The following is a 57,671-nucleotide window of genomic DNA, read 5'->3' on the forward strand; positions in this document are numbered from 1 at the left end:
GGTGAGATGGTACATGCGGATCAAGGTGGTATTTGTTCGAGTATGAACGAAATTGTTGCAACGCTTCCAGAAACGATACCCAATGCACATATTGTTTCGTCAAAGGGAGTGCCGGATGCAAAGGATAATCTTCATTTTAATGCCGTAGGCTACCGTATTCTTGGCAGAAGATATGCCATTAAACTATTGAATGCTCTTCGTAATCAGGCCAACAATCCAATTGCCGAAAGGCACGCTCCTAAAGGGTTTGATATGGAAAAATCCGGAATAGCGAAAGGTCGTATCGACAGTATTCTGTATGATTCAAAAACGGTCGGTGCCCAGAGGAAAGCGCTCATTTATACTCCTCCAGGTTATTCCAAATCAAAACGCTATCCAGTATTATATTTATTACATGGCATCGGTGGCGATGAAAAGGAATGGTATAAAAATGGAGCTCCGGCCGCAATTTTGGACAATCTTTATGCGGAAAGAAAATTGGAACCCATGATCGTGGTCATGCCAAACGGTCGCGCCATGAAAAATGACCGGGCCGAGGGTAATATTTTTGCCCAGGATAAAGTGGCCGCATTTGCCACTTTTGAAAAAGACTTGTTGAACGATTTGATTCCGTATGTCGAGAAAAAATTCAAAGTCTACAAGGATAAGGAGCACCGTGCCATTGGAGGTCTCTCTATGGGTGGTGGGCAAACCCTAAATTTTGGTTTGGGCAATTTGGATACTTTTTCTTGGGTAGGTGCCTTTTCTTCGGCTCCAAATACAAAAGTACCTGAAGAATTACTGCCAAATCCTGAAAAGGCTAAAGAATTGGAAGCATTATGGATCAGTTGTGGCGATGCCGACGGTCTGATGCCTTTTAGTAAACGTACGAGTGATTACTTGAGTGAACACGATGTTCCCCATATCTTTTATGTGGAACCAGGTGGACATGATTTTGAGGTGTGGAAAAATGACTTGTACATGTTTTCTCAATTACTCTTTAAACCGGTTGATAAATCACTTTTCAACAAATACAGCGTGCTCGGATTACCAGCAAGCACCAATATAAGAAGGTCGTCCTATCCTCAAATACTACCAGATAAGCGTGTTATTTTCAAGACCAAGGCTCCGGATGCCAAAAATCTACAAATAGACCTGGGTAAAAAATACGACATGGAAATAGATGATGAAGGTTTTTGGACCGTTACCACAGACTCCATCACCGAAGGTTTTCACTACTATTCCCTGATTATCGACGGGGTAGCGGTTGCAGATCCTGCCAGCGAATCATTTTATGGAATGGGTCGTATGGCCAGTGGAATCGAGATACCGTTCAAGGGAGATGGATACTACAGCTTAAAGGATGTTCCCCATGGTGATATTCGCATTAACAAGTACTATTCCGAAGCTTCCCGTTCTTGGCGAGAAATGTATGTCTATACACCTCCGGGGTACGATGGGTCAACCGGCAACTATCCGGTGCTCTACCTCTTACACGGCGGTGGTGAAGACCAACGGGGCTGGGCCATGCAAGGGAAAACTAATCTAATATTGGACAATTTAATTGCCGAAAATGAGGCTGAACCTATGATTATTGCCATGTTGGACGGAAATGTTTCCTCTGGCGGTCTCGCCGGGTTCAACGAAAATTCACTGAAGGCTTTTGAAAATGAACTAAAACAAGCAGCGATACCTTTTGTGGAAAACAAATACCGGGTAAAGACAGGAGCTGAAAATAGAGCCTTAGCCGGACTCTCCATGGGTGGATTGCAAACACTTTATGCAGGTATTCAGAATACGGATATGTTCGCTTATTTAGGTGTTTTCAGTTCGGGATGGTTCGCAAATAACGATGAGTTATCGGGTCCCCAATATGCACTTATGAAAAAGCATACCGAGAAAATCAATAACAATTTGAACCGCTTCTTTATTTCGATGGGAGGTAAAGAGGATATCGCCTACCAAAACTGTCAAGTAATGATGAAAAAATTTGACGAGATAGGTATCAAATATGAGTACAGCGAATATCCAGGAGGACATACATGGCCCGTATGGCGACATGACCTTTATACATTTGCACAGCGCTTATTTACAAAATGAAACCTTTTGAAAAATAGTGACTATGGAAAAAACAAAAGGCCTATTAAGCAATTTCCTAATGAATTCTATACTTTGAACTTATCCAATACAATGTAATCTATGTTGACTCCCAATCCCTGTAAGCACAATTGAAAATTGCTATTTACAGAGGTTGGGAGTAATAAAACAATAGGTTTAGGAACAAATAAATCAGTTTCTTAAGAAGGGGGATTTCAATTTACCACAGCATCAACCTATAGCTAATGCTAGCCGATCATTCTTTTTAGGGTATAATCAATAAAGGCATTGATTCCAAATTGCCATCTTGGAATCCTATTCGTTAAGTTTACCCAATTAACCAATTGGCCAAGTTTGGGAGATGCAATTACCACTTTATCATTTATTTTATGGGTAAAGCCCATACCTTCTTTGTCCCGGTCCAACGTAGGGGCGAACATCGTTCCGCAAAAAAGTACAAACCCATCGGGATATTGATGATTATCGCTCAATACCTGACTCACCAAGTCCTCCGGAGACCTGCTTATTTCCCCCATATCACTGGAATCTTCTAAAAGAAAGCCATCTTTTCCTTCAATTTTTAATGATACTTTTGAAGCTTTTAAATGCTCCAGGGAGAACGTATCGTCAAACATTCTAAATAACGGACCGATGGCGCAAGAGCCATTTTGATCTTTTGCTTCCCCAAGTAATAAGGCGCTCCTTCCCTCAAAATCCCTCAGGTTAACATCGTTGCCCAATGTGGCACCCACTATTTGCCCTTTATTGGTCACTACCAATACCACTTCTGGTTCTGGGTTGTTCCAACCAGAATCATGGTGAACTCCTACTTCTGCACCAAAACCAACGGAAGAAAAGGGTTGGGACTTAGTGAATACTTCGGCATCCGGCCCTATACCTACTTCCAAATATTGTGACCAGATACCCCGTTTCTTCAGTTCTTCCTTTAATTTCATGGCATGGTCAGAGCCAGGTCTAACATTATTTAGACCCTCCCCTATGGTAGCCGTTATTTCTTCCCTTATCTCATTCGCCAACATGGGATCACCTTTTGCCTTCTCCTCAATTACACGTTCCAATAGGCTTTTAATGAAAGTTACCCCGCACGCCTTTACCGCCTGGGTATCGTTAGGCGCCAGTAGAAAAGGTTTTTCTTCATCCCTATTATGGAATATGGAGTTCTCCAATATTTCTTCCAGCTTTCCTATTTGGGTAATATTTTGGTCGTTCACCTTTAGAAACTCTTTATAAGAACTAGTATTGATAAGTTCACTGGTAGATTTAAAATAATAGGACAGATCATAAACTATTCCCTTATGGGCCCAAATCACGTGGGGTCCCGCTATATTTTTAAAAGCGTTTTTTTTTGGAACGTGGCATCTTCCTATCCATATGCCTTCATTAGCCAATTCTGGGATTATTTGATTTTTATCCATGTATAGTTTTGATATTTAGTGGGTTGTACAATCGTTGTTGTATTGCCATGTATTTGCCTAATTTTATTCTAAAACATCGCCTTACGAGGTGTCGAATCTTGTTTTCAATAAATGTCTGGATGCTTATTTACCCATCTTAAAAATAAGAAACCATTTTTAAGCCTTTATTACTAACAAGGAAAATGCCGACCCATTTTAAGAACGACTATTTTAATGCTGCACATCATCGCCCATAACATCGTAGCCTCGCCACTTAAATTCCTTGGCAAGTCCTGATGCTGCCGGCCATGCAATTTGATGCTGGTCGCTGGCCACCCATTTTCTCCTATTTTCTTCCGTATCGAAAGATATTTGAATTTGGTAGTTGAATATAGTTGGTTCCGCTTGGATCTCCTTTGACAAATCTTGAGGAAAAAGACGAAGTAGTTTAGAACTTAAATATCCGTCTTGTACGACCATTGCGGGAACATAAATGGAATAGTACATTTTTTCAAAAGCTGCCGCATTTTCCGCATCTACCACAAAGTCCATTTGCAATGCCATGGCCTTGGGTCGGTTCAAGGGTTTATTAATTTTATGCCCACTTTCATTGGATGCGGCTATACCAATCACCAAAATTTCCAAATCTTCACCATCACCAGACCATGATATCTCCTCTCCCAAGCTGGCAAAGAAGGAATCGTCTTTCTTTAACTCTACCGTGGACGAACCTACTGTAGCGGACCCTGTTCCTTTCATAATGTAATAAACCTCCTCTGTACCTTCCAATCGATGCATTTCTGTTTTGGTCCCTGCCGGCACTACTAGATGATCCACATGGTGCCAAGCGGTTCTAAAGATTTCGGGTCCCAAAATTCTTTTAAACTTTGCTCCCTTTCCATAATGGGCCTTTTCGTCCTCTTTAAGTTGGCTCCTGTTCAATTTAGCATTTACAAACACAGGGGCGCCATCTCTTTTGGTTTTGGATAAATCGTCTCCCAAATCAAAGGCATCTCCCCTTGCCTTTACCTCGCTTACGGCAAAATTCAACCACTTTAAAGGTTTTCCAGAGGCATTATAAATACCATGGGAATCGCCAAGTTTGCAGGGAACTAATGCCGGCCCCTTTAGGGTCGATGTTCTTCCATTAATCGTAAACTCCGCCTCCCCATCCAGAATAACGTACATCTCTTCAATGGAATGGTGAAAATGATGGCCTATCCCAGATTTAGGCTGAATTATTCCAGAATGTAAATACAAAAAATTAGTGGCCAGATCATTTCTACCTACTAACTGGGTAAAACCCATTGTACCCGCACCTGCGTGCACACTAGACAAATCCCGATAGGTAGAAGGGTCATTGTGGACCACCCTTTCATTGAGGTTTTGCGCTATACAGATACTGCCCAAAAGACAGCACAAAAAACTAAGTATTGGTTTCATAAGAGTGAATTATATTTTAATCGATTCGAAAAATTATCATTTTTAACCCCTACGAAAGAAGTCATTTTTTATCCGGTATCCCGTAAACCACGTACCCTTTGGAAATGGCTCCCGACTTTTTTGAATGATCGTAACTATCGCTTCTAAAATTGGAAGTAGCATTTATGACCAAATATTCCTTACCGTTCAAAGTAAACATACTTGGTTGGGCATTGGTTTCATTGCTCAAAGTAGTTTCCCATAGTACGCTTCCATCTTCACTATCAAATGCATATACCTTGCCTCCTTTGGCAGTAGCAAATACGATACCCGTAGAGGTAATTACCATACCCTTACGTTGTGTACCATTTGGAGCTCCCTTGGTCTCATCCCCTTTTGCATAAAGGGAGTCCACGCCAATGGGCCGTCTCCATTTTATCGTTCCGTTATTGAGGTCATATGCAAGGATCGAAGACCAAGGTGGGTCAATTAAACCCGGCCAGTCCAAACCATAATCCGTGGTGTACCTTACTTCTGGATGATCAGTGCCTTCAGGATACTCTTGCATGGGAGCGCCACGCTGGGTATCCGGGGGAATATCTACGCCTCCTGAAGCCACAACTGGTCCTTCGATTGGCACTTCTTCACCTTGGCCACGTCTAAAATTTCTACGTTCAGGATCACCTCCCAAAAACTGAAACAACGCCTTTAAAGAGGCTTCGTCCACATGTACCAGACCAGGCATGACCCCTTTTCCGTTGATTACAATGTTTCTAAAATCCTCATAAAACATATGGTGTCCCAAATTTTTTAGGGAAGGTCCCGCACCACCCTCCATATTTGGACCATGACAGGCAATACACGAAGACCCGTAGAGCGATTTCACCTTATCAACATCATTATTCGTCAACTCATTTTTAGGTGGTTCCACTTTGTTTAACCTGTACGTTGAGGCATACTCCTGGGTCATTATGTACATTATTCCATTGTCTGGATCTGCAGCAGTATTACCATAGTTGGCACCACCCAAGGCTCCGGGCATCATTAGGGTTTCATATTTATCCGATGGCGGCACATACAGACCGGTTTTTGCCGAGTCCAGCCGCTTAAGCCAATCCTGTCGAAGGCTATCCGAAAAATATGGATTCAAATTTTCCTTGGTTACCTCATGTCTTGTAAAACTAGGGAGTGATGTTATGGGTTGGGTAGGCCAAGATTCTTCCCCAGGCATTTCGCTTTTTGGAAATGGTTTTTCTTCAATTGGAAATAAAGGTTCCCCGGATACCCGATCAAACACAAAAACAAATCCATGTTTTGTGGCTATGGAAACCGCATCTATTTTTTTCCCATCCTTGTTCACTGTTAGTAGTTGAGGTGCAGGTGATAGATCATAATCCCACAAATCATGATGTACCGTTTGGTAATGCCATAATCTTTCTCCTGTCTTAGCATCTACGGCAACCAGGGAATTTGCAAAAAGATTACTTCCTAGTCTATCGGCCCCGTAATAATCATACGTAGGTGAACCAATGGGCAAATACGCGATTCCCCTTTCCTCATCTACGGAGATTTCACTCCAAACATTGGCACCGCCCACATATTTGTAAGCATCCTTTGGCCATGTTTCATAGCCATATTCGCCAGGATGGGGAATGGTATGAAATATCCACTCCATTTTACCAGTGACCACGTTATAGGCCCTGACATGACCCGGCGGCGAAAAATATCCTTCTCCGGGCGCGGACCCCAATATCAATAGATTGTCATAAATGACACCTGGCATCATAGATTGAATACGGGTTATTGAGGTTGGATCACGGTCCAACCCTTCCCTAAGATCTACATATCCATTGTTTCCAAAATTCTCTATGGATTTTCCTGTTCTTGCATCTATGGCCTGTATGGAATTGTTCAAGGTAAACAACAATCTTTGATCACTCTTGTCCTTACTTTCCCAGTAATTGATACCTCTTCTGGTAATTCCCGGTAAATTGGCATGAATCCAAAGTTCTTCCCCTGTTAGGGCATTAATTGCAATTAAAGAACTATTCTTTCCTAACACAAACATGGTACTGTCCACGATAATAGGACTGAAAAAATAAAACCTATCATCGCCGGAAGGATAGCTCCAAAGCATTTCCAATTGACCTACATTTTCCTTGGTAATACTAGGCGACTCAAAAAACTTGGATTGATCCGGACTGCCCCCATAGTGGGACCATGTCTTATGGTCCGTACTTTGTACTTCAGGAGATTGACATCCAACAAGAACGAGTATAAACATCGTTACTGAAAGAGGAATCAGAAATCTGGATAAGTCTTTTTTTTGCATTATTTTAAGGTGTAAAATCCCGGCGATAAGGGTTTTAATTTCAACCGTACTTACTATCGGCTACCAAGTTCTTTTCTTCAATATTTCTTGAATCTGTTCCCTTGAAACAGGAAGATCATCTATATGTTCGTTGAGCCACTTGCTAAAGTCTTTTTCTATATCCTCTGCCCAACGGGTATCTATTTGTCCTGCGGTATATACACCTTCTTTGATACGCAAGTGGCCAAACATATCACGGAGCCTAACAACTTCCGAAGTTGTTGCGACCTTTTCGGCTAAGTGGGGAGGTATAAAAGTCACTACTCCCATTTTTCCCAAGACCACGTCGCCTGGCATAACGGTTACCGTTCTGATTCGGGTAGGTTGGTTTATACCGATGAGCATCGTATTCAAATCTCCCGGTGGATTGTGGTGGGATGCATCATAGCTGGTGTAATAGGAGGTAAAACCACCTATTTCCATGAGTCCCTCCACATCCCTAAGAGCGCCGTCGTAAACGATGCCATTTCCAGTTTTGGCATAAATGGCATTCCCTACATTGTCCCCAATGGTAGGACCGTCCTTATCCGCCCCAAATTGATCGGCAACATAAACATCACCCTTAACCAAAATATCCACGGGCCATGTATTTTGTCCCCGTTTTCCCTCAGCTTTTCCACGGTCATCAATGGCTTTCCATACATCAGGGCGGCCTGGCATAAAGGTGGCTGTTACGGCGCGACCTACCAAAACACTATCTGGATTGATCATTTTCCAATCCTCCGCTATTTGATATCGATATCCTTCGTTCTTCATGACGGCCCAAGCCTCTTCCACACTTACGGATTTTATCCGTTCCAACAGGGCATCGGACACCTTGGGTCTTCCATCATCAAAACGTTCTCCGGTCCATTGTGGAGTCAAAAAAATAAGTTCTTCCTTACTGATCTGCTGCCCCATCATTTGTGTTGCAAGACCCACGAGCACCACTAGGAGCATATATTTTTTTCCAAACATAATCTTCTATATTTAAAGTGTTATTGATTATTCAAAAAACGGAACTCCTTCAGGTGCATATTTTCGCATGGCATCCTCATTGATGTCTACCCCAATACCCGGTTTATCCGAAACTTTTACAAAACTATCCTTTACCCAATCTCCTTCATCATAGGTTACTATTTCCTTAAACATGGGGTCTGTATGAAAGTACGATTGCCATTCCATTAAATGGAAATTTGGAACCGAGGCACACACATGGGCGCAGGCCATGGCACCTAGGAATGAAGCCACCATGTGTGGAGAGAAAGGAACATAATATAAATTGGCCAAATTGGCAATACGTTGACCTTCACCTAATCCGCCACATTTTTGAAGATCTGGCATAATAATATCCACTCCATTGTCTAACAATTGCTTGAACCCGTGACCTAGATACACATTTTCACCAGCAGAAATTGGAGTACTTGTTTCTTCGGCAAGTGTTTTAAAAGCATCAAAATTTTCTGCTGGTATGGGCTCTTCCAACCAAGTAAGATTTAAATCCTCTACTTTTTTTGCTATGGTCTGGGCGGTAACATGATCATAACGTCCATGCATATCCACACACAAATCAATTTTTGGACCTACCGCTTCCCTCACCGCGGCAAGTTGATCATACATACGTATAATTTCACCCGGACTGGCGGTCCAATTATATCGATCATACTTATCCGGATCACTAGCATAATCCAAATCGAACTTTAAGGCATTGAAACCCCAATTTTTGATGGCATCCTTTGCTGCGGTAGCGAAATCGTCCGGAGAGGGAAAACGAACCCTATAAAGCGCCGTATCACAATATACCCTTACCTTGTCCCTGAATTTGCCTCCAAGCAACTTATAAACAGGCAAATCCAAGGCTTTGCCAGCCAAGTCCCACAAGGCAGTTTCAATAGCTGAGAGAACTGCTACGTAAGTACCTGACTGCGCGCCGCCAAAATGACCCGCCCGTCTAATATCCTCAAATATTTTATGAACGTTGAAAGGACTTTGGTCCCTTAAAAAAAATCCCATTCTTTTGACCAGGTGGTAGGTACCTGGCACGGCATCAACACCTTCTCCACATCCGTAAATTCCCTGATTGGTATGTATTTTCACGAAAAGACCACTACCCCTTCGTATAAAACCACATTTTACATCGGTTATCTTTAAATCTGAAGGCGCAGAAAGTTTGGGGTTTTTATCAATAGCTGCTACATATTCGTTACCATAGGTACTTGAAACCATACCTAAACCTGCTCCAGCCATTAAAGATTTTGATATAAAAGATCTTCTTGAATTTTTCATTGGTTCTTTTGATTTTTGTTAATGTGATTAATTTTATTTATTAATTGGTTTCCAAAACTTTAGCTTCCTTCACCGTTGGTTTTCCATGCCAGTAAGAGGCCAATACAGATCCAGTGATGTTCATCAACGGTCCAAACACTGCGGGCGCCAATCCCATGGTTGCTATTTTCCCAAGACTGTTGGCAATACCAGATGCCAATCCAGCATTTTGCATGCCCACTTCAAGAGCAATGGTTCGCGCATCCTCTTCGGACATTTTGAAGAGTTTCGCGTACCAATAACCTAGAAGGTATCCAAAGAAATTATGGATCAATACAAGAAACATTAATATGCCTCCTATGTCCAACAAACTATCCCTGCCCGCAGCAGTGATAATCGTAATGATCAATCCAATGGCCAACATTGAGATTAGCGGCATGGCTCGACCAATCCAATTGGCACCTTTTCCCAAAAGTTTATTGACCAAAAGACCCGCACCTATGGGAAGAATAATCATTTTGATAATGCTCCACATCATAGAAAGCACATCGATTTCAATGAATTCACCTGCAAATACCTTCATCATTAGTGGCGTAAGAAAAGGAGCCAATAATGTTGCTATGGATGTAATGGTTATGGACAGAGCAACATTGGCATTGGCTAAAAAAGCCATAACATTTGAGGCCACACCACTTGGGGAACAGCCAATTAAAACGATACCGGCTGCAATTTCCGGAGGAAAATCACTTATCTGTGCCAAAATGTAACCAATGATGGGCATTACTAGTAACTGTGCCGACACCCCTATAGCAACACCCTTAGGTGATTGAAAAACAGCTGCAAAATCCTTGATGCTCATAGTGGTACCCATACCGAACATAATAATCTGTATAAGTGGAATTATAAGTACAGTGAGCTTGAAATCACCAATATTGGTGAAATAGGATGGGTAGTAGAGGGCAGCCGTCACCCCCATAAAAATCATAATTGTAAAAATAAGACCTTTTAATTTTTCATACCCGTTGAAGCCGAATGCAATGAGGGCAAAAAGAATTAGTATGAAAGGTCCTGCCATATCTATATTTCCCGATATGATCATACCAACGACGACCAATAAGAAAACCGCCGCAAAGCCTAAAGAAATTGAATAAATATTGATTTTTCCCAAGAGTAAATATTTTAAAGTTTATAAGCTTGTCTCGCCAGTAGTTTCCATCGGCCCTCCTTTTTAAATACCAATAGACAGCCTATCCTTACCTCGGCCGGTTTACCATTGTTGTTTCCTTGGGCCTCAAAAATATGCCGAACCACACCTACATTACCGGTTACCGCAACGGTCTGTTCCTTTTGCGTAATGGAAGAAAACTGAAATGCACCGTTCAGTACCCCGTTTACATATTCCGATTTATTTTCCAAAGCACCACTGGAATGACCATAGGATAAATTTTCCGATGTCAATTGCTCCAAAACTTCTTTTTCCTTGTCCACCATGGCACCGTATAATTCGGTAACTGCTTTCTCAATTTCCGTAACATTCTTATTTCGATTCTGCGCCGAAATAAAAGAAGTAAGGCCCAAAAGTGTAATAAGTGTTAGTCCCCGCGCAACCTTAGAAAGAAAACGCAACTTCATTGCTATCATATTCCTTTTTATTTAATGGTTTGATATTTAATTTTTTCTGGAATCCATATAATCGTTAAGCTCCTTTCTTGTCATGGGTAATTTGCTGTCCGGATAGGATTTTAACCAGTTTTCAAAATCCTTATTGATTTCATCCGTCCATTTGGTATCGATTTGGCCAGCAGTATATTTCTTCTCCCGTAATCTCTGAAATCCAAAAATGTCCCGTAAGCCTACAATTTCAGAGGAAAGCACCAGTTCAGAAGCCAAATAGGAAGGAATGAAGATGGTTCCATGCCTATTTGCCAATACCACGTCGCCTGGCAAAACAGTTGCCCTTCCTATCCTAATTGGCACATTAATGGCAGACAACATTTCTTCTTGTAGATAGGACGGGTCCGCTCCTTTATGCCATCCATTGAAGCCTTCAATATCCAAAAGACCCGCCACGTCACGTACACCGCCATTAAAAATGACCCCGTTCTGTGAATTGGCATAAATGGCATTCCCCAAATTGGAACCTATAAGGGTACCATCAATGATTCTACCATATCCATCCGCCACGTAAACGTCTCCCGGTACCAACTGTTGAATGGGCCAGGAATTGCTGCCCCCTATGGTATCCCTTTTTTCCTCGGCTCCCTTTAGTTTTATCAATCTTTGATAGTCCGGTCTTAACGGCATATATTGGGCAGTGACCACTCTTCCAGTCATAACACCTTCCGGATGGATAATTTCCCATTCCCCTTCATATTGGTTGTTGTAGCCTCTACTTCTTAAAAAGCCCCAGGCCTCCTCTATCTGTATATTTTTCATCCTGCTTAAAAGGGCATCCGTTACCTTGGGTCTTCCATCATCAAAGCGCTCCCCTTTCCATTGGGAAGTCAGCTCCTTGATATATTCCACAGAACCTGTCACCCCTTGAGCATCGCCTTGGAAATGATATGTTAAACAAAACAAGACCAGTACAATTTTGAAATTTTTCATTTTAACCCGATTTAAAGTTTTTCCATATTCAAATTAACAAAATACCTAAGCTACAATAGTAAGCAAGCTGAGAACACCTCCATATAAGGAAGCGTTCTCCTGCTTAACTTAAACTAACTCAAATACAAAGTTTTAATATTGGTAAACCCTTACTCAATACACTTAATTATAATTCAAAATTTAACTAAAGGTTCTATCATGAGACCTGAGTTCATTCCATTCCTCCGTTGATTTGAAGAATGTCTTATCTGAAGGATGCAAATGGGCCTTCACTACTTCCTCATCCAACTCAATTCCCAGACCTGGCGCCGTTAATGGTACAGTTGCAAAACCTTTATCGATCATTTTAAAACCGCCAACGGTTTTTACCAGACTTTCCCACCATGGAACATCAACAGAGTGATGCTCCAATGCCAAAAAGTTTTGGGTAGCGGCAGCACAATGCACATTGGCCATAAATGAAACCGGTGTACCCGCCTGATGCATGGCCATTGCTATACCATATTCTTCGGCATAATCGGCGATTCTTTTTGTTTCCAAAAGTCCACCGGAAGATGCCAAATCTGGATGGATGATATCCACTGCCCTATTATGTATCAGAGGAAGAAAATCCTTTAGAAGATAAATATCCTCACCTGTCGTTGTTGGTGTCTCTATAGCATCGGTAATAGTGCGCCATTGTTCATTATATTGCCAGGGCACCATATCTTCGAACCAGGCCAATCTATACTTGTCCAAGGCCTTTGCCAATCGAATACCATTGTTCAAATCAAAATGCCCATAATGGTCCGTAGAAATGGGAATCTCATAGCCTACCATATTGCGTACATCCTCCACGACCTTTTGAAGTTCTTCCAAACCCTTTTCGGTGATTTGGATTTGCGTGAAAGGATGCATCGTATTTCCGTAGGACATCATGTTTCTTCGATCGCCCCATTGGGCCAATACTCCTTTATCGTTCTCCCAAAACTTACCATTTACAACAGTACCTGGTTTGCCACGAAGTTCCCCTATGGAAACATCCATTTTCAACCAGGTATATCCTTGTTCATTTATCCTAAAGTCGATCAATCTTTTTTGTTCCTCTGGAGAAGATGCTTCGGGTGTATCTGCATAGAGCCTAACCTTATCCCTATATCTTCCTCCCAATAATTGCCAAGCCGGAACATCATACGCTTTACCACAGATATCCCATAATGCCATTTCAACGGCACATACACCACCCGCTTGCCTTGCAGGTCCGCCAAACTGCTTGATGCTCTTGAATATCTTTTCTACGTTGCATGGATTTTCTCCTAAAATGCGACTCTTCAAAAACAAGGCATAGCGAACATCCGCAGCGTCCCTTACCTCACCAAGACCATAAATACCTTGATTGGTCTCGATTTTGATAATGGCCGTACCGCCCATAACATTGGTCAGTGCATAGCGCATATCGGTAATCTTCAACTCCGACGGGGCAGACATCCTGCTGACCTTGGAAGTTGTTTGCGCTATGGTATCCTCGATACCAAGACCCATCATTCCGGTCATCGCTATTCCACCCAAAGCGGTCTTTTTGAGGAAGTTTCTTCTTTGGTCCGTGATTCTAGGATCTTCCAGTTCCCTGTTTCTAAGGGCCAAGATACCTTCTTCCTCTTTTTTAAATTTCGATACTAGTTTTCGCAGTGTGTTTTCCATCATAATTTAGTTAGGGATTTTAAGTTTTTAGCTCTTAATAAATTATCCCTTTAAATTAATCCTTTTATTCCACATCCCAGAATACCCTCGAAACTAGATTGTCACCCCCTATGGCGGAGACCGCAGCAGTGTAACTATCGGAATTGGCAGAACCCTCTCGGTCTGGATATGTCATTCTATGCACAAATCCGTCACCACCGTTTGCCAGTAAATTATCATTGAAATCATTACGGGCTAAATCAGGGAATCCACTTCTTCTAACATTTGCAAATGCTTCTGTTCCATTGCGGTAATTGGCCAACCAATATTGAGTATTAATAAGCTCCAAAGCGTTTGAAGCATTATAGGCAACTTCAGGTTCGGCCAAATAAGCATCCACTTCAGATGCTGGTATAGGCTCCGTATTGGGATACAAAGAATAAATATCCATATTGGCCCTGATACCATCCTCATAATAAGACTGGGCATCTCCAGAGACCCAACCTCTAAAGGCAGCTTCTGCCAATAAGAGAGATGTTTGGCCATAGGTTACATAAAATGCCGGTGCCGCAGGGGAAGCGGCTGCAAAAACATTAATCTGGCTATAGTCAAGACCTGTTCCTTTTGGTCCTCTGTACCCAAGGGATGTGTCCGATAATTGCAAATCAGAAACACCGACTGGAACACCAAATTGATCATCTAAATCCGTATTTGGATTCGTTTCGTTGGCCACTGCCCCGGGATCTTCAAACATTGCAATCATATACTTTGCCCTTGGGTCATTGGTTGTCTTTAACTGGTCCACCAGTGGCTCAGCGGCATAATTGAAAAAGGAAAAATTACGTAGCTGATTATTGTCTCCCCAGGCATACACGTTGCCATCATATTTGACGTACGCATTATCAGCATTCGAAGTCATAACTCCACCGGAAAACGCTTCCGAAACAATAGATTCCGCCCTAGATGGATTAACTTTTGAATAGCGCATACCCAATCTCAACAATAAAGAGTTTCCAAGTTTTCTCCATTTTTCAACTTGTGCCGACGCAGAGTTTGTAGGTTGACTACCATTACTTCCGTAAAACAAATCATCCGAAACAAAATCACCACTGGCATTAAGGGATGCAACCGCACTTGTTATCTCATTGTATAAATCATCATAGATAGCTTCGTCATCATCATATGAAGGAAAGTAAATGATATCACTGACAGCCTTTCCAGCCTCTGAATATGGCACATCACCATAAGTATCCACGACCCCCATAAATACCTGGGCCTTCCATATACGAATCATACTTAACAGGTTGACACGATCAGTATCTTCACCAAGCAATTCTGTAGCTTGTACCAAGTTTCGAATTACAGAAGGGTACGAATCATTCCATTTGGGATTATTTACCCCATCAATATCCTCGTTAAAATTAAAACCTAGTGTAGCTCCCTGATTGTAAGGAATTACAAAATGTTGTACAATGGTATGTTCCGCTGCCCAAGTTCCTAAATGACTTCTTTGTGCCCCAGCAAACAAAAGGGCCGGATCTACCTCATTAACCGCATAAGGATTGGTGTTCACTTCCACAAAATCTTCGTCGCACCCTTGCAAAATGAGGCAGACTAAAACTATGGATAATATATATTGTATCTTTTTCATGGTTCTAGAATTTAACATTGAGACTAAAATTAAAATTACGGGTAGTAGGCAGTGCTGAATTTTCATAACCGGCCCTAAAATCACCCGAGGACTGAATAGCTTCTGGATCAAGCCCTGGAATGTCCTTATAAAGAATAGCGACATTTCTACAAGAAGCAGATAACGTTAATCCCTTCACAAACTTCAAATCCGCCATATTGTTTACCACATCCGTAAGGTCATAGGATAATGAAATACTTCTCAACTTGATAAAATCAGATTTAAAGGTAAATGGATCTCCAATTTGAAGGTTACGGTAATCTGCATAGAAAGATTGCAAATTGCTTACCGCGGTAGTATTTGGCTGACCATTGCTTTCATATACACTATTAGGAACAATTACACCGTTCTCTCCCTCTCTTCGACCTTCAAGGGAAAACTGGGAATGTCCTTGCCTTGTCATGTTCAAATGCGTGGATGACAACATCGTACCACCAAACCTATAATCAATCAAGAAGCTAAAATTCAGGTTTTTATAGGAAAAATTATTATTCCAGCCACCAACATGTTTCGGTATGGAAGATCCAACCGGTAAAAACCCATTTGTGTTTTCAGCTCCAGGCGTATCACCGTTTGTAGCCAATAATCTACCGTCATCGTTCACTAAAATCTGGCCACTGTCATTCCTCCTATACGTTCTGGTATATAGTTGGTTCATTGGCAATCCTTCCGTATATCTTAGCTCTCCGAGAAATTCGTTTCCGGTTCCATTAAAGAAAATTAATAAAAGTGTACCACTATCATTTCCAACATCCAATACTTCTGTTTTAAGATAGGCGTTGTTCCATGTACTTGACCACATGAAATCATCGGTCTGTATGGGCACCACTTCTACCAAAGTTTCCAAACCAGAGTTTTTAAGGGATCCCAAGTTTTGTTTTGAATTATCATAACCAGATGCGTTGGATAAGGTTACATCCAGCACTTGGTCAGTGGTCACCTTATCAAAAGCAGCTATATCAAAACGGAGGCGACTGTTAAACATCCGCATTTCCAAACCAATTTCTTTCTCCGTAACCGTAAAAGGTCGTAAAAGTGGATTTGGGGCAAAATTACCTGCAACCCCTGCAGTGGTTTGGCCATTAAATGGTGGATTAATAGTGTAATTAAGTATACCCTCATAGGTCCCCACACCATTGGCACTACCTACTTCTGCCCAAGAACCTCTTAATTTACCATAAGTCAACCAACTTTGTTCTTTCATCAATTCAGAAAAGATAAGACTACCGGAAACAGAAGGATAGAAAACACTATTGTCCTCTGGGTTTAGTACCGAGAACCAATCTTGTCTACCCGTAAAGTTCAGGTATAAAAGATTGTCATATCCAAATTCAGCCAATCCATAGAGAGAATTGATTCTGAAGGTACTAAACTGGTAAGGTTGAAAAGCGGCTTCATCAGTTTCGAAACTTGTTCCGTTTTTTATTGAATATAAATCAGGTACTACGAACAATCTTGAATATTGGGCATTTCTTTGAAATTGCGAACGCCAAGTATTACCTCCAAAACTTGCATCAACCGAAAACTTTCCAAATTCCTTGTTTGCACCCAATAAGAAATCAGCGTTTACATCCCGCGTTTGGGTCTGCTGAATGTCATAACGACCTCTATAAAACCCTGTATCACCTTCTAGGGTCGTTGTAGCACCAGCTCCATTAAGCTCATTCCACTCCGTAAAATTGGTAGCATAATCATAGTTATACCTTCCTTGAAGGTATAGCCAGTCTGTAAATTGATATCTTAAAGTAGCCGTACCTAACAGACGGTTCCTATTATCATTAAAAAATTGATTCTTTTGTAATTGGTAATAGGGATTGTTGATAGTTCCTAAAAATCCATTGGTACGCAATTCTGCACCAGTAACAGGATCAATGGCACTTTGACGATAAGCCTCAATAGGCGTAGAAATAGCCAATCTATTGAAAAAACCTACGGCACCCGGGCCTTGTGTACCAATCTGTGGCGGATTGATATTCTCCTCGTTCGTATAGTTTACGTTTAAAAGCATGTTCAGCTTTTCTGTAACGTTATAATTTATACCTACATTAAATATGCGTTTCTCATATTCATTCGCAGGTTGAATACCCTTAGCGGAAGTATTTGCAAATGAAGCACGGAAACTTCCTTTCTCATTGCCCCCGGAAAACCCAACGGTATTGGTTAGGTTTGTTCCAGTTCTTAAGAAATCGTAGAGTTGATATGGATTAGGCGAGTAAGGTCTAGACACACCATCAAAATTGACCGTGGGTACTCCATCAAATCTTTCGCCAAAACTAAATTGTCCTGTACCTTGGGCCTCTCCCTGTGTCTGTGGCCGAACTCCACCAGTTCCTTGACCATACTCAGTTTGTCTTATTTCATCCAAGAAATTCAACGCATGGGAAGTAGTAATGCTTGATGTGAAATCAACCCCAATACCTTGGTTTAAGGTACCTGTTTTTGTTGTTATTATCACCGCACCATTTGCTGCCCTAGCACCATAAATAGCGGCGGCAGTAGCTCCCTTAAGAACCGTCATACTTTCAATATCGTCCGGATTAAGATTTTGTAGGTTATCACCAAGATCTCTTTGATTATCACGTCCATTGGCCCCTCTAGCACCTTGATCTATTGGAAGACCATTGATTACAAATAATGGTGAATTGCTTGCACCGGCAAATGCGGATTGACCACGCAAACGAATTTGAACACTGGCACCAGCCCCTGCTGATGGAGGGCTGATATTTAATCCGGCTACCTTACCTTGCAAAGACTCCATAGCATTTACCGTTCTGGTTTTGGTAAGCTCCTCTGTATCCACAGCGGTGACCGCATATCCCACTTTTTTCGCATCCCTTTTTATTCCCAATCCAGTCACCACAACCTCGTCCAGTCCTTCAACGTTTTCTTCCAATACAACATTGAGTTCACTGGATTGCCCCACGGTTACTTCCTTCCTGGAAAACCCCAGTGAACTGAAAATGAGCACCGCGTTTGGTTGGGATAAGGTTATGGAGTAATTTCCATCGAAGTCGGTTGCAACTCCATTTGAAGTTCCCTTTTCAACTACCGAAACCCCGGGAATCGGCTGCCCGTTGGTATCATTTACGGTTCCAGACACGCTTTGTTGAACAGAAGTGGTTTCATTGTCCGAACTTTTCACACTAGACTTTGGCGTATTGGTTTGTACCTGTTTAGGTTTCAATACGATTTGATTTCCACTAAAAACAAAATCGGTATTTGTATTGTTAAAAAGTACTTGCAGTACATTTTCAAGTGCTAAGTCTTTAACCTTGATGGAAACCTTTCTAGAAGTATCCACTTTATTGACATCATACAGAAATTTATATTCCGTAGTTGCCTCAATTTCTTCCATAACCCTGTACGTTGGCACGTCTTCCAAGTTAATGGTCATCTTGGTTTTTTGGGATAGGGTGTTCGCCTGCGCAGAAATGAGCGCGGCGATAAATAAGAGCGAACATAGTTTGGTCGTTAAACCAATTTTCATGTAACCGGGTCTAAATAACCCTAATAGATCGTTAGTTTTCATATCATATTGTTGATTATTAATTGATTCAGTTTTCTTTCTTACAGAATTGAGTGGGTTCTGTAGGTTGATTTTAGTTTTTAATTTGTAACCATAGGCAAGTCGATTTAAGGTTGCTATTTAATACGTATATGGTCTCCTTCAATTTCATAATCAAAGGGTGTTTCCAGTTTAAATGTTTCCAATACCTCCCAAATTGATTCTTTCTCAAATGTGGCCGTGAACACTCTATTATTCAATTCATGGTTCTCACTTGTAATGGTAACATTGTAATGCCGTTGGAGCCTTTTAACAATATTGGAAAAGACCATTTCCTTCATCATCAGTTTGCCGTTTATCCAACCTGTATATAATTCTGTATGTACTTTTTCTAAATCAATATTGTTAGTTTCTGTATTCCATTCGGCTTTATAGCCAGGTGAAAGCAGGGTAGAGTTTTCCAGGTCATAAATAGAACCGGTTTTGTAAAGTCGAACTGAACCTTCGACCAAAACCGTATTTTGGTTCTGGTCCTCAGGATAGGATGTTATATTAAATTTGGTACCCAGCACTCTAACATCCACACCACCAGATGTGACTATAAAAGGACTGTTTTCATTTTTTGTTACTTCGAAAAAGCCCTCACCAATTAATGAGACCTCCCTGTTTTTATTTTTTTGGAATTTTACGGGATATATTAATGATGACCCAGCATTCAAGTGAACTAAAGTTCCATCTGAAAGGACTACCTTGAAAGTCTTTCCATGGGGTATCCTCAAGGTGTTATATTCCGACTCCGTTTCCACCTCGTCTTCATTTTTTGATTGCGAATAATCAACCAAACCATCCACCTTTTCGCCAAGAACCTCTCCCTTAGTATTGGTTATTTTCAACGTACCCTCTTTGGTAAGTACCTGGGTTTTTCCATTACCCAAAACCAATGTTATGGAATCAGGATCAATTGGCTCAACTATAGAAATATCTTCCTGAAAAGACTTGTACATAAAAAAACAACCCAATAACCCCACGAAAATGGCGGCGTATTTTAGAATTTCCCTTCCAGAAAATTTTGAATCGTCCTTTCTTTTTTGCTTTCCGGTATGAACAAGAAGTTGCCAAGCTTTCTTGGCATCCAGTTCGTCTACATCAGGCAAAGGCACATTTAGCTCATGCAACTTCACCAGTCTTTGATACGTAAGTTGATTATCCTTGCTTTGGTAAAGCCATTTCTGAAAATAAAGCTCTTCTTCACGACTCAAAGTACCCTTTATCCTCTTAACTATAATATTTGCTATCAATCCTATTTATTTAGTAAACAAATCAACGTTGTCTACTATTAAGACCCATGAAGATTAAAATCGGGTAGTGGATTTATCAAAAAAAGATGTATAAAATTAAAGAATGCTTAATTTACAAGAACCATAAATACACATCCTTTAAATTTATCCGTAAAGACTTAAAAGATTTCTTAAGATGATATTTCACCGTATTTACGGTAATTCCCATGATTTCTGCGGCACTTTCATACTTGTTACCTTCCAGTACGCATAGGGTAAAAACTCTTTTGTTCTGCTCAGGTAAAGCCTCTAGTTCTCTTAGCATATTTTCAGAAACTTCCCCTTTTATCAACTCGCTTTCATGGGAAGGTACTTCTGTTGATTGGTTGTTAAGTTGAAAAGTCTCACGGCTCTTTTTTATTTTTTTAAGGCTTTCGTTCCTTATTGCCACATTAAGATATTTATGAATATCAATAACATGGGAAAGATTTTCTTTTTGCAAAAGTTTGATAAAAACGTTTTGAACAACATCTTGGGCATCATCCATATTTTCAACATAACTAAAGGATTTTAGACACCATTCTTTATAATGGTCCAAAAACATTTGCTCTAGAAGTTTATGGCTTGGCATTTCCATCATATGTGTTTTTACGATTCCAAGGTGAAGTATTTGCTGCCTACAAATTACTTGTTTATAACTGTGTTTTTTACACTTAATAGAGGCAATGTATTAAATTGCTATTATATATGCAATAAAAATATCATATTGTAAAAATTTGTATTTAATAAATAGAAAATTCATTGTTCGTGGATACGTTGAATTACAAGGGCTATTTATTAAATATATTTTTTACATTTAAGTGTAATTAAAACACCTTTAAATGCTAAATAATTTTAAAATCCCTTTGAAACTCGCCATTTTTCTGGTTTTCTTTGGCAAATGCCCTATGATAGCCCAAGATGGGACAATCTATCCACTTGAAGCACCGAAGGAACCAAAGGCAATTCCGTTAAAAACAGGAGGTGTGGAAAATCAGCCTGCCAAGGAATCCTGGTTTAGGCAATGGGGCGATCCTATGGCCAGAAATATAACGCAAGCCACACTTACTCCCTTTTTACCAGACACTGATAAGGCAAATGGCGCAGCTGTTATTGTTGCCCCTGGTGGTGGATTTAGATGGCTATCCCTGGGTAATGAAGGCTGGGAAGTGGCAGAAGCACTCGCCAAGGAAGGATATGCTGCTTTCGTACTTAAATATCGTTTACACCCTACCCCAGAGTCCCTTGATGATTTCACCGCATGGATGAACCGACCTCGAACTCCAGAACCTACTGAAAATTCGAATGGGAATAAGGAAGAAACACCCGTGCCGCCTAGACAAATGGACCTTTCCAACCAATTGGAGGATGCAGAGGCCGCCTATGCAATGATAATAGAACGTGCAAAGGAATGGGGCGTGGACACCAAGAGAATAGGAATGATTGGGTTTTCCGCAGGGGCCGGGCTAACTATGCATTCAACACTAAATTCAAAATCTATGAAGTTAGCTTTTATAGGCCCCATTTATGGTGGTATGGGACCTGTTGAAGTTCCTAATAACGCACCTCCTATGTTTTATGTTATTGCAAGTGATGACTTTCTTTTTAGAGGACAGTTTGGGATTATTGATTCCTGGTATAAAGCTGGTATTCCAGTAGAATTCCACTTATATCAAAACGGGGGACATGGATTTGGCCTAGGAAATCCAAACCGTACGAGCAATCGCTGGTTCGATGCTTTTGTTCATTGGTTGGATGTCAATGGCTTTGGGAAAGAAGTGATGGCAAAGCAATAAATATTAGAGCGATAATGGCGTTTAATAAATTTTAAAGGTAGCACCTGAGATAATTCCATTCTTAAACTATACCTTATCTAAAGAAACAAAAAAGCCGAGACATGAATCTCGGCTTTTTCTTTGTACTCGAGGTGGGAATCGAACCCACACTCCCGAAAGAACTGGATTTTGAATCCAGCGTAATTAATATTCATATATCCTTAAAAACCTTATTTTTAGATATTTATGTTTTTCACTAAACCAAAATAAACCACATAAAACCATTAAAAACCACAATTTGTTGTACCTATGTTGTACCTAAAATTCATATCTTTCCTAAAAATAGAAAGGTGTGGCATCGAGTATAAAGGTATCCCTTCGTAAGAAAGCGAACAAAGAAGGTCTTTTTCCCTTAGTAGTTCGTATCACAAAAAATAGGAAAACGACCTATTTATACACAGGACAATACATCGAGTTTAAATACTGGGATGCCGCCAATCGTGAGGTTCGAAAATCCCATCCAAATGCAAGGCGCCTAAATAATCTTCTTATTAAAAAATTGGCGGAGGCAAACCAAACCTTAATCGATTTACAGACCCATAAGAAAGATGTTTCTACAAAACAGATAAAGAAGGAAATTGCTTCTCCCATTGCTAAAACAAGTTTTAAAGAAATTGCCGACAACTATCTGCGTGAATTAGAAAAATCCAACAAGCTACAACGTTTGTCCTCCGATAAAGCTAGAATTGGCCACTTCCTAAAGTATGTTAATAACAACGATTTAGGTTTCCATGAGATTGATGAAAACCTATTACGGCGTTTTTCCTTTTATTTGAAAACTACGCGCCAAGTATCGCAACGTTCCATCGTTAATAACCTAATAGTTATAAGAACTCTTTACAATCATGCTATACGCTTAGGTATTGTAGATAGAAAACTTTATCCGTTCGGATCGGATAAAATCAGAATTAAATTTCCGGAAACAGAAAAAATAGGTTTGACAATACAGGAAATCCAAACAATTGAGAATCTTGAGGGATTAAATAACCCACAAAGACATGCAAGGAACCTATGGCTCTTTAGTTTCTATTTTGCCGGAATGCGAGTTGGAGATGTATTAAAGGTTAAATGGAAGGATATATATGATGACCGACTCCATTATCGTATGGGAAAGAACGAAAAGCTTCTCTCTTTAAAAATACCGGACAAAGTAAGACCTATTCTAAAATCGTATGAATTCATTACACCAACAGAGGATGATTTTGTTTTTCCAGAACTAAAAAACGTTAATCATAAGAGCCCAAAAGAGGTCTTCAATAAAATAAAGACAAGCACTAAAAAGCTTAACAAATATCTTGGGCAAATAGCTGAAATTGCGCTTCTAGATAAAAAACTTACTATGCATATAGCTCGCCACAGTTTTGGAAATATTTCTGGCGATAAAATACCTATACAAATGTTACAAAAACTATATCGACATTCTTCCATTACCACTACGATTAATTACCAAGCAAATTTTATGCATAGGGATACGGATGACGCCTTAGAAAAGGTCATCAATTTTTAAAAGGGTAATGGCAAGTAAAATAAAGCTTGGCATTCTTTCCCCTACCCACACTAACGAAAATATAAATACACTTCGAAGAAGTAGACAGTTTTGCGACCCGCAAAACATAACTTGCTATCCGTTTCACGGATACATTTAACAATAGAATTAATACTTTGAATAATTCGATTGAAATATTCGAGTTATTCTAAACTAAGAAGTTGGATATTGAAAAAGAATCAAGTCTTAAGGAGCTCATTTGTTAAAAGAAATATACAAGTGTAATAGCTTAAGGTTTTGTGGGGAGGGAAAGGAAAGTCCTAAACTGTCATGGCCGGTTTGGTTATTTCAAGAAACCTTAGGAACAGTTCGGTATTTAGGCGGGATAGGGCTGCAGCAGTCACCTTCTTTACGGTATGGTTAATTTCTAAATAAAGGCTAAATAATTCATGCAATTATATATTAAAACCAGAAAACAATAACTCGGCAATCAGAATCCTTCATATCAAAATATCGGAGATAATTACATAATAGGCTAAAAAAACGGAAAGTTTGAAGCAGGTGATTCTTACATCTTAATGATTTACGATAAGGTTTTTTTTCTAATCATTAATGTTACTCTCCTTTTAGATCTTATCTACTTTATTTTTGTAAAATAAGTTGTAAAAAAAGCGATTCCAATATTGGAACCGCTTTTTTTATCCATGTATGATCGGAACTATAATTCCAAATCCAAACAATAATCGATTAATCCTGTTGAAGTAGCAGGTTCCGGACCCAAATCCAAGATAGTGTTTCCATTTGCGGAAATCACCTGGAAGGTGACCTCTTCATCAAAGGAACCTCCATTGTAAACAATCTGGATGGCCTGTGCACCCACTGGCACCTCAAAGGTCAATTCCTCCGTAGTTGCATCTGGATATGGTCCTCCGTTATCCAAGCTGTTGGTCAATGTGATTGGATCGTTGTCGTCTATGGTAATGCTCAAATTACCGCCGTTCCATCCATCTCCATAGGAGTCTACAGTAACAACCGTCCATGTACCTGCTGTAGGTACGATTGGGGCACAGATCACGTTTGCCGTAAATCTGAACGGTGAGCTAAAAAAACCACCGGTAAGCGTACCCGTGTTCTGTCCGGAGGAAAACCTTCTTCCATCCTCGGCTACCAATTCAAATCGCACCCTATACTGATCTCCCGGTTCCACGGCATCCAAGGAAACGCCTGCCGCGCCCAAAATTTCAGTAACGCCTGTACTGTAGGTAAATCCTTGAAGACCAAATTCGGTATCGTCAAAAGTACTTATGTTGGTAATAAGCCCTGACGCATCACCCGGGGTATCACCGGTATTATCGATGAATTCTCCGAAAACATCAACACTAACTATTGCGGCCGATTCATCGGACTGTATTTCAAAGTTCCCTGTAAACGTACTGGCTGTGGAACCTTCCGCTACATCAGGAAAGGATGAGGACAGGGTTCGTAGAACAGCTCCCCTTGTAGTATCCGCAAGGACATCCGTGATGACACTCTCGTCTTCGGTACACCCTTGGAATATAAAAGCCAAGGCTGCCAAAACTGTGTAACTTATATTTTTGATTCTCATTGTCATACTATTTTAAAATTAATTGGCTTGTGGAAACGCTGGACTGGCAGGGTTGGTATCCCAGAACACTTGATTGGTCAAGTCCGCACGTTGTTGCAAGTTAGGATTGGTGATTACCTCGTCCTGTGGGTAGAAGAAAGACCTTGGGAACGGTCCCGGATCTGGTTCCCAACTTGGGGACAAGGTCGTAGGATATCCTGTTTTCCTGTAGTAGTTCCAGGCCTCCTGTGCACCTCCCCATTGGGCGATCCAATACTGTTCCGCAAAGATATCTTCCTGCGCGTCTCCTGAAGCCGCCAAGAATGCTGCTACGGTATCATCAATGTAATCGGAAACTTCAGTTTCCGTAGGCTCAAAAGATTTGTCGGCATTTCCGTCAACTGCGCCGAATGATTGAACCTTCGCAATGGATTTTTCCATGGCGCTTCGTAAAAATTCAGCCTTTGCAGCAGGAGTTGTTGCCATGGCACCTCTCCAAAAATCTACGTATGAAGCAAGAACGATTGGCCTGATACCGGCCCCGCCACCCCCTTGGCCAAGGCCAATGGGCTCAAAGCTGTTATCGTCAAAGCGTCCCGCAGCTGGATATACCCCGTAAGCGGTCTTAAAGAAGCCATCTGGTGGGGTACCCTCATCGTTACCATGGTTACGGCCCCAATAGCCATTGGGAACACTACAGAAGGTAGTATAGCCACCGTCTATAAAATGTTGGGGTACGGAGAAAAGACTGCAGCTTAGGAACTGCTCGTCCGGATCGGCGTCCGCTCCCGGTGTGGCTTCTACCTGACGGTAAAAATAGTACCGGATACGTGGGTCTTCCTTCACTCTCATGGTCTCCATCAACCAGTTGCTCAGATAACCTCCTGCACCGGTTGGTCCATAATCATCCTCATACTCTGGATGTCTGGTGTCCGGCTGCAGTACCCTTGTACCGTACTGGAACTGGAAGTCATCCTCAATATCGGATATAAAATTATTACCTGCTATAACGGCGTTAAAAGCAGCTGTATTACCTGTCAAGAAGTGTGTTCTTAAACGTATCGAGTTGATCAATTTGATCCATTTGGTGCTATCGCCTCCATAGTAGAAATCCGTTGCACCTTGGGTTGGTGGGTTGGTAGCGAACAAAGCTTCCGCCTCGTCCAAAAGGGACAAAGCCCCATCATATACAACCGGACCATCATCCAAGATGGGGGCCGGGAACTCGTCCGGGTTTCCTGCTTGGGTAAAGGCTGCCTGCCCGATGAAATCCGTTAATAACAATAATGAGTAGGCCTTAATGGTCTGTCCTACGGCCACGTGGAAATCATAATTGATATCACTGTTTGCATTGATTTGCTTTAAGGCGTCCACATTGGTAAAAAGACCTACATCTACACCGGTATCACCTGCCAAGTTGAACTCACTACTGTAGGTGCGCGCCCAAACGCTGTTCATTATATTTCCTTGGAAGTTGTTGAAATAGATACGCCCGGTCATATATTCTATTCTTGTTAGCTGGGCACTAAGTTCGTTAAAGCGGTCCATATTGGATACCCCGGCCAACTGGATCGAGTTCAATATCAGGTTAGGGTCCGCCTGACTGATCGCCAGGTCGTTCGGACTGACCCGTAGGTCCAGATCCGTGGTTTCACAGGCATTGAATACAAGCCCTGCAAAAGCAACTGTTAAAACTGTTTTGAATATTTTTTTCATTTTAGCAAATTTTATAATTAAAAGGATGCAGTCACTGTCAATCCATACCTGCGGCTACTTGGCCCGTTCAAGAAATCGAAGCCCCTTGCGTTACCGATACCGGCACCTGCCACGTTGGGGTCAAAATTGGCACCATCTGGCATGTTATAGGCATCATACCATAGGTTGAACCCTTGTACCGTAAAGCCAAGCTTGCTGAAAGGTGTTCTGTCCAAGAATTTCCCGGGTAGATTGTAGGTCAAGGATATTTCCTGTAACCTAATCACAGAAGCATCGTATACTTGTAATTCGGTAGGACCGAACAATATATTACTAAAGAAATACTGCGAGTTGTTGATCTGCAGGTCATTTGGTTGTCCCGTAGCCTGTCTGATACCCGGTAAGATATAGGTGTTCTCCCTATTCACGGTTTCTTGGATCATACCTCGACCTTGCAACAAGGCTACGGTATTGGCAACCATGTCACCTCCTGCAGTATGGCTTACCTGGAAGCCCAACCGCCAGTTTTTGTAACTGAGGGTGTTGATGAAGTTCATTACATAATCAGGAACCGCATCCCCGATAATGGGAACGTTACCATCCGCATCCACCTGTGTGGTGATGTAGTTACCGGCCTCATCTATAAGCAGGTTTCCACTGGCATCGCGTGCAACGGCATTACCGACGATTGTGCCTAAGGACTCTCCCTTAATTGCGGCGTTACCGCCTTCGTCCAAATCCGTAGAACCGGCATAGATGATGATATCCTGCTCCTGTTCCTCCACGGTCTCCTTGTTCGAGAAGAAATTCACGTTGGATTTCCAGCTAAAACCATCAGGGTTTCTAAAGATATCCACACCCAAATCCGCTTCGTAACCGATGTTGCTGATCTGGCCTATGTTACTTTGTGTAAAGGTGAAGCCAGTTGAGGGAGAAAGTGGCTCACGCACTATTAGGTCATCCGTAGTCCTGTTATAATAGGTAAAGTCCAAGGATACCCTGTTTTGGAACAACCTAGTCTCAAGACCAAGCTCGAATTCCTTCAACAACTCGGGCTTTAAATTTGGATTTGCCTTGAAGTTCGCGATTTGGTTGGTCGTTACACCACCATCCTCGCCATAGACCAAGGTATTCTGTTCTGCAATACTCAAGGTAGGGTATCCAGTTGGGAAATTAGCGGAAGTACCGTAACCTGCCCGTAACTTCATGTAGTTGATTCCTTTTTCGGAACGTAGGCCTGTAAAAGCGGCCGTTGGGATAAAGGATAAACTCGCCCCTGGATAGGTCAAACTCCTGTTTTCGGTAATCAGGTTACTTACCCAGTCCGTCCTGCTACTTACGTTCAGGAACAGGAAGTTGTCATAGTCAAAGCTCACGTCCCCAAAGACACCTACGATATTTCTTTTTTGGCTTCTTTGGATCGGTTGCTGGTTCAAGTAGTTATAGTGGCGCTTGATACCGTACACGATCTGACCAATACTGGCGACCCCTTGTCTATCGAAGAAATCCGAACGGGCGTTCGCACCTACGTTGAACGTCATGCCTATTTTTTCGCTCAAATCGTAATTTCCGCTTAAGGAAGCAAAGTGGTCCCAGATGGTATTGTTGTTGTCATAGGTATCCAAGAACCCGAAAATATCGCTTTGCTGGTCTACACCTCCTTTGTTGGAAGCGTTTTCGTTACGTTCGTTGTAGAAATCAAGACCTGTACGCCATGTAGCGGCCAAATTGTCATTGATGTCATAAGTCAGGGATGCGTTCCAAAATACCCTGTTGGTCAATTGGCGGTTGGTCACATTCTTTGCCAACCATCTCGGGTTTACGATATCGTTCCCGTTACGGTAGTAGACACTTCCGCCTGTAATCGGGTTTTCGAAAGGTAAGCCCATCAAATCAACACTGATCGGGGTGAACATTACATGTCCGTACACAGATACTCCATCTACACCACCGTTACCCAAACTTGCGGCGATCGGAGGTGACTTATAATCCGTGCGCGCATAGTTCATGGTGGCCGCAATCGTAAATTTATTGGATAGTTTTGACCTACCACCAACCGAGAAGTTCATCCTATTGGTGGAGTTCCCTGGAGTAAATCCTACATCATTTAAATATCCAAGGTTGGCGTTGTAGGTGGTATTCCCGTCCTCGGAGGCTCCCTGGAAGTTTACCGATGTATTGGTTGCATACCCAGGTTTAAAGAAATTCTTGACAGATTCGTATGGCTGCCAAGCATATCTTGCCCCCTGTAACTCTGGGAATGCGGCCCGTGTTGCAGCTACGGCAGTCGTGGAATAGGGATGTTCCAAGGTTCCGTTCTCGTCGATCAAGGCCTGTCTGCCCCAACCGGAAACACCGCCTTCGTCAAAACTGGGTCCCCAGTTACTGAAGAACCAACCGAATTGCTGGTCGAAACCGTTACCATATTGGAACTGATAATCCGGTAAGGATGCGAACTCGTTAACGAAATAGGACTGGTTGACCGTAATCTCGTTTTTCTTTGTACCGCCTGTACCGGCCCCTGCCTTTGTAGTAATCAATATAACCCCGTTCTTTCCCAATGTACCGTATAAAGTGGTAGCGGCAAGACCTTTCAACACTTCTACATTGGCAATGTTGTTTGGGTCTATGTCCAGGAACCTTGAGGAGCCTGTGTTCCCACTAAGGAATGCTGGGTCGGAAGGGTCATTTGGATCATCACTGGTTCCGACGTTGGTATCGTTACTAAAGGGGACACCGTCCACGATAAATAGTGCCTGGTTACTCCCACTAAAGGAACTTAGACCACGAATGGTAACGTTCGTAGCGGAACCGGACATACCACCTGCAGCGGTGATATTGACCCCTGCAGCTTTACCCGCCAAGATACGGGCAACGTCACCTTCGGTCCTGTTTTCAATGGATTCCGCCCCAACGGAGGTCACGGCATAACCCAAAGCTTTTTTCTCCCTTTTGATCCCTTGACCTGTCACTACAACCTCTTCTAGGGCTTGGGCATCCTCCTGCATCTGTACATTAAGGGTGTTAGATGCGCCAACGGTCTGCTTTATCTCGCGCATACCTATATAGGTAAAGGCAAGGGTTTGGCCAGCACTCGCAGAAATACTGTAATTTCCATCAAAATCAGTTTGGGTACCCGTAGTTGTGCCTTCAACCACGATGTTAACACCAGGGAGTGGTAAACCATCCTGGTCGGTTACTGTTCCGGAAACTGTTTTAGTTTGGGCCCAGCTACTAGCTAGAATCAAAGCAAAAAGAAGAAATAATAAATTCTTTTTTTTAATTAATTTCATACATCCAAAAATTTAAATTTATAGAGTTAGTTAAATTGTTTCAACTTCCTTATTTCATTGAATTCTGTTGTCTCCATTTAGTAGAATTCCGTTAATAGAAAGTTAAAGAAGTCGAAAGAAAATGAAAAAATGAAAGGAGTATTTTAGTTTGCAACGAATGCCCTAAAATTTGAAATTAAAATTGAATCTTATGGTAAAAAGTAAGGGGGCTACTAATTCAGAAAAGTTAAAATGAGAAGTAAATGGGAGGTAGATGGTGGCGCTAACTCAAAATCTTAAAAAATGAAACAAAATCAATATTTTTTTAAGAACACATCTCCCCCCATTTTTTACTTACGTCTACAAGAAAGTATTTATATTAAAGTGTCGGTAAAATTTGTCACTAAACTCTTTTATTTTGCAACAAACACTTAGATTATTTTTTATCGGGTTTTATTAAAGTAACATAAACAGCCTCTGTTTCTTCTACCTTTTAGAAGAGTGGATTCATAATAAATTCCAGACTTGTTTGCGATTACTTCCATCTTGAAAATGAATTATCTTAATGCTCTATCGAAATTGTAATTTTTGATGTTGCACTAGTATCCATTTATGTTTCATAAATGTCGTTTAACGTTTTGATAATGCTATTTGATAAATAAATAATATAACTTGTTTCTTATAATATATAAACATCCTTATTTGCGTATAAACATTTTTGAGCATTTTAATTGAGAGTTTTAATCTTGGCGTTATACTAATTCTTCATAATCTTTCTGCAGCTTGATTTTTACAACCTTAGCTCTCCCTAAGTTTTGAATATTAAATAAAATTCAATTTGTGTATTTAGATAAATTTGAAAACAATCTTGGAATAAACTGTCTAGGAAATAATAGGAAATTAACCTTTTATCTTTTAATACTATTTTCCCTTAATTCGCTAAGGTCACAGAAGGCAATCAATACAAATCCATCTTACAGGGATTCAATTAACAAATACTATTATTTGGATAGCCTTGAGACCAAGAAATACATCGACCTTTTTATCTCACAATCTATCAATGAAAATAATTCAGATGATCTATTTGATGGCTATCATGCTTTAGCCTCTTATTACTATCAACATAACGATACCCTGAAACTTATAGAGTCAACGGATAAACTTTTCGCTGTTGCCAAAACTAATAACTTAAAAATTCCATTGCTCAAAGCGTACCATTTAAAGAATAATTATTTAAAAATGAAATTTGGGATGGAGGACCCAAGAATTTTTAAGAACATTTATGAAGCTTTAGAAATCTCTAAAGAGATAAAGAGTACTGTTTGGGAAAGTAAATATTATGATGATATAGCCGGTTTTTATAAACTAACTGGTGATTTTAATCAAGCTTTAGAATACTATAAGAAGAATTTATCTATTCTAAAGGAAATTGCTAACTCAGAGGATTATAAAGAGTTTAAAATATGGGGTGGAAGTCTAGAAAAAACGTGTTTGGAACTCTCCGAAATACATATTGACCTAAAGGAAATAGATTCGGCAAGAGCTTATAATCAGATGGCAAAAAAAATATTGGACTCGACTGATTCAGATAATTTTGGAGTTTTAAAATATCGAAATATCATTAATAATTTGGAAATCAATTTTCTTGAAAATGATATTATATCGGCTAGAAAAAATCTTCGTAAAGCAATAGAATTTATACCAAAAAGTTTTAATGAACCTTTTCAAAAATATTCAAAATTATATTACTCTGGATTGGTGAGTTATCACGAAGGTGATTTTAAAAAAGCGGTTGAAAAATTTGAGTCAATCGATACAACTCGTATCAACATTAATCAGAGGGCAGGCTTTTACTATGGAGACCTGTACAAGTTTCTATATAAATCTCATTTAAATGAAGGAAATCTGAAAAAATCAGATTTTTACTTTGAAAAACATTTAGAAGCTTTAAATAGACAAATGAATGTTAATAATTCCGTGAACTCTAATTTCAGAATTACAGAAATAGCTCAATATGATGAAGAGGTAGAGAAGCTATTAAATCAAAAATCTAGGCAGCGTTTTTATTTAATTATGATGTTCGTGGGGTCTTTTTTTACTATTTCCATTGTCATTTATTATTACAAGAAAAAGCAAAAAGCAAATAAAGAAAAGCTAAAAATCTTAGTTGATAGGGTAAATGATAAAAATACCAAAACAAAAACAACTTCATTAAAAATTAATAGTGATGAAATAAGCAGAATTATAGAAAGATTAAATGAGTTTGAGAACAAAGAATATTTTTTAAACATCGATTGCACAGCTTCCAATACTGCTAAAAAACTTAAAACTAATACCACATACCTCTCCAAAATAATTAATGTGCATTATGGCAAGAGTTTTTCCGACTACATAAATGACTTAAGGATAGATTATGTTATTAATAAATTTCAAAATGATATTAAGTTCAGAAAATATTCTATTCAAGGAATTGCCAATGAAATTGGATTTAAAAGTAAAGAGTCATTTAACTCAGCTTTCAAAAAAAGAATGGGTGTGCTTCCTTCAGCCTTAATCAAAGAACTGCAAAAAGAACCTAATTAGATTTCTAGGTAATTTCATTTTAAAGTTGACGATTAAAAATTTTATTCAACGCTAATCACCACATAATTAGTGTATTATCATAATAAAATTGAGCTTTTAAGTATGCTTAATTTTATAAAATTAGGCTTCTTCTGTTTTTTTATATGATTCATTTTTGGGTTCTTTAGAATAATTCAAATTATTTAAGAATATAGAGCCAAAGCTTACCATTGTTGGTAGCATGCTTTTAGAGAGAGATTTGAACTAGAATTGGCTTTTTTTGTGATTGTGGTCTTATTCTCCAAAAGAGTTCTCTTTTATAAAAGACTACAATTCGAAGTTGTTTTTTTAATTCCATTGATGTGGAAAACATTAAAATTGTTAGAAAATTAAAATATAAAACAAGGAATAAACCATAAATAATGACTTTCACAGACAAAATAATCATACCAGAAGGTAATAAGAAACACCTATTTGATATTAGCGAAGTGAAATTTATTAAAGCAGATAGATATTACGTTAATGTATTTTGTTTTAACAAAAAGGTATTAATTAGGATAACAATGAAAAAATTGCAAGAGCTTTTACCAGATATTTTTATAAGAATTAGTAAATCTGTTATAGTGAACGTTAGGCATATAGTAAGAATAGAGGAGTCCAAATCTTCATGCTGTATTGTTCTTGCTGGTGAAATTGAACAACAAGTATCGGAAAAATATAGACTTGAATTTGATAATTTTTTTTCTAAAATAGCATAAACACATGCTCGATTTACAAATTTGAATTACTATATGTAATCAAGATATTAAACAAACTATAAAACTTTTAATCATTGAAGTTATTAATCTCCATAAAAAAGGCCAAATTAACATAAACTAGTTATTATGAAAAAGAGGATATTAACCCTGCTCATATTTGTCAACCTAATTTCATGTACAAAAAGTGAAAATATTCCAAATAGCGAGTTTTTTGGGAATTGGAGATTAATAAAAATGACAGGAAGTTCTATTAATTCAGAATCCAAAGGTAAGGATATGGAATGGAAGGAATCCTACCTGTTTAATGAAAATGGAACTTTTCAAAAGTTCAGAGAAACGGATAAATGCAGTTTTGTAGCGTCTGGCACGTTTAAAGTAAAATCTACTGCAAATGAAACAACCATTGAACTTTTATTTGATTATGAAAGTAACATTCTAGGATCCTGTTATTCTAGCACCCTAAAGGAAATATTGGTCCAAAATTCTGAAAATAGCCTATATAATACATGGTCCAACTGTGATGGCCCACGTCTCGAATATCGAAAAATAAATTAAAAGTTAGATTTGAAGGGCGTGTTTTCCTTAGTTCTGATTATACCATTTATTGACCTTTTTATCGAATATTTGCAATGTAATTCATTCTATTTTATTCAAACCAAAGAGTAATTTTCATTTTAAAATCACATTCTCCGAATAAATGGAAATTGTATGGGTTTTCATAGTAACTTCTTAAATCTGTTTAAAACATATTCATTGTAAACTACAATTTTGTTCCAAGTGTTTAACCCTCTTTTCAAACAAGAAAATTAAGAGTTCTTTTCTTACTATTCGGACTCGGAATATTTTTGATTAATCTAAAAAATAGAAAGTATTTAATACTAAAGCTGTGTTTTTAAGTTTTCAACTATACCATTTTAAAACAATAAACACGAAAAACATTGGGTAGATGAAAAAGGTTTGTAACCTTTTTGTGTTGAGAACAATCATACTAATACAACATTTTAAAAGTAAAATAATGAAAGACTTTCTATTTGGACCCGGAATTGTACTGGTGGCTCTTTTTATTGCCGCTGGTTATACACTTTATACTTTTATAAAAGCTTCTCATTTGGAACGAATGGCCAAAATTGAAAAAGGCCTGGATGCCGAATCATCTGCCAATAACAGATACTTGGAAATAAAATTGGGTATGCTCATGGTTGGAATAGCCGTTGGATTGCTATTGGCCTATGTAATCGAAAAAACTTCGGATATTGAGGCCATCGTCTTTTATCCTTCCCTAATGCTTCTATTTGGTGGCATCAGTCTTATTGCCTCATTTTTTTGGACAAGGAGACTACGGAAAAACAACTAGCCCTTTATGGATACCCATTATATAAATGAGGTTTTAAAAGGGAATACCCATGCATTTGGCTACTTGATACGAACGTATCAAAACAAGACTTTTGGAATCGCCATTTCTATAGTAAAAAACGATGAAGATGCAAAAGATGTGGTACAGGAGAGTTTTATCACAGCATATGCATCGCTCTCCAGTTTTCGGAACGATGCAAAATTTTCCACTTGGTTATACCGCATTGTGGTAAATAAAGCCCTACAGTTCTTAAAACGACAAAAAAGAAAAGAGGAAGTGTCGCAAGAGATTGCAATTACGGAAAATGACAAAACAGCTTACAATAGTGCCTTGGAACAATTGAACCATCAGGATTTAAAATTGTTGGTCAAAAAAGTCCTCAGTGAAATTCCCCCTAGAGAAGCACTGATTTTGCAACTGTTTTATTTGGAAAACCAGCAAATTTCTGAAATTCAAACAATAACAGATTTCACAAAGGCCAACATAAAAGTCCTTTTGCATAGGGGCCGAAAAAGCTTTTACAAAAAACTTAAAAAAGATAACATTACGAAACCTTATTAACCATGAAGGATACGGATCATTTAAAAGAAGTATTTGGAAAATTGGACCAAATCCATGAACCCATTGATTTGGAGGAGACCATTTTAACTGCCATTGAAAAAGAAAGAACGTTAAAAGCGCAAATTGCCAAATATAGGTCGTATGGTAAGAAATCCTTAATAGTATCGGGTATTCTCGTTGCTATACTTGGTATTCTCTTTAGTCGTCCAAGTACTAGGCAATCAATGGAACATACCATATTAGCCTATACCTCCATAGGTCTAGTACTAGTTGTGATTTTGGTCCAACTAGAAGCTGGTGGTTCAAAAATTTTTAATCAATTAAAAAACAATAGATCATGAGACAAATCAAACAAATTTTGGGGACTAGAGCCCATACCAATCATTTTAAATCAATAGTCATTGTGATAATAATGACTTGCTTAATCGGAATCAAGGCAAATGCCCAGTTGACTTCAGAACACATTGACAGTATAGTGAACAAGGCAATGGGTACCATGGGCCATACGGTAGGGTTCGCCATTGGGGTGGTGAAGGATGGCCAGATCGTTCATGTGAAAGGCTATGGTACAACATCAATAGATTCCAAAGTTGCCGTGACGGCCAACACCCCCTTTGGGATTGCTTCTAATTCTAAAGCCTTTACTACCGCAGCCTTGGCCATCCTGGTAGATCAGGGAAAAATAAAATGGGAAGACAAGGTAATCGACTACATACCGGAATTTAAAATGTACAATGATTATGTTACCAACAATTTCAATATTCAGGATCTTTTGACCCACCGCAGTGGTCTGGGCCTTGGTGCGGGAGATTTGATGATTTTTCCGGACGGTTCAAATTTTACGATTGACGATGTACTCACTGCCTTTCAACATTTTGAACCTTCCTCCGCCTTTAGGAGCCAATTTGATTATGACAACCTATTATACCTGGTAGCCGGCGAACTTACGGCGCGGGTTTCCGGAAAGACATGGGAAGCTTTTGTTGAGGAAGAGCTATTGAATCCATTAAAAATGAAAAACTCATATGCAAGCTACCCTACCCCTATTAAAAATGAAAACGTGGCCGTTCCCCATGCTTTCAATGGCGAATCTGTTGTGCCTCTAAAACAGTACGGACCTAATATAGATTCAAATGGCCAAACAAAAATGAACGGCGCCGCCGGTGGTATATGGGCCAGTGCACAAGACATGTGTCAATGGATGCTGTTACAATTAAACGAGGGTAAATACGGTACGGACTTAGAAAAAACACTCTTTTCTCAGGAACAACAGCGTGAAATGTGGCGCATGCATACCCCGATCAATAAGCAGTCCGACCCAAGGTCGCCCTTTAAAGTTCATTTTACGGGCTATGGCTTGGGATGGTTCCTATCCGATTTTAATGGATTTTTCAAAGTGGAACACTCCGGTTTGATTGCGGGAATGTCCTCCGAAGTGACCTTGATACCTGAGCTTGAACTCGGTATTGTGGTTTTGAATAATTCCGAGGGCGCCGATTTCCTAAACGGATTGATGGGCTTTATTCTTCTGGATGAGTACCTCAACTTGGGAACTGGCATTAACTGGTTGGAAATGGCCAAGGGCATGCAACAAGGCGGACGGCAAATGGGAAATCCTGAAACCGACAAGGTCTGGGCGAAGGTCGCATCCAATAAAAATATAAAAATCAAAACAGCGGATTATGTTGGTACCTATGAAGATGATTGGTTCGGTAAGGTGAAGATTTTTGAAAAAGAGGGAGATTTATGGTTCAAATCCATTAAATCCCCTAGGTTGAATGGCAAAATGCAATTTTATGACGGAAATACATTTGCTATTCAATGGGAGTATCAGGACATGAAGGCCGATGCCTTTGCCATTTTTTCGCTAGATGAAAACGGCAAGGCGGATGCCATTCGCATGAAAGGAATATCCCGCTTTATTGATTTTAGCTTTGACTTTCAAGATCTGGATTTGAAACGGGTCGAGAATAAAACAACAGCTATGGGTAATACCTTATAAGGATGATAGGCCCTATTCACTATTTACAGGGGATAAGGGCCTTTACAAATCCCTTGATAACAGGTGCTTATGTCGAAAATAAAGGGTTCAAGACAATTACCAATAATACTTAGGTGTTCTATTTTGATTATGGATTAAACTATAGTATTAATTTTATAATCGTGAATTACACGGCTCAAATATTGTTCGCCTTAGGTGCTATTGGAACGTTAAACAGTTTGTTAGTCGCATTATATTTTTTGATACATCCAAGGCTATCAGACAAAAGCAATCGCTTATTCGGGGGCTTTTTATTGATTTTAAGTGCAAGAGTACTAAAATCTATTTTTTACGCTTTCTCAACCGAGGAACCTGTCTGGTTCTTACAATCGGGACCTGCATTTTTTGGTCTGATAGGCCCATTTGTGTTTACCTACACCTTAAGCATTGTAAAACCGAATTCTTTTTGGGTAAAGTACGGCAAATACCACTTACTGTTTTGGTTTTTGACCTTGATATTGATTGCCATTTTTATTCCGTTTAAAACCAATATAGGGTTCAATAAAGAGGTTTTATTACCTATTTTGAACTTTCAGTGGTTGGGCTTCATTTTATCTTCCGGACTCGTTTTAAGATTTGAAATATGGAAACAAGGCCGATCCATTCAATTTAATTGGCTAGCCTTTATGCTGACGACGAATCTTATCCTTTGGGTAAGTTTTACTTTTATCCGATTTGACTATTTCATTAGCGGCTCTATCATTTTTTCGTTCTTATTTTATTCCATATTTCTGTATTTCCTTTTAAACGGAAAGGTTACCAATTCGGTCTTTAAAAGAAATAGCGGCAAAGAGCCCTCTTTTACCAATCAAGAAAAAGATCAATTGATTGCAAAACTTGAAGCTTACTTTGAAAACCAGAAGCCCTACAAAAACCCGAACCTTAAAATCGCCGACATTTCCGAAAAATTGGGTATCTCCTCCCATGAATTATCCCGATTTACAAATCAGGTAATTGGAAAGAGTATTACTGGGTTTATCAATGAATATCGAGTTGAAGAAGCAAGGCAACTTTTGGGAAAGGAATCTAATTATACCATAGAGGCTATTGGGGAACAATCGGGATTTAATTCAAAATCAGCCTTTTACAAAGCCTTTAAGTCGCAAACCGGCACCACACCCGCAAAATACAAGGCCCGTTTATAAGTTCTTTTTTATAAATCAGAACAGATTGGCAGGTATTCAAAAGTCATTTTTAAGGCGAAATAATTAATCTTGCCCAAAATTTAAATCCATGAAAAAAAAGGTATTTATACTACTTCTTATTTTGCTTTCTTCAAGTGATATTTCGGCCCAGCAAAATGGCAAAAAATCTATTAAGGAAGCCATGATTGAATACGCCTACCAGGATATTGAGAAGGCTATTGGGTATTATAGGAAACTTAAACGACAGGAAAGCGAAAAGTACAATTTTGAGAATGAAAATGAATTGAATAATCTGGGATACCAATTGATGAACGAAGATAGAAAAGAAGATGCCCTTAAAATATTCAAACTCCTGGTAGAAGAGTTTCCAAACTCCTTCAATCCACACGATAGTCTAGGAGAGGCCTATTTGATTAACGGGCAGGAGGAACTGGCAATTGAGAGTTACAGGAAATCCTTGGAGCTAAATCCGGAAAACAAGAATGCGAAATGGACGATTGCGCAAATACAGTATCAGAATCGTGATAAGAACAAGTTTGACAGCGTGTACACAAAGCAGGAATATTTGGATGACCTCAACGAACTTGCAACCAGACTCACGGAAATCAATCCACATCCGTACAGGTACATGACAAAGGAGGCCTTTTGGGGCGTAGTACAAGAAAAAAAGGATTTGATTACGGATACCACCACCTACAGCGAATTTATTTGGCACTGTAGCGAGTTGATTGCTAACATTAACTGTGGGCATAGTTTCATACCCGGGTATTTTGGGCAAGAAAGGGAAATGCTCCCAGATACACTGCGTTTTCCTCTGGAGCTAATAAACATTGACAAAAGACTTTATGTTGCCCATGCATTGGTCAATGAGGATAAAATAGAGGTAGGCACGGAGATATATTCCATTAATGGCATAAGTGGTCGTGAAATACTGAACGATATCAACAAACACATAGGCACTCAAGGTAAGGTAGGAAATGCAGGAAAAAGACATCTCTTCAATTGGCAAGCTACGGCCATGATTCCCTATGCACTGAGATTTCCAAAGACGTACGAGGTGATTATCAAAGGCAAAAAAGAACCGATACAATTGGAAATGCTAGAAAATTACGAGTTTCCATTGGCCGCCTTAAATAGATGCCAGGAAACTTTTTGTTTGGATTTTTCGCAGGAGAATAATACTGCTATTATGAAAATCAATAATTGGGATTTTTATGGCGGCCGATTTAAAATACTTCAGAAGTTTATTGATGATAGCTTTCAGGAAATAATTGAAAGAAAGTCCCGAAACCTTATAATAGATGTCCGGGGAAATGGGGGTGGCAATTCATGGGGAGCGGCACATTTATTAAGGTATTTAGCTAAAAAACCTTTTACCTATTTTAAAGAGGCTCCTCTAGGAAGCGAAAAACTAAAACCGCTTAATCCTTTTGAGAACACCTATCAAGGACACGTTTACTTCTTGCACGATGGCCGTTCCGGGTCTACTACCGGACAATTATTGGCCCTGGCAAAGCACCATCGCATTGGCACTTTAATAGGAGAGGAATCCAATGGAGGTATCGTCTATACGGGTGGTCAGCGAATGAATCGGTTAACAAATACAGGTGTTTTTTATATGGTGGGGAGAGTGAACCACATAACTAACGCCCCATCAGTTTCTGAAGAACGAGGCGTTTTTCCCGATCATTATGTTGTGCAGACTTTGAAGGATTTTTTGACCCATACGGATACAATTATGAATTATGTGATTAAGCTTATAGCCCAAGACCTTAAATAAAAAAACGTAATATTTCATTAAACCTTTTCTCAAGTAGATAATATGAGGAAAAAGTGAAAAATGTTATATGAACATTAGAATTTCTTACTAAGAGTTACAAATTGAACCTGTAGGTTTTATTAGAATTTTTCAATTATGGATACTTAAAACAAAGCCCAGCCCCTGTTTATTTGAGTTTACACAATTAGGGGGATAGTGTCTTTTTCGATAAGTTATTTGTCCCAAAATAATTATCGAAGGACTTCCTATATTTTTCGGAAACCTGAAATTCCTGCTCATTGGGCATTACAACTACTGATGTTGATTTTTTTTCTTCAATACTTTCTATAAACAATGCATTAACGATATATGATTTGTTGATTCTTAAAAAATTCGGAGGCAATAATTCTTCTATACCTTTTAAGGTTATTCTAACCAATATCTTTTTGTTTGAACAGAATATCTTTACGTAATATCTATCCGCCTTTATAAATTTGATCTCGTCTGCATTTAATAGGTGTTTCTTTTTTCCTTCAGGAATTATGATTTTACTAAAGTTTACCATATTAAATCAAATGATTTTCTTCTAAACCATGAAGTATTAATGTTATTTCCTTTCTTTTAGAAACTCAACCGGAACTTTTTGAGAATATATCTTAAACCTTTCTACTTTTCCTTCTGTATCTACAACGAATTCCACAGTAAACTCAGGATTAAAGGAAGCCTTGAAGTCTTGTAGACCTTCTAAGTAAAAGTTATTATAATTTAAATGTTCCAACTTGAAAGTATATGTTGGGAAATGTGCATAAATCAATTTATTTTCTACTTTAATTTCCACGGTACCATAGCCTTTTGCATGGTACCTACCCAATAAATCGGATATGGGATGCGTGGGTTTTTCATCCGTATTGATAGGATTATCTTCCTCATTTGGAGTATACATTTCACCCACATTCACTGGGTAGTCTACATCCATTGGAAGCTTCAGTAACTTTCTGGAAATGTGGTCGGATATTAAATAAGGCAATACCGAATTTGATTGATTGGTCAATACTACTATTCCAATATTTGAAAAAGGGAACATATCCATAACCGTTGAAAAGCCATTGGTATTACCACCATGTCTTACCCTAAAATACCCATTATAGGACCTCAAGCGCCACCCAAAACCTTCCCCAAATAAATAGGCATCTTTTTCATAAACATCGCTTTTAATATTTTGAAGTCTCATTGCTTTCTTAACATATTCCTGGGGGATTACCTGGGTACCTTCATAAAAACCTTTGTTCAGCCAAGCAAGCATCCAATTGCACAAATCTTTTGAAGAACTTTTTATTGCTCCTGCGGGTGAATAACCATAATAATTTTCGAATGGCACCTGTATCATATTTCCATTGCGTAGGGAATAGCCTAGGGCATAATTACTCATCTTCATAAGTTCTTCGATTGTTGTCATTGAAGAACTCATTTTAAGGGGTTCAAAAATTTTTTCTTTTACGACCGCTTCCCAACGCTTGCCGATAACCTGCTCAACAACAACACCGGCCAGCGTATACCCCATATTACTGTAGGCCCAGCTATTCTTCACTTCGGCCTGAGGCTTTAAGTACTTCAATCTTTGAACGATTTTTAGCTTATCATTTTCCGGGAATAATGTAAGTGATGTCCCTTGGTTTCCCAAACCGCTTCTATGGCTCAATAAGTCTTCAATTGTAATTAGATTATTCATTTTATCATTGTAAAATTGAAAGTTAGGAATATATAATCCCGGCCTGTCCTTTAAGGAAAGTTGGTTTTCAGATTCCAAAATACCCAGCAAAGAACCCGTAAAGGCCTTGGTCATTGAAGCAATATGAAAAATGGTGTTATCATCAACCGGCAACCTTTTTTCCAAGTCCCGAAAGCCAAAACCTTTGGAGTAAATAACATCTTGATCCTTTACAACTGCAACCGATACACCTGCCGCATCATATCTCTCCATAAGCTTTATAATCTCATTTTCTACCCCTATCAATTCCGAGGTTTGAATCTGACCCGTACAAATTTGAATACCCAATGCGAAGGTTAATGCAAAAATGAATTTCAATTTAGATTACTTTTTATTCAAAAAATTAGACTAATACATTAGCGATACCATGCTAAACAGATATCAGCAATTTGATACAAATATTAATTTTTCAAGTAGTTCAAAAGTCCGAGAAAAGAAAGTCGGACTAATTTTTAGAAAGAAGCGTCTCTTTTCTGTACTGGGTAGGAGTCTTATTCGTAATCTTTTTAAAAGCGGTATAAAACGATGATTTTGAATTAAACCCGACCTGATATAGAACTTCTAGAATAGTTACATCCTTTTCATTGTGATTTGCCAAAATATCTTTGGCCTCTTTAACCCTATACTCGTTTATAAAATCAAAAAAGTGTTTACCTAAATACCGATTGATCAAGAAGGATAGTTCCTTTTCAGGTATGTCTGTTTGAATGGCCAATTTTTGTAAGGTCAATTCGAAATCCAAATAGGGCTTTTTATCCTTCATATAGGAAGTCAATTTCCGCAGATTTTCCCTAGAACAGGTATCAATTTGCACCTTTGCCGGCCCTTGTTTGCCTTGATCCATCAATTTCACAGGCTTTAAATTAATATTTACCCCGGTAAAAAGAGCTGGTTTATACAAGGCTTGTAGGACAAAGAAAGTTATAATGGACAAAACGGAGAAACTTATTATAATGTTCGTTGGAAGGATATAGTGTTGAAAACCAGAATTTGACAAAAATAAGCGTAAAAGTACCAAGGAGTGTGCAACACAAAAAAGCACTGTGATTTGAAACAACCATTTATAAATCGCTTGATTTGCATTAGAATAATTCTCTAAGTAGACAGCTTTGTATTTTTTTAAAACAATGAATACGGCAATCATATAGATATAAAACTGAATCTCACCGACAATCTTAAAAATCAGAAGGTTTGAGTCCGTAATGCCTTCTATCTTGAATATTATAAGGAATACTACGAATAACAACGCATGTAGTCCATGAATTTTCTTAATCTTAAAATTCGTGTAACATGCAGATAATACATAGAGATAAAACAAAGGAAGTTGTAAAAGACTTGATGTTGTTTTTAAAACAAAAAGATTTGGCAGTCCAATAATTTTGTTCGTGAATAAACCAGTTAGATCTAAAGCAATCACTAAAAGGTAGATGCCAAAAAGTCTATTAGACAATTTATTTTTTGTCTTGACGGTAAAAAGGAAAACAGAAAGGATTACCATTATAAAAACAACGATTTCCCCTATGCTTTTAATCAATTCAAGCTTAGTTTCCACGTTTACTTAAAATATATTGCTTCATTCAACTATCAAGAACACTTTGAGAAAAATAAAAAAGTAAGTTAATTATACCTAGCCTTTTAAAATAAAAAACCCATAAATGCAATATTATAAGGACAATTATTAGTATGTCTCAGCCTAATTAATGGAATATACTTTTGATAATCATTTACGCTTTCATCTATTTTTAATATCCATTCAATTAAACTGTCGCTTTCAACCATAGACCAACTGTGTGAGCGCCGTTCACCATTTGCCCTTTAACCCTAATTCTTGGTTGGTATGTACTCGACATTAGTGAATCCATAGAAGAGCAAAAGCAAAGCCTCAGATTTAACAGATGGTTTTTCTAACTGATAAGTATCAGTTTTGACGTTTCTCCTAATAAACTTTTCTTCTAATTGAACCTCGGATTTCCTTTTCCTGTCTTTACATGAACAAACAAGAGTTGTAATAAGAATATAGGTTACTACCTCTTTCATGTTAGTGAGTCCAAAATATTTATGTTGAAACTTGAATTCTTTTCACACATAAACTCAAAAAAGTAAATTCAAATTATTTTAGGTATCATAAGATAAATAGACGATACTCTAAATGACAAATAAAAATTATCATCAGAGATAAAAAGCGGGTTGTTATTTTAGCAAAGCTATTGAGTTCAAAAGTCCCATCCTTAGTATGGGTTCAAATCCGTGTATTTGATTAACATTCACAATTTGCTGATTATTAAAAATTTAAAAGACTAAACCTTTAACTGATGTATGAATTTTTTTTCCTTTTTAATTAATTCATCTTTTTATTGTCGTCCAAATAATAATTAACAATACTATTACCTCTATAGTAGAACATACTATGTAATGGGGCATCCAACTTCCACCACCTATCACAAAAGCGATAGTTAAAACTGCCGAAATTAAATTTAACATACGATTTAAATTAGAAGAAAGCATACTAGAAAAATAAATCATAGAAATTGGTATGTTGATTACAAGAGCGGCAAAAGCCATAGTAATTTTAACATCCTCCCCTATTATATGCAGAGTGTTCCCATTTTCCAATTCTATTATAATTGATAAAATATCGGCAAAAATTATATTGAGTATGACCACTATCCAAAGTTTGGATAACTTCATTTTTGTTATCATTTTCAATTCGCTTAAAAATTAAATCCAAAATGCAATCCAGGCTCACCAAAAAAGAATTTTGACCATTTATTGTCCATTCGTTCAAATGATTCTGGCATTTTTGTGTGATACGGACGGTGCGTTACTGCTATTGAAGGTTCAATAAAAAATTTACCTTTAAATAATTTTATATGATATCCGGCCCTATAAGTATTGAAGATTTGAAATCCAGTATCTATTTTTTTATTATCATTATCAATGAAGTTTTGCAATGCAGACATTACATGAATACCTGTATATAAGCCTTTCCACCAAAAATGTTGGTAGGCAAGTGCAAATCCTTTTTCTCTGATATAACCTGGAAAATTTTCTAATGGGTCATTCTTTGATTTACCATAGGGAATTCCGAGTGATTCAAAATATCTCCACGTTTTAAGTTCTAGGGAAACTACATCTCTGCCTGTAATACGGTAGCCTATATTAAGCTGTGCAAAATCGGGTTTTTCATTGGGTAATAAATTACCTAGCATGGCAAAGGTACTGCCAACGAAACATTTTTTATATGTTGTGTTTTGCTTGGCATATTGGGCATTAAGTTGAGAGCTTGCTGTTAGAATTGTAATAAGAACTAAGACTAAAATTTTACTCTGCATATGAATAGATTATATGCAGTAAAATTAGAATGCCAATAGGTTAAAAGCGTTCACCTAAGTTAAGAAGAGAAGATTAACTCTTATTATTTTTAGTTATTCTTGTTCTTAGCCTGCTTAAAGATTGAGGTTTTATACCTAAATAACTTGCCAATTGATGTTGAGGTACACGCTGCAATAAATCTGGTCTTTTTTCCAATAAATTTATGTAGCGTTTTTCTGGTGAAGAAGTCTTAAAGTCATTAAAATTAATTTGCTCCTTGGCTAAAAGTTCTTCGGACAATATCCTGCAAAGTGTTTCGAATTTTGGAAATTTTTGAAAAATTTCAGCTTCCATTTTTGCATTAGAAATTGTAATTAAAGAATCTTCTGTTGCGGCAATATAATATTCAGAAGGTTTATTGTTTAGGACACAATGTGGTGTAGTCCCCTCCATTTCTGTATAAAATGCTGTTGTTTTTTCTTCACCTTCAATAATATAGTAAGTTCGTATACAGCCTTGTAAAACGAAATAACCCTCATTTGATTTTTGACCTTCTTTAAGTAAAACCGTTCCTTTGCTTACCTGTCTGAAGATATCTAAATCTAAAATCGCCTCTTTTTCTTCATTGGATAAGCTTATATAATTAGAAATAAAATTAAAAAGTGCTTCTTCCAAAATCTGTATTACTTGTTATAAAGTAACCATAACGGTTAGCCTAAAGTAAGTAAAAGTAAGACTATTATTCTACTTTTAAACAGTTCGGTTTTAGGGGAAGCTTACATTACAACAACTACAACATTGATCCAAAAGAAGAATGGTTTTACTTTGATTCAATTTCGTGTTGATTTTTTAACGCTTCCAATGTTTTAATTTAAAATTGGTTATTGTTGAGTCTTTGTCAAACTCTATATATAATTCTTTTACTTCTATTGGATCAATGTTCCAGCCGTAGTTAACCGTTATTTCATAAATGATTTCGTAATCATTTTTGTTTTGATAATTACTAGGTTTTCCCAATAATTCGATGACTTTCTTTAGTTTCATTCCTTTTTTGAGATGATTTTCCATTACGTCTTGAACCATATTTTCTCGATATTCATAAAAACCATCAAAACTTTTATTCCAATTTGATTTCTCAAATTTCATTTCTTTTACTCCACAACTTAATAAGAGGTTACAAACTAATATGGTTAATATTTTGTTTAAAATTTTCAATTTTTAAAATTATGTCATTACAAATTATTGATGTAAAATATATCTAGGTGGTTTTATGTCATTGAGTCGCAAATAAAAACCAAGTGATTTCAACTCATCTACCATTAATAGATTCCAAGTTCCTATAAAAGTGTTGCTATTTGATTGAGTTAGTTTTTAATGATAAAGAAGCATCCCAGACTTAATAAACCCATTGATTTCTTAACCATTTTCAGACAATTGACCTATAAAAGAATACATATGTTTTATTAATATGATTAACTTTTTTAATTCAATTACATTTTCATCTATTTTTTTAAAATCCATTGAATTAAACAGTCAATTTCAACAATTGACCAACTGTGAGGGTGCCTATCACCATTTGCTCTATATCCATTATTCTTAGTGGGTATGTACTCAACATGAGTGAATCCATCATTAATCAAGCTTTCAGATAATTTTTTTATTAAGTAGGCATTGGTTTGATTATAATCCGCCATTCTATTTTTTTTCCACCAGATCGTATCGGGTTCTGTATACAACCTTATCTTAATATCTTTAAGATTTTTAATGTTATTATGGTTATCGGTACTTAGTGTGAATACAGAATGTTTCTCATAATTGGCTAGATCAGTATTTGGATTGCCAAAATTATGACCAAGTTCATTAATGATCCATGAACTTTCATTTACTGATATTTCAGAAAAATTCCTTTCTAAATTTTTTTCAGAACTGAAATATAACTGTGCCAAATCAATTGGTGAGTCGATAATAAATATTCCTTTGGGAACTATATTATGTATGTTTTTTTCCAATAAATAATTCCCTAAATGTAAAGAAACTAGCCCCCCACTGGAAAATCCACCAAAATGAATATTGTCATTTGGCAATTTGTGCTTGTCAAAAATTTCATTTATTTGGTTCGACAAATTCGTCAACTCATTCTCCGTAAACCATAGCTTTTGGTTGTAATTTGAATAAACAACCGCAATCTTATTCCTTTTGGCATCTTCTAAAATCCTAAATTCTCGTCTAATATCTTCTGAATCTTCAGGATAGCCACCGAAGAGCACAAGCACAGCTTCAGATTTAATAGAAGGTTGTTCCAACTCATATTCAGTTGTTTTATATGTACTGTAGTTAACCTTATCATGCTGACGAACATCAAGCTTATTTTTCGTATCGTAACAGGATAAAATAAGTAAGGTGTTGAAAAACAACATGATTATTCTTTTCATTTTCTATGTTAGTTGGTAATGATATTGTGCGATTAGGTATGGCAAATTTTAGGGACGTATTTAAATTATTTTAAAGGATTTTGAAAAATTCCTTTATTTGGAAACACTGAGATGATTTAAATTATCTATAATTAAATTTATAGTCTTATTAAAATCAATATCCATGGTATTTTTATCATAGATTTCAAAAGTATTATACCTAAAAGAAACTATCGTTTCAAACGTATTGAAGTAAAAAGTTAATTCCTTTGAAAATTCATTCGAATAGGGTTTTTACCTCGAGATTTCTTTTTTTAGTATCAGGACGTTATTTGTATTTTGATGAATGTCATAGCCATAATTCTTTAAAAATTATACTCTTATTCCTATCAATAATTTCATCACAAATTCTCGTTTTAGCTTTCATTTATTGTTGTAACTAGAAAGAGTAATTGAATAGCATTCTTACCTAAAATGGATTCTTTATTTAATTTTATTCAAGAAGTATTCTTAATCTCTATATTATGTTATGTTAAAAATGAGAATTAAATGTGTTACTTATTATTTTTGAAACAAAACCTGGCTTTTTAGCAACAAATTCTATCTATAGAAACGGGTCTATATAAAAGGCACAAAATTACATTGTCTTAACCTTAATTTCTCTTTCTTAATAATTATATCTACTGATTAATATTCATTTGTTTCACCCGAATATCTGCAAAACGGGAACCCTGTTTCAATGTCATGATTATTGATAAAAGGTATATATTGCAGTACCGTTTCATAAAGATTCCTATGTGTTAAACACCAATTTTTAAGGTTTTTAACTTTAAAAAATGATAAAAATTCTAAATAAACAATTATACTTTTCCTCAAAATTAAAGAGCCAAATTGGCATTGCAATTATTTTGGGTTTTATTCTCGCATTAGTAATGGTTTTGTTGAAACCTTTCGACACAAACGGTTTTGATCATAGTCATAAAAATTTAATACTAAGTGGGTTTGGATTGCTATTTTCTATTTTCTATTTGATAAGTTCTAGACTTGAAAATCTTTGGTATAAAAAAAAGAATAAGAATTGGACTTTAAAATACGAGATTTTTGCGTTTGTTTTTTTGGTTATATTACTCTTCGTTCCTGTTCATTTCTATAATCAAATATTTCTAAATAACATTTTGAACAGGGAATTCCATATTTATGAATATGTAGGGCATGGAATCTGGTTTTTATACCAGTCTATGATACCAATTATGATCATAATCTTGCCTTTTTATATATATTTAAGAAATAGGTTTGGAGAATTGATTAGCGAAGAGGATTTGGATAGGATTGAATTCTCCGGTATAAATAAAGGCGAGAAGGAATTAATTCGAAGGGATGAAATACTATATGTTCAGGCATCTGAAAATTATGTTGATATTTTCTATAATAAAGAGAATGACGTTTGCCATCTTACTTTTAGAAATACCTTAAAGGCTATAAAAAATCAGGCCCCTTTTCTGAGACGTTGCCACCGGTCTTATCTTGTGAATCTTTCAAAAATTAAACGAATTCAAGGAAATTCTCAAAATGCGGAATTAGTCTTTCATAATTCTGAACTAAGAATTCCTTTATCCTATACCTACTACAAATCTGTAAAAATTTCTTTAGGCGATTAGCACAAAATGCTATTGTTTCAGCCCAAATGTTGTTGATTTATCAACTTCTTTTAGTATTCGTCACTACTATTTAGCTCTCTTTTTCTTTTAAACTTTCTTTGAAACATGATTTTGTTCAGAGGTGATCTTTAAACCAAGGACAGGTTTGAATTTCAGACTTACAAATAATGAAATCTATATAGAGATAGACCAATCAATATTGCGATTAAAGAACTCAAAAAATGAAGATTAAACGTTTTATTTCACTGGTGCTGTTATTATACATCAACTCAATTGATACGAATGCGCAGGACTCTATAAAGCAAAAATTGATAGACAAGAAAAATCAATTTCATGATGGACTGGTTCATCTAAAGCGGGATTTACATCAACATCCCGAACTATCAGGAAAAGAAAAGAGGACATCAAAAATAGTTCAAGACTATTTATTGGATTTGGGTTTAGAAGTTAGAACGGATTTTGGGGGATATAGTGTGGTTGGAATATTAAAAGGCAGTAAGGAAGGTAAAAAAATAGCATGGAGAGCCGATATGGATGCTGCTCTGCATGTTTTTGGGAGTAACCCTAACGCTAAACCCAAAGCTGCACACGTCTGTGGCCATGACATACATACAACAATAGGTTTGGGAATTGCAAATACCCTTTCAAAAATGAAAGACAGGATGATAGGTACTGTTTATTTTATTTTTCAACCAGCCGAAGAGACTTTTAAGGGGGCTAAATCAATGATTGAAAATGGCTTGTTCCAAGAAATCCATCCAGATGAAATTTTTGGATTACATGTATTTCCTACTGAAGTAGGAACTGTCAGTTCCAAACCCAATGAACTGTTTGCATATCAGCGAAGGATTAAATTGACCTTTGACACTACAATTGATCAAAATGCTTTTAGAAAATTCTTAAAGGAGCTTTTAGAAGGTTTTATTCGTCATAAAGCCAATGGTGAACCTTGGTCATTAGTTGATTTGAACGACCCCAAATATGGGCTTTCTAATCCGAAAACTATATATAATGATTATTTCATATTAGGTTCAAATATTTCAACTCGCAATGGTGACAACACAATTTCATTCGAATGCACGTATTACGAGACAGACTCTACAAGATTAGATTCAATCTCAAAAACCATTACTAATACAATCTTAGATTCAGAATATGCAAAGTTCTACATCAAGACATCATTTACTGCAGAGAGGCCAACTGTGCTCAACGATTCAAAGTTGACAGAAGAAAGTCTCACCATATTGAAGGGTTTATATGGTGAAGAAAAAGTCAAAACCTTTTATGGTCAGATACCGTATTCCAATGAAGACTTTATATTCTACCAAAATGAGGTGCCCGGAGTTATGTTTCTCTTAGGAGGGTCAAATAAGGAAAAGGGGATTAACGCCTTGCCCCATACCTCGGAATTCGAAGTCGATGAGGAGGTAATACCCCTTGGAGTAAACATTTTCTCAAATTTTTTAACTAAGAGAATCATTATAAATTTTGATAAATCATGAAAAAGATTATTCCATTAATTTTCACATTATCCTTTTTTATTATCACTGCTCAAGAAGTACCGTCAATAGAAGATTGGAGAAATGACCTAGAGTATTTGCACAAGAAAGTGCATAATGATTATCCGTTTTTATTTGTGAAAACAACCGAAGACGCTTTTGATATCGAAGTAGAAAAACTGCATGGTCTAATTCCTACCTTGGAACCACACGAAATAATAATTGGGTTTTCCAGAATAATTGCTCTTTTTAAGTATGGTCACATGGCGGTTGGCTTCAATATTGAACCTTTTGAATTTCACTATCTACCAATCAATTTATATCAATTTTCTGATGGAATTTATTTACAAGGGGTACATAAGAACTACCAAGACGTAGTGGGCTCTGAGGTTATTGAAATTAATGGAATCCCCATAATTGATGCATTGAAGAAAGTGTACCCAGTAGTGAGTGCCGAGAATTCCCAGTATTTTAAAAGTTATGGCATTAATTACCTGACAATTATGGAGGTACTTCATGCACAAGGTATTACCAATGACCTTAAAAGCTCAATTGAATTCACTTTAGAGCGAAATGGGGAAACCTTCAAAAAGGTTTTTGATGCTATGCCTAAGGGTCAAACGGTGCCTCGAAAATATGGCTTTGTCTTTGAGGATGACAATTGGTCGGAAGCTCGAGAACAAAATATAACCCCTCTCTACTTGGAGCAACTTGACAAAATGTATTTCTTTAAATATCTATCCGAGAAAAAAACTGTATTTGTTAGACTTAGTCAAATTGAAGACGATCCTAATGAAGATATGGAATCATTCTATGCGCGTTTATTTGATTTTGTCGAAAAAGAGAACGTTGAAAAATTAATCATAGACGTAAGATTAAATGGAGGAGGGAATAATTTTAAAAATAGAACACTGGTCACTAAAATAATTGAAAACAAGAAAATAAATAGGATAGGGAATCTATTTGTTATTTTAGGGAGGAGGACATTTTCAGCTTGCCAAAATCTTGTCAACGAATTGGACAATTATACTAATGTCATCTTCTTAGGAGAACCGACCTCAGAGAATATCAACTTTTACGGGGATAGTAGACCCGTAATTTTACCTCACACAGGTCATCCAGTGTATTTGTCGTATGCTTGGTGGCAGGATAAACCGGCTTGGCAAAATGCGAAATGGTTGGCTCCTTCCATTCCAGTTGAAATGAGTTTTGAGGAATATTCAACTAATGATGATCCTATATTGAAAACTGGTTTAGACTTTTCTGATAAGGATTTTAAACCCAATCCAATGAGATATATCACAGACCTTTTTGTCAGAGGTGAAATACAACAATTGGACCAAGTAGTTCCACAGATGATAAATGACCCCAAATATGATTTTTTTGATTTTGAAAAAGAGATTAGTAAGGCTGGGCATCACCTCATTCAAAGTGGCAGGGCTTCAGCTATTCAGGCTGGAATTGCTGTATTTTCCTTTGTTACACGATTATTTCCAAACTCCCCAAGCGCATGGGAAAATTTAGCTACTGGTCAAATGAAAGCCGGCCACAATGAAAATGCCAAAAAATCAATAAAAAAGGCAATGGCATTGGATTTAGAAGGAAATATTAGTAAAAGAATACAAGAATTGTTGAAAAATATGCCGGATTAATTATTTGTAGCAAAAAAATGAAGTTTTGTATCAATTAATCAACTATTAAAAGTAAAAGGCCTTTATTCAAATTTCATAATAAGGAACCAGCCAGAACTGGTTTTACATGCTGGTAAATAACAGTTTCTTAATTAGGATATCCTTTAAATAGGATTATAAATTTTTCACATTGTTTTTACAAATAATAGAAATTCAACAAAGAGGTTTCAAAAAGGCAATAATCAATAATCAATCAAAATGAAATTTATGCTTACTTCTCTGACGATAATGATGTTTACATTATTGGCAGGCCAATCAACGGAATCCATGAAAGACAATAGTTCACCAACTGAAATAAATAGGTCCTTTCAACATCACTTTGAAAATAATATTAACAGAATAGATAAAAGCGGGAAAAGTGATTCCTTGGCTATTACGCTTGAGGCCCGTATGAAAGAGTTAAACGTTCCAGGGGTCTGTATCACCATTTTTGATAGAAATAAAATTCTTTGGACGAAAGGTTACGGAGTTATGAATAAAGAAAGCATGGAAAAAGTAAACGAAAACACTCTTTTTCAAGCTGCCTCCATTTCCAAACCAGTCACAAGTGTTACCGCATTTAAATTGATGGAAAAGGGAAAAATCAACTTAGATGAAAATGTCAATTTGAAATTGAAACGTTGGAAAGTACCAGAAAACGAGTTCACAATAAAAGAAAAAGTCACACCTAGTCGAATTATGAGTCACACCTCTGGATTGGGTACTTCGGGTTTTCAAGGATATCATAAGAATGAGCCTATTCCATCATTAGTAAAAATTTTGGCCGGTAGTGAAATTACGAATTCCAATCCAGTTAGAGTTATCCAAACTCCCGGAGAATCAGAGCTATATTCGGGTGGAGGTATGCAGGTGCTACAACTATTAATTGAAGATGTAAGTGGGAAGAAATTCTCAAAACTGACAGAAGAGCTAATTTTCCAACCTATTGGAATGAAATATAGTTCCTTTACATTTCCTCTTTCCGCAAAGTTAACTAACCTGACTTCAATGGGCTATGATTCCAATGGAAAGGTTATTGATGGAGGTTATCGTATTTATCCTGAGAAAGCAGCGGCAGGCCTCTGGACTACTTCATCCGATTTATCAGAATTTATGATTGCTTTGGGTAAATCCTATAGAGGAGAAAAAGGAGGAATATTAAAGCAAAGTTCAGCAAAAAAAATGATGGAAAGAGTCCCCAATGCTGGAGGAATCGGTATAGGGATTGATGGAGAAGGGGATGCTTTCCGTTTTAGGCACTCTGGTGGAAATGCAGGATTTAGTTGTTATGCGGTTTCCTTTGCAAGAGAGGGAAGAGGGGTTGTAGTCATGACAAATTCGGATAATGGATTTCCCTTGAATCACGAAATTGTAAGGGCAATTTCCAAAACATATAATTGGCTGCCAATGTGGATGCGAGAATAAAAAATTACTAATGCCTTTGCCCTTAAATTTAGAATTGATTAGTGGTAAACATTATATGTTATTTGCTACTAAAAAATTACATCTTATAACAACAAAAAATTATTGTAATGAAATTATTGGACTTTAACGTAATTAAAAATAAACCTGTAAAACTGCATCTGTTTCTATTAGTTTCTTTTTTCAGTATCTCTTGCTCTGAACCAAAAGAGGAAACCAATTCTACTGAAGTCGTAAAGGATGTTGATGCTTACCTAAAAAATGCTATAGAATTGCATAATATTCCAGGGTTGGCCTTGGCCGTAGTAAAAGGGGATGAAGTCCTGTATGAAAACTATTTTGGAGTCGCTTCACTAAACGATAGTAGTTCGGTTACTACCAATACTCTTTTTAGAATTTACTCTGCAACAAAACTTATTACAACTACAGGGGTATTTCAGCTTATTGAGAATGAAGAATTAAAATTGAATGATAAAATATCAACTTATCTAGATAGTTTGCCTGCTGCATGGCAAGATGTAAGAATAAAAAACCTTTTGAGCCATTCCTCAGGTCTGCCAGACATCATTCGATATGAAAGTACCTTAACAGATAAGGAGTTAATGGAAAAATTAGCTATGGATGGGATGGAATTTGCTACAGGGTCTCAATTTCGATACAATCAAACAAATTATTGGTTGCTTGCTCGGATTATTGAAAAAATTACGGGAATGTCTTTTGATGAGTATATTCTAAAAAATCAATTTGAAAACAAAACAAGAGGTGTTTTGTTTTCATCAAATTCACAAGAAACCATTCCCGGTCGCGCCATAAGATATATTTATAGTGGTAAAAACAAAAAGTTTGTAAAAGGCACTAATAATAGTGGGGTTAGGGGTCATTCAGGGAACGGTTTAAATATAAATTTAAAAAGCTTCATTGAATGGGATAAAAAGCTAAAAAATAATATGCTTTTGAAAGAAAAAACAAAATCTTTAATGTGGTCACCTTTTAATTTTCAGCAAAATTTTAAATATCAAAAAGATCATTTTTTACATGGCTGGCATAATTATCATGTGAATGGTTTGGACTCTTATGGATTTACAGGTGGTAATTTGTCGGCTTATAGATATTTTCCTAAATATGATACGTCAATTATACTCTTATCGAATGGTTATCAAATAGAAGCATATGATATCTTGGTAAACGATATTGCTCGGCTGGTTTTACCGGATTTACGGACAAAGAAGTTGGTACTTGAAGAGGAGGTCATGGATATGGTCTTAAAGGGCGAATATCTACGGTCATCAGAGGCCATTGCTAAACTTAAGGGTCAAAATCCAAATTCCTTATTTGACAACTTAAAAATGAATATCAACGGTGTTGCTAATTCTTTTGTATGGAATGAAGAGCCTGAAAAGGCGTTGGAAGTCTTTAAATTGAATGCTGAAGCAAACCCAGATTGGTGGATTGCCTTGGCCGGTTTGGCGGAAATTTATGAGATTATGGAAGATAATAAAAATGCGGTCAAATACTATCAAGAGGCCCTAATGTTGAATGAAAAAAATGAGTATAATTACAACGGACTGATGCAAGATAAAATTAAGGAGTTAAAAAAATAAAAGATGAAGGGTATTTTCAAACTGCTATTGGTTTTTGTCTTGATGATATTTAATCATTCTAATTCAATCGCCCAAACTATCATCGAAAAATACGAACCTGTTAAAAATGATAGTCTTAGGATTGGAATAGGAGAAGAGGACTTCTTGCCCTTTATAGCAAAAGGATATACTTTGATGCTCCCAAAGGACAAGGAAATAAATGGAATACTAGTCTTTCTGGAAGATGCAGGGTATGATAATAAGAACGATAATTCAAAACAGATGTATCGTTATGCTTCCGAAAAGAATTTTGCCATCATATCGGTATCTTCGGAATTACCTTTTGACTTTTATTTTTCCCCTACTTCCATAGTTTCTACCCACGCGGTACTCAGGGAGGTGTTTACCGAGCATAAACTGCCCAATGAAAACGTTTTTTTGATTGGGTCCGGCCTGGTAGGTCATAGGGCTTTGAAATATATAGAGTTTATAAAAAATGGCAATTATGATTTTCAGCTTGACATAAAAGGTATCGTCATTTGCAATTTGACTATGGATTGGACAAGAAAATGGTATCAACATCAACGTGATATTCGTATCAATCGCATTAATCTATGGGAACCCAAATTCATCAATTTTATGTTGGAATCGTATTTGAAGGGTACACCCGAAACTTCGCCTGAAAACTACCATTATTACTCCTCTTATAGCTATTTTGACAAGAAAAACAGGAATATAAAATTTTACAAGGATTATGCTGTCAGGGCTTATATCGAACCTGCAATAAAATATAGGCTAAAGAAATATGTAAGAACCTTGTATGAAAATAATTCTACTGATATGGTTGGATTTTTGGCCGAATTGCAATTGGCTGGGAACGAGAATACCGAACTCATAGTCCTTCATCCTGAAAATGATACATTCCAAAATAAAAACACACAGACTACCTGGGGTGCAATTGATAAAAACGAACTTATGAATTGGATTTATTCAAAAAGCTTTAAATGAACAAAAATGATTTAGTGTAAATTGTTGTTATTGAGATGCTCAGAAAAAGATTTTCTTAAAAGAAATAGTATTACTTTAAACGAATCTGCAAAAGGAGAAAAATATAGACAATTTACTTTTGTCATTACTTTAATATCGCTTTCAACCTGCGTTTATAAGGCAATTCGGACCTAAAATCTTTCAGGTTTCATGAATTGACTTTTCTTTAGAGCTAAAATAAACTGAATAAATTGGAATAAGGCTACAATTGTATTAGTAAACCCAAAATTAGTGTTCAGTTGGACATTAAGAAAAACTGAGCTTTAAAAAATAAATGAATACACTTCAATTGTTGTACCTATGTTGTACCCAAAACAAAAAAGCCGAGACATAAATCTCGGCTTTCCCTTTTGTACTCGAGGTGGGAATCGAACCCACACTCCCGAAAGAACTGGATTTTGAATCCAGCGCGTCTACCAATTCCGCCACTCGAGCGTTTAAAATAGGACTGCAAAACTAAAAAATATTTTTATTTCCACACCAAAAAATTCAACAATTATCCTTTAGCAAGACAAATTAATTTCTAAATTTGCACCTCCTTAGAAAACACCTGCGCAAAGAGCAGTAGAAACAAGGCATTTAGCCTACTTCGTTCTAGGGGCAGAGATACAAAAAACAAGCCATGCCATACAGCGTTCCGGAACCAAAATTTTTCGCCTGTACCCAAAGTACGGTTTTAGGAGAAAAAATTGCCAAGGCTTATGGTGTGGATTTGGGCAATGTTATTTTTTCCCGATACAGTGATGGTGAGTTTCAGCCCTCTTTTGAAGAATCCATTCGTGGTGCAAGAATATTTATCATTGGATCTACCCATCCCGGTCCGGAAAACCTTATGGAGATGTTATTGATGATCGATGGTGCCAAACGTGCCTCTGCGCGACATATAACTGCCGTAATGCCTTACTTTGGATGGGCCAGACAGGACAGAAAGGACAAACCAAGGGTA

Annotated in this window: 43 protein-coding genes and 1 tRNA gene (2 of these 44 running past the window's edge); 19 read left to right on the forward strand and 25 right to left on the reverse strand. The window is 37.6% G+C overall.

Annotated elements, in window-relative coordinates:
• Positions 1 to 2,079 carry the 3' portion of an alpha/beta hydrolase-fold protein gene (locus FEK29_RS07690; protein WP_138257844.1) on the forward strand. 633 nt of this gene lie to the left of the window's left edge, so 2,079 of the gene's 2,712 nt are visible here — the last part of the coding sequence; its start codon lies off the left edge, out of view; it ends in the stop codon at positions 2,077 to 2,079.
• 245 nt (positions 2,080 to 2,324) lie between these two features.
• Here FEK29_RS07690 and FEK29_RS07695 read toward each other — a convergent pair whose 3' ends face one another.
• The 13 genes from FEK29_RS07695 to FEK29_RS07755 all read right to left on the reverse strand — a co-directional run bounded on the left by FEK29_RS07695 (position 2,325) and on the right by FEK29_RS07755 (position 20,897).
• Positions 2,325 to 3,512, reverse strand: a complete 1,188-nt coding sequence (locus FEK29_RS07695) for a fumarylacetoacetate hydrolase family protein (protein WP_138257845.1) — start codon at positions 3,510 to 3,512, stop codon at positions 2,325 to 2,327.
• A gap of 210 nt (positions 3,513 to 3,722) precedes the next feature.
• Positions 3,723 to 4,934: a cupin domain-containing protein gene (locus tag FEK29_RS07700; protein WP_138257846.1), complete on the reverse strand. Its 1,212-nt coding sequence runs from the start codon at positions 4,932 to 4,934 to the stop codon at positions 3,723 to 3,725.
• Between the two features lie 61 nt (positions 4,935 to 4,995).
• Positions 4,996 to 7,245, reverse strand: a complete 2,250-nt coding sequence (locus FEK29_RS07705; protein ID WP_138257847.1) for an outer membrane protein assembly factor BamB family protein — start codon at positions 7,243 to 7,245, stop codon at positions 4,996 to 4,998.
• Positions 7,246 to 7,305: 60 nt separating this feature from the next.
• On the reverse strand, positions 7,306 to 8,241 hold the full coding sequence (locus FEK29_RS07710; protein WP_138257848.1) for an RraA family protein: 936 nt from the start codon (positions 8,239 to 8,241) through the stop codon (positions 7,306 to 7,308).
• Between the two features lie 27 nt (positions 8,242 to 8,268).
• Positions 8,269 to 9,510: a mandelate racemase/muconate lactonizing enzyme family protein gene (locus FEK29_RS07715; RefSeq protein WP_205123402.1), complete on the reverse strand. Its 1,242-nt coding sequence runs from the start codon at positions 9,508 to 9,510 to the stop codon at positions 8,269 to 8,271.
• Positions 9,511 to 9,589: 79 nt separating this feature from the next.
• The gene (locus FEK29_RS07720) at positions 9,590 to 10,696 is read right to left on the reverse strand and encodes a bile acid:sodium symporter family protein (RefSeq protein ID WP_240042695.1); all 1,107 of its coding nucleotides are present in this window, start codon (positions 10,694 to 10,696) and stop codon (positions 9,590 to 9,592) included.
• Between the two features lie 11 nt (positions 10,697 to 10,707).
• The gene (locus tag FEK29_RS07725; RefSeq protein ID WP_138257850.1) at positions 10,708 to 11,169 is read right to left on the reverse strand and encodes a nuclear transport factor 2 family protein; all 462 of its coding nucleotides are present in this window, start codon (positions 11,167 to 11,169) and stop codon (positions 10,708 to 10,710) included.
• Between the two features lie 27 nt (positions 11,170 to 11,196).
• Entirely contained in the window at positions 11,197 to 12,135 is a 939-nt protein-coding gene (locus FEK29_RS07730; RefSeq protein ID WP_138257851.1) for an RraA family protein, read from the reverse strand.
• A gap of 180 nt (positions 12,136 to 12,315) precedes the next feature.
• The gene (locus FEK29_RS07735) at positions 12,316 to 13,818 is read right to left on the reverse strand and encodes a mandelate racemase/muconate lactonizing enzyme family protein (protein WP_240042696.1); all 1,503 of its coding nucleotides are present in this window, start codon (positions 13,816 to 13,818) and stop codon (positions 12,316 to 12,318) included.
• A 61-nt stretch (positions 13,819 to 13,879) separates the two neighbouring features.
• The gene (locus FEK29_RS07740; protein ID WP_138257852.1) at positions 13,880 to 15,445 is read right to left on the reverse strand and encodes a SusD/RagB family nutrient-binding outer membrane lipoprotein; all 1,566 of its coding nucleotides are present in this window, start codon (positions 15,443 to 15,445) and stop codon (positions 13,880 to 13,882) included.
• A gap of 4 nt (positions 15,446 to 15,449) precedes the next feature.
• Positions 15,450 to 19,013 (reverse strand): SusC/RagA family TonB-linked outer membrane protein, encoded by a 3,564-nt coding sequence (locus FEK29_RS07745; RefSeq protein ID WP_138257853.1) that lies wholly within the window; start codon positions 19,011 to 19,013, stop codon positions 15,450 to 15,452.
• A 113-nt stretch (positions 19,014 to 19,126) separates the two neighbouring features.
• Positions 19,127 to 20,287 (reverse strand): FecR family protein, encoded by a 1,161-nt coding sequence (locus FEK29_RS07750; RefSeq protein ID WP_138257854.1) that lies wholly within the window; start codon positions 20,285 to 20,287, stop codon positions 19,127 to 19,129.
• A 112-nt stretch (positions 20,288 to 20,399) separates the two neighbouring features.
• Positions 20,400 to 20,897: an RNA polymerase sigma factor gene (locus FEK29_RS07755; protein ID WP_205123403.1), complete on the reverse strand. Its 498-nt coding sequence runs from the start codon at positions 20,895 to 20,897 to the stop codon at positions 20,400 to 20,402.
• A 250-nt stretch (positions 20,898 to 21,147) separates the two neighbouring features.
• On the opposite strand from FEK29_RS07755, the gene FEK29_RS07760 reads away from it, so the two are divergent.
• Both FEK29_RS07760 and FEK29_RS07765 read left to right on the forward strand, forming a co-directional pair.
• Positions 21,148 to 22,101, forward strand: a complete 954-nt coding sequence (locus tag FEK29_RS07760) for an alpha/beta hydrolase (RefSeq protein ID WP_138257856.1) — start codon at positions 21,148 to 21,150, stop codon at positions 22,099 to 22,101.
• Between the two features lie 331 nt (positions 22,102 to 22,432).
• Positions 22,433 to 23,647, forward strand: coding sequence for a site-specific integrase (locus FEK29_RS07765; protein ID WP_138257857.1), 1,215 nt, complete (start codon positions 22,433 to 22,435; stop codon positions 23,645 to 23,647).
• A gap of 697 nt (positions 23,648 to 24,344) precedes the next feature.
• On the opposite strand, the gene FEK29_RS07770 is transcribed toward FEK29_RS07765, so the two are convergent.
• Genes FEK29_RS07770 through FEK29_RS07780 form a run of 3 tightly spaced genes read right to left on the reverse strand, consistent with a single transcriptional unit; the run spans position 24,345 to position 30,199 of the window.
• On the reverse strand, positions 24,345 to 25,232 hold the full coding sequence (locus FEK29_RS07770) for a hypothetical protein (RefSeq protein ID WP_138257858.1): 888 nt from the start codon (positions 25,230 to 25,232) through the stop codon (positions 24,345 to 24,347).
• 18 nt (positions 25,233 to 25,250) lie between these two features.
• A complete protein-coding gene (locus FEK29_RS07775) occupies positions 25,251 to 26,927 on the reverse strand; it encodes a SusD/RagB family nutrient-binding outer membrane lipoprotein (protein WP_138257859.1) in 1,677 nt (558 codons plus the stop codon).
• 17 nt (positions 26,928 to 26,944) lie between these two features.
• Positions 26,945 to 30,199, reverse strand: a complete 3,255-nt coding sequence (locus tag FEK29_RS07780; protein ID WP_138257860.1) for a SusC/RagA family TonB-linked outer membrane protein — start codon at positions 30,197 to 30,199, stop codon at positions 26,945 to 26,947.
• A 984-nt stretch (positions 30,200 to 31,183) separates the two neighbouring features.
• On the opposite strand from FEK29_RS07780, the gene FEK29_RS07785 reads away from it, so the two are divergent.
• From FEK29_RS07785 to FEK29_RS07825, 9 genes are all read left to right on the forward strand, one after another.
• Positions 31,184 to 32,761 (forward strand): helix-turn-helix domain-containing protein, encoded by a 1,578-nt coding sequence (locus FEK29_RS07785; protein WP_138257861.1) that lies wholly within the window; start codon positions 31,184 to 31,186, stop codon positions 32,759 to 32,761.
• 401 nt (positions 32,762 to 33,162) lie between these two features.
• A complete protein-coding gene (locus tag FEK29_RS07790; protein ID WP_138257862.1) occupies positions 33,163 to 33,498 on the forward strand; it encodes a LytR/AlgR family response regulator transcription factor in 336 nt (111 codons plus the stop codon).
• Between the two features lie 126 nt (positions 33,499 to 33,624).
• Positions 33,625 to 34,053 carry a hypothetical protein gene (locus FEK29_RS07795; RefSeq protein WP_138257863.1) on the forward strand — a complete coding sequence of 143 codons (429 nt, stop codon included), beginning with the start codon at positions 33,625 to 33,627 and terminating at the stop codon, positions 34,051 to 34,053.
• A 460-nt stretch (positions 34,054 to 34,513) separates the two neighbouring features.
• Entirely contained in the window at positions 34,514 to 34,852 is a 339-nt protein-coding gene (locus tag FEK29_RS07800; RefSeq protein ID WP_138257864.1) for a DUF6249 domain-containing protein, read from the forward strand.
• Between the two features lie 6 nt (positions 34,853 to 34,858).
• Positions 34,859 to 35,413 carry an RNA polymerase sigma factor gene (locus FEK29_RS07805; RefSeq protein ID WP_138257865.1) on the forward strand — a complete coding sequence of 185 codons (555 nt, stop codon included), beginning with the start codon at positions 34,859 to 34,861 and terminating at the stop codon, positions 35,411 to 35,413.
• A gap of 2 nt (positions 35,414 to 35,415) precedes the next feature.
• The gene (locus FEK29_RS07810) at positions 35,416 to 35,754 is read left to right on the forward strand and encodes a hypothetical protein (protein ID WP_138257866.1); all 339 of its coding nucleotides are present in this window, start codon (positions 35,416 to 35,418) and stop codon (positions 35,752 to 35,754) included.
• Between the two features lie 71 nt (positions 35,755 to 35,825).
• Positions 35,826 to 37,415, forward strand: coding sequence for a serine hydrolase (locus tag FEK29_RS07815; protein ID WP_138257867.1), 1,590 nt, complete (start codon positions 35,826 to 35,828; stop codon positions 37,413 to 37,415).
• Positions 37,416 to 37,576: 161 nt separating this feature from the next.
• A complete protein-coding gene (locus FEK29_RS07820) occupies positions 37,577 to 38,599 on the forward strand; it encodes a helix-turn-helix domain-containing protein (protein ID WP_138257868.1) in 1,023 nt (340 codons plus the stop codon).
• Positions 38,600 to 38,687: 88 nt separating this feature from the next.
• Positions 38,688 to 40,379, forward strand: coding sequence for a S41 family peptidase (locus FEK29_RS07825; RefSeq protein WP_138257869.1), 1,692 nt, complete (start codon positions 38,688 to 38,690; stop codon positions 40,377 to 40,379).
• Between the two features lie 184 nt (positions 40,380 to 40,563).
• Here FEK29_RS07825 and FEK29_RS07830 read toward each other — a convergent pair whose 3' ends face one another.
• The 8 genes from FEK29_RS07830 to FEK29_RS07865 all read right to left on the reverse strand — a co-directional run bounded on the left by FEK29_RS07830 (position 40,564) and on the right by FEK29_RS07865 (position 47,870).
• Positions 40,564 to 40,923 carry a LytR/AlgR family response regulator transcription factor gene (locus FEK29_RS07830; RefSeq protein WP_138257870.1) on the reverse strand — a complete coding sequence of 120 codons (360 nt, stop codon included), beginning with the start codon at positions 40,921 to 40,923 and terminating at the stop codon, positions 40,564 to 40,566.
• A 42-nt stretch (positions 40,924 to 40,965) separates the two neighbouring features.
• Positions 40,966 to 42,444 carry a serine hydrolase gene (locus FEK29_RS07835; RefSeq protein ID WP_138257871.1) on the reverse strand — a complete coding sequence of 493 codons (1,479 nt, stop codon included), beginning with the start codon at positions 42,442 to 42,444 and terminating at the stop codon, positions 40,966 to 40,968.
• 127 nt (positions 42,445 to 42,571) lie between these two features.
• Positions 42,572 to 42,970: a helix-turn-helix domain-containing protein gene (locus FEK29_RS17925; protein ID WP_161595331.1), complete on the reverse strand. Its 399-nt coding sequence runs from the start codon at positions 42,968 to 42,970 to the stop codon at positions 42,572 to 42,574.
• Positions 42,971 to 44,469: 1,499 nt separating this feature from the next.
• The gene (locus tag FEK29_RS07845; protein WP_138257873.1) at positions 44,470 to 44,814 is read right to left on the reverse strand and encodes a DUF6326 family protein; all 345 of its coding nucleotides are present in this window, start codon (positions 44,812 to 44,814) and stop codon (positions 44,470 to 44,472) included.
• 23 nt (positions 44,815 to 44,837) lie between these two features.
• On the reverse strand, positions 44,838 to 45,458 hold the full coding sequence (locus FEK29_RS07850; RefSeq protein WP_138257874.1) for a hypothetical protein: 621 nt from the start codon (positions 45,456 to 45,458) through the stop codon (positions 44,838 to 44,840).
• 73 nt (positions 45,459 to 45,531) lie between these two features.
• Entirely contained in the window at positions 45,532 to 46,113 is a 582-nt protein-coding gene (locus FEK29_RS07855; RefSeq protein WP_138257875.1) for a Crp/Fnr family transcriptional regulator, read from the reverse strand.
• Positions 46,114 to 46,287: 174 nt separating this feature from the next.
• Positions 46,288 to 46,653: a hypothetical protein gene (locus FEK29_RS07860; RefSeq protein WP_205123404.1), complete on the reverse strand. Its 366-nt coding sequence runs from the start codon at positions 46,651 to 46,653 to the stop codon at positions 46,288 to 46,290.
• Positions 46,654 to 46,940: 287 nt separating this feature from the next.
• Positions 46,941 to 47,870 carry a hypothetical protein gene (locus FEK29_RS07865; RefSeq protein ID WP_138257877.1) on the reverse strand — a complete coding sequence of 310 codons (930 nt, stop codon included), beginning with the start codon at positions 47,868 to 47,870 and terminating at the stop codon, positions 46,941 to 46,943.
• A gap of 815 nt (positions 47,871 to 48,685) precedes the next feature.
• Here FEK29_RS07865 and FEK29_RS07870 point away from each other — a divergent pair.
• The 6 genes from FEK29_RS07870 to FEK29_RS07895 all read left to right on the forward strand — a co-directional run bounded on the left by FEK29_RS07870 (position 48,686) and on the right by FEK29_RS07895 (position 56,686).
• Entirely contained in the window at positions 48,686 to 49,507 is an 822-nt protein-coding gene (locus tag FEK29_RS07870; protein WP_138257878.1) for a LytR/AlgR family response regulator transcription factor, read from the forward strand.
• A gap of 221 nt (positions 49,508 to 49,728) precedes the next feature.
• A complete protein-coding gene (locus tag FEK29_RS07875; protein WP_138257879.1) occupies positions 49,729 to 51,009 on the forward strand; it encodes a M20 metallopeptidase family protein in 1,281 nt (426 codons plus the stop codon).
• Positions 51,006 to 52,658 (forward strand): S41 family peptidase, encoded by a 1,653-nt coding sequence (locus tag FEK29_RS07880; RefSeq protein WP_138257880.1) that lies wholly within the window; start codon positions 51,006 to 51,008, stop codon positions 52,656 to 52,658. The genes FEK29_RS07875 and FEK29_RS07880 overlap by 4 nt, the downstream gene beginning before the upstream one ends.
• 306 nt (positions 52,659 to 52,964) lie before the next feature.
• On the forward strand, positions 52,965 to 54,101 hold the full coding sequence (locus FEK29_RS07885; RefSeq protein WP_205123405.1) for a serine hydrolase domain-containing protein: 1,137 nt from the start codon (positions 52,965 to 52,967) through the stop codon (positions 54,099 to 54,101).
• A 107-nt stretch (positions 54,102 to 54,208) separates the two neighbouring features.
• Positions 54,209 to 55,699 carry a serine hydrolase gene (locus tag FEK29_RS07890; RefSeq protein ID WP_138257882.1) on the forward strand — a complete coding sequence of 497 codons (1,491 nt, stop codon included), beginning with the start codon at positions 54,209 to 54,211 and terminating at the stop codon, positions 55,697 to 55,699.
• A gap of 3 nt (positions 55,700 to 55,702) precedes the next feature.
• Positions 55,703 to 56,686, forward strand: coding sequence for a hypothetical protein (locus FEK29_RS07895; protein WP_138257883.1), 984 nt, complete (start codon positions 55,703 to 55,705; stop codon positions 56,684 to 56,686).
• Positions 56,687 to 57,078: 392 nt separating this feature from the next.
• On the opposite strand, the gene FEK29_RS07900 is transcribed toward FEK29_RS07895, so the two are convergent.
• Positions 57,079 to 57,160, reverse strand: a tRNA-Leu gene (locus tag FEK29_RS07900).
• Positions 57,161 to 57,347: 187 nt separating this feature from the next.
• Here FEK29_RS07900 and FEK29_RS07905 point away from each other — a divergent pair.
• Positions 57,348 to 57,671 carry the beginning of a ribose-phosphate pyrophosphokinase gene (locus FEK29_RS07905; protein WP_138257884.1) on the forward strand. 618 nt of this gene lie beyond the right edge of the window, so 324 of the gene's 942 nt are visible here — the first part of the coding sequence; its start codon is at positions 57,348 to 57,350; the stop codon falls past the right edge of the window.

It is taken from the genome of Maribacter aurantiacus, from assembly GCF_005780245.1.
GTDB lineage: Bacteria > Bacteroidota > Bacteroidia > Flavobacteriales > Flavobacteriaceae > Maribacter > Maribacter flavus.

Excerpts from the sequence above, each read along its gene's own strand:
- FEK29_RS07780 (WP_138257860.1), bottom strand. The coding sequence starts at position 30,199 with ATGAAATTAATTAAAAAAAAGAATTTATTATTTCTTCTTTTTGCTTTG.
- FEK29_RS07865 (WP_138257877.1), bottom strand. The coding sequence starts at position 47,870 with ATGAAAAGAATAATCATGTTGTTTTTCAACACCTTACTTATTTTATCC.
- FEK29_RS07790 (WP_138257862.1), top strand. The coding sequence starts at position 33,163 with ATGACTTTCACAGACAAAATAATCATACCAGAAGGTAATAAGAAACAC.
- FEK29_RS07710 (WP_138257848.1), bottom strand. The coding sequence starts at position 8,241 with ATGTTTGGAAAAAAATATATGCTCCTAGTGGTGCTCGTGGGTCTTGCA.
- FEK29_RS07770 (WP_138257858.1), bottom strand. The coding sequence starts at position 25,232 with ATGAGAATCAAAAATATAAGTTACACAGTTTTGGCAGCCTTGGCTTTT.
- FEK29_RS07850 (WP_138257874.1), bottom strand. The coding sequence starts at position 45,458 with ATGCAGAGTAAAATTTTAGTCTTAGTTCTTATTACAATTCTAACAGCA.
- FEK29_RS07825 (WP_138257869.1), top strand. The coding sequence starts at position 38,688 with ATGAAAAAAAAGGTATTTATACTACTTCTTATTTTGCTTTCTTCAAGT.
- FEK29_RS07880 (WP_138257880.1), top strand. The coding sequence starts at position 51,006 with ATGAAAAAGATTATTCCATTAATTTTCACATTATCCTTTTTTATTATC.
- FEK29_RS07870 (WP_138257878.1), top strand. The coding sequence starts at position 48,686 with ATGATAAAAATTCTAAATAAACAATTATACTTTTCCTCAAAATTAAAG.
- FEK29_RS07800 (WP_138257864.1), top strand. The coding sequence starts at position 34,514 with ATGAAAGACTTTCTATTTGGACCCGGAATTGTACTGGTGGCTCTTTTT.
- FEK29_RS07830 (WP_138257870.1), bottom strand. The coding sequence starts at position 40,923 with ATGGTAAACTTTAGTAAAATCATAATTCCTGAAGGAAAAAAGAAACAC.
- FEK29_RS07845 (WP_138257873.1), bottom strand. The coding sequence starts at position 44,814 with ATGAAGTTATCCAAACTTTGGATAGTGGTCATACTCAATATAATTTTT.
- FEK29_RS07890 (WP_138257882.1), top strand. The coding sequence starts at position 54,209 with ATGAAATTATTGGACTTTAACGTAATTAAAAATAAACCTGTAAAACTG.
- FEK29_RS07735 (WP_240042696.1), bottom strand. The coding sequence starts at position 13,818 with ATGATGGAAAACACACTGCGAAAACTAGTATCGAAATTTAAAAAAGAG.
- FEK29_RS07895 (WP_138257883.1), top strand. The coding sequence starts at position 55,703 with ATGAAGGGTATTTTCAAACTGCTATTGGTTTTTGTCTTGATGATATTT.
- FEK29_RS07725 (WP_138257850.1), bottom strand. The coding sequence starts at position 11,169 with ATGATAGCAATGAAGTTGCGTTTTCTTTCTAAGGTTGCGCGGGGACTA.
- FEK29_RS07885 (WP_205123405.1), top strand. The coding sequence starts at position 52,965 with ATGAAAGACAATAGTTCACCAACTGAAATAAATAGGTCCTTTCAACAT.
- FEK29_RS07715 (WP_205123402.1), bottom strand. The coding sequence starts at position 9,510 with ATGGCTGGAGCAGGTTTAGGTATGGTTTCAAGTACCTATGGTAACGAA.
- FEK29_RS07810 (WP_138257866.1), top strand. The coding sequence starts at position 35,416 with ATGAAGGATACGGATCATTTAAAAGAAGTATTTGGAAAATTGGACCAA.
- FEK29_RS07875 (WP_138257879.1), top strand. The coding sequence starts at position 49,729 with ATGAAGATTAAACGTTTTATTTCACTGGTGCTGTTATTATACATCAAC.
- FEK29_RS07795 (WP_138257863.1), top strand. The coding sequence starts at position 33,625 with ATGAAAAAGAGGATATTAACCCTGCTCATATTTGTCAACCTAATTTCA.
- FEK29_RS07775 (WP_138257859.1), bottom strand. The coding sequence starts at position 26,927 with ATGAAAAAAATATTCAAAACAGTTTTAACAGTTGCTTTTGCAGGGCTT.
- FEK29_RS07695 (WP_138257845.1), bottom strand. The coding sequence starts at position 3,512 with ATGGATAAAAATCAAATAATCCCAGAATTGGCTAATGAAGGCATATGG.
- FEK29_RS07760 (WP_138257856.1), top strand. The coding sequence starts at position 21,148 with ATGCTAAATAATTTTAAAATCCCTTTGAAACTCGCCATTTTTCTGGTT.
- FEK29_RS07805 (WP_138257865.1), top strand. The coding sequence starts at position 34,859 with ATGGATACCCATTATATAAATGAGGTTTTAAAAGGGAATACCCATGCA.
- FEK29_RS07745 (WP_138257853.1), bottom strand. The coding sequence starts at position 19,013 with ATGAAAACTAACGATCTATTAGGGTTATTTAGACCCGGTTACATGAAA.
- FEK29_RS07700 (WP_138257846.1), bottom strand. The coding sequence starts at position 4,934 with ATGAAACCAATACTTAGTTTTTTGTGCTGTCTTTTGGGCAGTATCTGT.
- FEK29_RS07755 (WP_205123403.1), bottom strand. The coding sequence starts at position 20,897 with ATGCCAAGCCATAAACTTCTAGAGCAAATGTTTTTGGACCATTATAAA.
- FEK29_RS07815 (WP_138257867.1), top strand. The coding sequence starts at position 35,826 with ATGACTTGCTTAATCGGAATCAAGGCAAATGCCCAGTTGACTTCAGAA.
- FEK29_RS07740 (WP_138257852.1), bottom strand. The coding sequence starts at position 15,445 with ATGAAAAAGATACAATATATATTATCCATAGTTTTAGTCTGCCTCATT.
- FEK29_RS07705 (WP_138257847.1), bottom strand. The coding sequence starts at position 7,245 with ATGCAAAAAAAAGACTTATCCAGATTTCTGATTCCTCTTTCAGTAACG.
- FEK29_RS17925 (WP_161595331.1), bottom strand. The coding sequence starts at position 42,970 with ATGGATCAAGGCAAACAAGGGCCGGCAAAGGTGCAAATTGATACCTGT.
- FEK29_RS07730 (WP_138257851.1), bottom strand. The coding sequence starts at position 12,135 with ATGAAAAATTTCAAAATTGTACTGGTCTTGTTTTGTTTAACATATCAT.